50 protein-coding genes and 2 pseudogenes (1 of these 52 running past the window's edge) are annotated in these 57,671 nt (G+C 33.4%); 48 read left to right on the top strand and 4 right to left on the bottom strand.

The window, feature by feature from the left end; translation table 11 throughout:
- The 7 genes from coaD to JCM14822_RS01870 all read left to right on the top strand — a co-directional run.
- Window positions 1–141, top strand: partial view of a pantetheine-phosphate adenylyltransferase gene (gene coaD / locus JCM14822_RS01895; RefSeq protein WP_054739147.1) — the 3' end only. Its footprint begins 345 nt before the window's first position; 141 of the gene's 486 nt are visible here — the last part of the coding sequence; its start codon lies beyond the left edge, outside the window; it ends in the stop codon at window positions 139–141.
- A 5-nt stretch (window positions 142–146) separates the two neighbouring features.
- Window positions 147–689, top strand: coding sequence for a hypothetical protein (locus JCM14822_RS01890; protein ID WP_054739145.1), 543 nt, complete (start codon window positions 147–149; stop codon window positions 687–689).
- Between the two features lie 239 nt (window positions 690–928).
- Window positions 929–3,832 (top strand): insulinase family protein, encoded by a 2,904-nt coding sequence (locus JCM14822_RS01885; RefSeq protein WP_054739144.1) that lies wholly within the window; start codon window positions 929–931, stop codon window positions 3,830–3,832.
- 163 nt (window positions 3,833–3,995) lie between these two features.
- Window positions 3,996–4,592, top strand: a complete 597-nt coding sequence (locus tag JCM14822_RS01880) for an SDR family NAD(P)-dependent oxidoreductase (protein WP_278287158.1) — start codon at window positions 3,996–3,998, stop codon at window positions 4,590–4,592.
- Window positions 4,558–4,767 carry an SDR family oxidoreductase gene (locus tag JCM14822_RS22375; protein WP_278287157.1) on the top strand — a complete coding sequence of 70 codons (210 nt, stop codon included), beginning with the start codon at window positions 4,558–4,560 and terminating at the stop codon, window positions 4,765–4,767. Before JCM14822_RS01880 ends, JCM14822_RS22375 begins: the two co-directional genes overlap by 35 nt.
- 8 nt (window positions 4,768–4,775) lie before the next feature.
- Window positions 4,776–5,336: a hypothetical protein gene (locus tag JCM14822_RS01875; RefSeq protein WP_054739142.1), complete on the top strand. Its 561-nt coding sequence runs from the start codon at window positions 4,776–4,778 to the stop codon at window positions 5,334–5,336.
- Window positions 5,337–5,347: 11 nt separating this feature from the next.
- Entirely contained in the window at window positions 5,348–6,316 is a 969-nt protein-coding gene (locus tag JCM14822_RS01870) for an RluA family pseudouridine synthase (RefSeq protein WP_054739141.1), read from the top strand.
- Between the two features lie 45 nt (window positions 6,317–6,361).
- Here JCM14822_RS01870 and JCM14822_RS24750 read toward each other — a convergent pair whose 3' ends face one another.
- Both JCM14822_RS24750 and JCM14822_RS01865 read right to left on the bottom strand, forming a co-directional pair.
- Window positions 6,362–6,496 carry a hypothetical protein gene (locus tag JCM14822_RS24750; protein ID WP_408606170.1) on the bottom strand — a complete coding sequence of 45 codons (135 nt, stop codon included), beginning with the start codon at window positions 6,494–6,496 and terminating at the stop codon, window positions 6,362–6,364.
- Between the two features lie 641 nt (window positions 6,497–7,137).
- The gene (locus tag JCM14822_RS01865; protein ID WP_157047586.1) at window positions 7,138–7,878 is read right to left on the bottom strand and encodes a hypothetical protein; all 741 of its coding nucleotides are present in this window, start codon (window positions 7,876–7,878) and stop codon (window positions 7,138–7,140) included.
- Window positions 7,879–8,112: 234 nt separating this feature from the next.
- Here JCM14822_RS01865 and JCM14822_RS01860 point away from each other — a divergent pair, with 234 nt between their 5' ends.
- The 15 genes and pseudogenes from JCM14822_RS01860 to JCM14822_RS01805 all read left to right on the top strand — a co-directional run bounded on the left by JCM14822_RS01860 (window position 8,113) and on the right by JCM14822_RS01805 (window position 24,102).
- Entirely contained in the window at window positions 8,113–8,658 is a 546-nt protein-coding gene (locus JCM14822_RS01860; protein WP_054739139.1) for a Holliday junction resolvase RecU, read from the top strand.
- 138 nt (window positions 8,659–8,796) lie between these two features.
- Window positions 8,797–9,906: a glycosyl hydrolase gene (locus tag JCM14822_RS01855; protein WP_054739138.1), complete on the top strand. Its 1,110-nt coding sequence runs from the start codon at window positions 8,797–8,799 to the stop codon at window positions 9,904–9,906.
- A 330-nt stretch (window positions 9,907–10,236) separates the two neighbouring features.
- The gene (malQ, locus tag JCM14822_RS01850) at window positions 10,237–11,745 is read left to right on the top strand and encodes a 4-alpha-glucanotransferase (RefSeq protein ID WP_054739136.1); all 1,509 of its coding nucleotides are present in this window, start codon (window positions 10,237–10,239) and stop codon (window positions 11,743–11,745) included.
- Window positions 11,738–14,101, top strand: a complete 2,364-nt coding sequence (locus JCM14822_RS01845; RefSeq protein WP_054739134.1) for a glycogen/starch/alpha-glucan phosphorylase — start codon at window positions 11,738–11,740, stop codon at window positions 14,099–14,101. Before malQ ends, JCM14822_RS01845 begins: the two co-directional genes overlap by 8 nt.
- A gap of 22 nt (window positions 14,102–14,123) precedes the next feature.
- The gene (locus JCM14822_RS01840) at window positions 14,124–14,909 is read left to right on the top strand and encodes a sugar ABC transporter permease (RefSeq protein ID WP_054739132.1); all 786 of its coding nucleotides are present in this window, start codon (window positions 14,124–14,126) and stop codon (window positions 14,907–14,909) included.
- Window positions 14,910–14,935: 26 nt separating this feature from the next.
- A complete protein-coding gene (locus JCM14822_RS22995) occupies window positions 14,936–15,154 on the top strand; it encodes an alpha amylase N-terminal ig-like domain-containing protein (RefSeq protein WP_306307278.1) in 219 nt (72 codons plus the stop codon).
- Between the two features lie 336 nt (window positions 15,155–15,490).
- Window positions 15,491–15,625: pseudogene (locus JCM14822_RS24360) on the top strand (alpha-amylase family glycosyl hydrolase); the annotation flags it as partial.
- 227 nt (window positions 15,626–15,852) lie between these two features.
- Window positions 15,853–16,149: an alpha-amylase family glycosyl hydrolase gene (locus tag JCM14822_RS22985; RefSeq protein WP_306307277.1), complete on the top strand. Its 297-nt coding sequence runs from the start codon at window positions 15,853–15,855 to the stop codon at window positions 16,147–16,149.
- Between the two features lie 40 nt (window positions 16,150–16,189).
- The gene (locus JCM14822_RS22980; RefSeq protein ID WP_306307276.1) at window positions 16,190–16,513 is read left to right on the top strand and encodes an alpha-amylase family glycosyl hydrolase; all 324 of its coding nucleotides are present in this window, start codon (window positions 16,190–16,192) and stop codon (window positions 16,511–16,513) included.
- A gap of 268 nt (window positions 16,514–16,781) precedes the next feature.
- The gene (locus tag JCM14822_RS01830; RefSeq protein WP_054739127.1) at window positions 16,782–18,704 is read left to right on the top strand and encodes a PrkA family serine protein kinase; all 1,923 of its coding nucleotides are present in this window, start codon (window positions 16,782–16,784) and stop codon (window positions 18,702–18,704) included.
- Between the two features lie 9 nt (window positions 18,705–18,713).
- Window positions 18,714–19,928: a sporulation protein YhbH gene (gene yhbH, locus JCM14822_RS01825; RefSeq protein ID WP_054739126.1), complete on the top strand. Its 1,215-nt coding sequence runs from the start codon at window positions 18,714–18,716 to the stop codon at window positions 19,926–19,928.
- Window positions 19,912–21,078: a SpoVR family protein gene (locus tag JCM14822_RS01820; RefSeq protein WP_330377236.1), complete on the top strand. Its 1,167-nt coding sequence runs from the start codon at window positions 19,912–19,914 to the stop codon at window positions 21,076–21,078. The genes yhbH and JCM14822_RS01820 overlap by 17 nt, the downstream gene beginning before the upstream one ends.
- 237 nt (window positions 21,079–21,315) lie before the next feature.
- Entirely contained in the window at window positions 21,316–22,116 is an 801-nt protein-coding gene (locus JCM14822_RS01815) for an MBL fold metallo-hydrolase (RefSeq protein ID WP_054739125.1), read from the top strand.
- A 131-nt stretch (window positions 22,117–22,247) separates the two neighbouring features.
- Window positions 22,248–22,499: a hypothetical protein gene (locus tag JCM14822_RS01810; RefSeq protein WP_054739124.1), complete on the top strand. Its 252-nt coding sequence runs from the start codon at window positions 22,248–22,250 to the stop codon at window positions 22,497–22,499.
- 91 nt (window positions 22,500–22,590) lie between these two features.
- Complete coding sequence (locus JCM14822_RS01805) at window positions 22,591–24,102, top strand: magnesium transporter CorA family protein (protein WP_054739123.1); 1,512 nt, start codon at window positions 22,591–22,593, stop codon at window positions 24,100–24,102.
- A 77-nt stretch (window positions 24,103–24,179) separates the two neighbouring features.
- Here JCM14822_RS01805 and pepF read toward each other — a convergent pair whose 3' ends face one another.
- The gene (gene pepF, locus JCM14822_RS01800; RefSeq protein WP_054739122.1) at window positions 24,180–25,979 is read right to left on the bottom strand and encodes an oligoendopeptidase F; all 1,800 of its coding nucleotides are present in this window, start codon (window positions 25,977–25,979) and stop codon (window positions 24,180–24,182) included.
- Window positions 25,980–26,118: 139 nt separating this feature from the next.
- Between pepF and JCM14822_RS01795 the strand changes: the two genes are divergently transcribed.
- The 16 genes from JCM14822_RS01795 (at window position 26,119) to JCM14822_RS01730 (ending at window position 43,605) form a co-directional block, all read left to right on the top strand.
- Entirely contained in the window at window positions 26,119–26,916 is a 798-nt protein-coding gene (locus JCM14822_RS01795; RefSeq protein WP_054739121.1) for a M55 family metallopeptidase, read from the top strand.
- A 303-nt stretch (window positions 26,917–27,219) separates the two neighbouring features.
- Window positions 27,220–28,236: a LacI family DNA-binding transcriptional regulator gene (locus tag JCM14822_RS01790; protein WP_054739119.1), complete on the top strand. Its 1,017-nt coding sequence runs from the start codon at window positions 27,220–27,222 to the stop codon at window positions 28,234–28,236.
- Between the two features lie 17 nt (window positions 28,237–28,253).
- On the top strand, window positions 28,254–29,522 hold the full coding sequence (locus JCM14822_RS01785; RefSeq protein WP_054739118.1) for a sugar ABC transporter substrate-binding protein: 1,269 nt from the start codon (window positions 28,254–28,256) through the stop codon (window positions 29,520–29,522).
- Between the two features lie 90 nt (window positions 29,523–29,612).
- Complete coding sequence (locus JCM14822_RS01780) at window positions 29,613–30,935, top strand: carbohydrate ABC transporter permease (protein ID WP_054739116.1); 1,323 nt, start codon at window positions 29,613–29,615, stop codon at window positions 30,933–30,935.
- Window positions 30,935–31,777: a sugar ABC transporter permease gene (locus JCM14822_RS01775; protein ID WP_054739114.1), complete on the top strand. Its 843-nt coding sequence runs from the start codon at window positions 30,935–30,937 to the stop codon at window positions 31,775–31,777. Before JCM14822_RS01780 ends, JCM14822_RS01775 begins: the two co-directional genes overlap by 1 nt.
- Window positions 31,778–31,801: 24 nt before the next feature.
- A complete protein-coding gene (locus JCM14822_RS21435; RefSeq protein ID WP_242861369.1) occupies window positions 31,802–32,404 on the top strand; it encodes a beta-galactosidase in 603 nt (200 codons plus the stop codon).
- Window positions 32,389–33,870, top strand: coding sequence for a beta-galactosidase (locus JCM14822_RS01770; RefSeq protein ID WP_242861368.1), 1,482 nt, complete (start codon window positions 32,389–32,391; stop codon window positions 33,868–33,870). Before JCM14822_RS21435 ends, JCM14822_RS01770 begins: the two co-directional genes overlap by 16 nt.
- Before the next feature lie 146 nt (window positions 33,871–34,016).
- Window positions 34,017–35,747, top strand: coding sequence for an arabinogalactan endo-1,4-beta-galactosidase (locus JCM14822_RS01765; RefSeq protein WP_054739112.1), 1,731 nt, complete (start codon window positions 34,017–34,019; stop codon window positions 35,745–35,747).
- Window positions 35,748–35,776: 29 nt separating this feature from the next.
- Window positions 35,777–37,144 carry an S-layer homology domain-containing protein gene (locus JCM14822_RS01760; protein ID WP_054739111.1) on the top strand — a complete coding sequence of 456 codons (1,368 nt, stop codon included), beginning with the start codon at window positions 35,777–35,779 and terminating at the stop codon, window positions 37,142–37,144.
- Window positions 37,145–37,370: 226 nt separating this feature from the next.
- On the top strand, window positions 37,371–37,727 hold the full coding sequence (locus tag JCM14822_RS01755; RefSeq protein ID WP_172674748.1) for a hypothetical protein: 357 nt from the start codon (window positions 37,371–37,373) through the stop codon (window positions 37,725–37,727).
- 4 nt (window positions 37,728–37,731) lie between these two features.
- Entirely contained in the window at window positions 37,732–38,901 is a 1,170-nt protein-coding gene (gene fabV, locus JCM14822_RS01750) for an enoyl-ACP reductase FabV (RefSeq protein ID WP_054739109.1), read from the top strand.
- A 290-nt stretch (window positions 38,902–39,191) separates the two neighbouring features.
- Window positions 39,192–40,337, top strand: a complete 1,146-nt coding sequence (locus tag JCM14822_RS01745; protein ID WP_083461214.1) for a methyl-accepting chemotaxis protein — start codon at window positions 39,192–39,194, stop codon at window positions 40,335–40,337.
- Window positions 40,337–40,483 (top strand): hypothetical protein, encoded by a 147-nt coding sequence (locus tag JCM14822_RS19895; protein WP_157047585.1) that lies wholly within the window; start codon window positions 40,337–40,339, stop codon window positions 40,481–40,483. Before JCM14822_RS01745 ends, JCM14822_RS19895 begins: the two co-directional genes overlap by 1 nt.
- Window positions 40,484–40,500: 17 nt before the next feature.
- The gene (locus tag JCM14822_RS18950; RefSeq protein ID WP_083461213.1) at window positions 40,501–41,028 is read left to right on the top strand and encodes a methyl-accepting chemotaxis protein; all 528 of its coding nucleotides are present in this window, start codon (window positions 40,501–40,503) and stop codon (window positions 41,026–41,028) included.
- A gap of 279 nt (window positions 41,029–41,307) precedes the next feature.
- Window positions 41,308–42,816 carry an IMP dehydrogenase gene (locus JCM14822_RS01735; protein ID WP_054739102.1) on the top strand — a complete coding sequence of 503 codons (1,509 nt, stop codon included), beginning with the start codon at window positions 41,308–41,310 and terminating at the stop codon, window positions 42,814–42,816.
- A gap of 231 nt (window positions 42,817–43,047) precedes the next feature.
- Entirely contained in the window at window positions 43,048–43,605 is a 558-nt protein-coding gene (locus JCM14822_RS01730) for a transposase (protein ID WP_054739096.1), read from the top strand.
- Here the strand turns inward: JCM14822_RS01730 and JCM14822_RS01725 are convergent, their stop codons facing one another.
- Complete coding sequence (locus JCM14822_RS01725) at window positions 43,606–44,880, bottom strand: dicarboxylate/amino acid:cation symporter (protein WP_054739093.1); 1,275 nt, start codon at window positions 44,878–44,880, stop codon at window positions 43,606–43,608.
- A 476-nt stretch (window positions 44,881–45,356) separates the two neighbouring features.
- On the opposite strand from JCM14822_RS01725, the gene JCM14822_RS01720 reads away from it, so the two are divergent.
- The 10 genes and pseudogenes from JCM14822_RS01720 (at window position 45,357) to pyrE (ending at window position 57,457) form a co-directional block, all read left to right on the top strand.
- Complete coding sequence (locus JCM14822_RS01720; RefSeq protein WP_054739090.1) at window positions 45,357–45,947, top strand: precorrin-2 dehydrogenase/sirohydrochlorin ferrochelatase family protein; 591 nt, start codon at window positions 45,357–45,359, stop codon at window positions 45,945–45,947.
- An 89-nt stretch (window positions 45,948–46,036) separates the two neighbouring features.
- Window positions 46,037–46,639, top strand: a complete 603-nt coding sequence (locus JCM14822_RS01715; RefSeq protein ID WP_054739088.1) for a hypothetical protein — start codon at window positions 46,037–46,039, stop codon at window positions 46,637–46,639.
- Window positions 46,640–47,007: 368 nt separating this feature from the next.
- On the top strand, window positions 47,008–47,928 hold the full coding sequence (locus JCM14822_RS01710; protein ID WP_054739087.1) for an aspartate carbamoyltransferase catalytic subunit: 921 nt from the start codon (window positions 47,008–47,010) through the stop codon (window positions 47,926–47,928).
- Between the two features lie 2 nt (window positions 47,929–47,930).
- Complete coding sequence (locus JCM14822_RS01705) at window positions 47,931–49,208, top strand: dihydroorotase (RefSeq protein ID WP_054739085.1); 1,278 nt, start codon at window positions 47,931–47,933, stop codon at window positions 49,206–49,208.
- Between the two features lie 112 nt (window positions 49,209–49,320).
- Window positions 49,321–50,235 carry an orotidine-5'-phosphate decarboxylase gene (gene pyrF / locus JCM14822_RS01700; protein WP_054739083.1) on the top strand — a complete coding sequence of 305 codons (915 nt, stop codon included), beginning with the start codon at window positions 49,321–49,323 and terminating at the stop codon, window positions 50,233–50,235.
- The gene (carA, locus tag JCM14822_RS01695) at window positions 50,235–51,320 is read left to right on the top strand and encodes a glutamine-hydrolyzing carbamoyl-phosphate synthase small subunit (protein ID WP_054739081.1); all 1,086 of its coding nucleotides are present in this window, start codon (window positions 50,235–50,237) and stop codon (window positions 51,318–51,320) included. Before pyrF ends, carA begins: the two co-directional genes overlap by 1 nt.
- A complete protein-coding gene (gene carB / locus JCM14822_RS01690) occupies window positions 51,313–54,558 on the top strand; it encodes a carbamoyl-phosphate synthase large subunit (protein WP_054739078.1) in 3,246 nt (1,081 codons plus the stop codon). Before carA ends, carB begins: the two co-directional genes overlap by 8 nt.
- Before the next feature lie 45 nt (window positions 54,559–54,603).
- A complete protein-coding gene (locus JCM14822_RS22905) occupies window positions 54,604–55,293 on the top strand; it encodes a dihydroorotate dehydrogenase electron transfer subunit (protein ID WP_304502427.1) in 690 nt (229 codons plus the stop codon).
- A 60-nt stretch (window positions 55,294–55,353) separates the two neighbouring features.
- Window positions 55,354–56,255: pseudogene (locus tag JCM14822_RS24355) on the top strand (dihydroorotate dehydrogenase).
- 530 nt (window positions 56,256–56,785) lie between these two features.
- A complete protein-coding gene (gene pyrE / locus JCM14822_RS01675; protein WP_054739076.1) occupies window positions 56,786–57,457 on the top strand; it encodes an orotate phosphoribosyltransferase in 672 nt (223 codons plus the stop codon).
- The last annotated feature ends 214 nt before the right edge of the window (window positions 57,458–57,671 follow it).

The raw sequence follows: 57,671 nt of genomic DNA, 5'->3' as shown, positions 1-57,671 counted from the left end.
ATTTTTTTACTAACTGCACCTGAACACCGTTTTGTAAGTTCAAGCAGTGTAAGAGAACTTAGTTTATTTCAAAGACTTCCAGAAGGGATTGTACCTACTTATGTAGAAGAACAGTTAAAAAATAAATGGAATAAGAGGTAATTAAAGTGGAGAATGCAAGATGTGGTGAGATTGTAATGTTATTAGATCAGTTAGATGAATTAATAGAGGAGGGAAAAACAGGTTTCCTTTCAGGTAAAATCTCTATTGATAGAGAGCAAGCATTAGGAATTCTAGGTGAGATTAGATTAAAACTTCCAACAGAACTTTATCAATCTGAACGCATTATGGAAGAGCGTAATAAAATTTTAGCGGATGCTAGAACTGAGGCTCAAATTATTTTAGATGAAGCAAATGCTAAATTAGCAAGCTTAATTGATCAGCATGAAGTGACACTTTATGCAAGAGAAAAAGCGCAAAGTATTATTGCGACAGCTAAAGAGGATGCAAGACAAATTCATATGGGTGCCGTAGATTATGCAGAAGAACTTTTTAGAAGTTCTGAGAAGCAACTTAAAGATACTTTAGAATCTGTACATCAGGATATGCAAAATTTTGAATATGATATTACAAACACTTTACGCACACTTTATGATAATCGCCAAGAACTTAAGCAGATGGCAAATCAAATAAATAAAAACGAAGATTAAATAACACTATTTATAGTGTTATTTTTTGTGCTTTCATAGGCATACTAAGCTTAAAGGAATGAATGTTCATAAGTTTAATATTAAGGCCTTTAATAATGTTAGTCTTAAATAGTTTTAAGGTGAATAAATATAATTTAAGAGGAAGAGGGGAGAAAAAGTTGTTGAGTAGACAAAAATAATGTCTACGATTATAATTGTACTAGTGATTAAAAATAAGATAAAAATAAGGAGGGGAAGCTGTGGCTTATCCAGTAAAAGGTTATACATTACAAGAACAACAATATATTAAAGAAATTGACAGCGAAGCTGATATTTATATACATGATAAAACAAAAGCAAAGTTACTCATTATTCCTAATGAAGATGTGCATAAGAGTTTTTGCATTGGTTTTAGAACACCACCTGCTAATAGTACAGGTGTAGCACATATTATTGAACACTCTGTATTATGTGGCTCAAAAAAATATCCATTGAAAGATCCATTTGTAGAACTTGCAAAAGGTTCTTTAAATACTTATTTAAACGCTATGACGTATCCAGATAAAACACTTTATCCTATTTCAAGTCAAAATGATAAGGACTTCCACAATTTAATGGATGTTTACTTAGATGCTGTATTTTTTCCTAATATTTATGAGAAAAAAGAGATACTTATGCAAGAAGGATGGCGTTATCATCTAGAAAACATTGAAGATCCAATTGTATATAAAGGTGTTGTATATAATGAAATGAAAGGGGCATTTTCTTCATCAGAAGAAATAGGATTCCGTTATATTAAAGAATCCTTATTCCCAGATACAACTTATTCAAATGAATCAGGTGGTGCACCAAGCTGTATTCCTAATTTAAGTTACGAAGAATTTTTAGCGTTTCATCGTGCATATTATCACCCATCAAATAGTTATACTTGTATTTATGGAGATATTGATGTAAAAGAAACACTTGAATACATTGACCGTGAATATTTATCAAAATTTGAGTATTCACCAATTGCAAGTGAAATCAAATTACAAGCACCTTTTAATGAAGAAATTGAGAAACACAGTTATTACTCAGCAAGTGAAGATAAAGAAAATGGTTTATTTTTATCTTATAATATGGTTGTAGGAGAAGTTGTAAATCGTGAATTAATGTTAGCGATGTCTATCTTGGAATATATTCTCCTAGATACTCCTGCTTCACCTCTTAAAAAGGCTTTAATTGCAGAAGGCATTGGTGAAGATGTTTATGGTACTTTTCAAACACATTTAAGACAACCAATCTTTAGCATTGTAGCTAAAAATGCTAAAGAAGATAAAAAAGAACGTTTTTATGAACTTATTCAAACAGAACTTATAAGAATTGCAAAAGAAGGTATCCCAGAAGCCCTTTTAAAAGGTGCGCTTCAAGTAAAAGAATTTGAACTTCGTGAAAGTGATTCAAGTGGTTATTCTAAAGGGTTATTCTATGGTATTGCAGTGCTTAAAAGCTGGATTTATGATGCATCACCATATACTTATTTAAAATATGAAGAAGAACTTGAAAACATTAAATCAAAAGCACACTCAGGCTATTTTGAAAATCTTATTAATGAATATTTCTTAGGTAATAAGCATAGTGCACGTGTAATTTTATATCCTAAAGTAGGTCTTGAAAAGGAACAAGATGAGAAAGTAGCTCAGGTACTTGAAGCGTATAAAAATAGTTTATCTAAACAGCAGCTTGAAACATTAGTGGAAGAAACAAAACGTTTTAATGCATTTCAAGCACAAGTAGATGCACCTGAAACTTTAAGCTGTATTCCTCTTCTTAGTAGAGAAGATTTAAGACGTGAAGTAACTTATCCACGCTATGACACAGTTGTAAAAGAAGATACAGAATATGTAATAACACCAGTATTTACTAATAAGATTGCTTATATTAACTGGTATATTAAATTAGAAGGTATCGAAGATAAATATATGCCATACCTTGGTATGATTGTTGGAATGCTGAGTAAATTAGATACAGTAAATTATAGTTATGAAACCCTTTCACATGTAATTGATGAAAATCTAGGAAGTATTTCTTATGGTATTCAGGGATTAAATGATGTAAGAGAAGAGCAGAAATATCTTCCTATTTTTAAAGTGCAAACAAAAGCTCTTGTGGAACATATTAAAGAACAAGTAGCTATTATGCGTGAAGTGCTTACAAATACAAAGTTTGAAGATAGTGACCGTCTTTTAGAAATTATTCGTGAAATAAAATCTTTAATGGATTCTACAATTAGTAGTGATGGCCACCGTGTAGCTTATAGCCGTTTACTTTCACATTTATCCAATGCGGAAGCTTTTGAAGAAAAAACAAAAGGTATTACTTTCTATCATTTTGTATGTGAAGTTGAAAAGGATTGGGCAAATCGTAAAGATGAAATTATAACAGGGCTTAAAGAAGCTTATGCATATCTTAATAATAAAAAGCGTATTATGGTGGGAATCAGCGTAGATGAAGAGCTTGTAGAAACTGTCATAGATGAAGTTGCTAATGGTTTAAAAGAAATGCAATCAGCGGATTATGCACCACTTCAAATGAAATTTGAAATAACTGATGAAAAAGAAGCTTTAATTTATCCAAGTCAAGTAAATTATGTAGCTGCAGGGTATAACTTTAAAGAAGCAGGCTATAATTATAATGGTGGGTTAATGATGCTTAAATCCATTTTATCTATGGATTATTTATGGAATCGTGTTCGCGTTCAAAATGGAGCATATGGTTGCTTCTGTGATTTTAGAAAGAGCGGTAATATGTTCTTTGCATCATATCGTGATCCAAATATTAAAGAGACTTTGACAATTTATAAAGAAGTAGCAGATTATGTTGCAAATATTAATTTATCTGAAAGAGAACTTGTACAATATCTTATTGGAACAATTAGTCAATTAGACTTTCCATATACACCATCATCTGAAGGTAGAGCGGCACAAGTGTATCATCTAGTAGGGATAAAGAAAGAAGAACAACAAGCTTCTAGAGATGAATTATTTGCGACTGATAATGAAGTATTACGTAGTTTTGCGCCAATGCTTGAAGCATGCTTTGTACAAAATGCATATTGTGTATTCGGTAGCCCACAAAAGATTGATGAAGTAAAAGAGTTATTTACAGAATTTACAAATATCTAATGAAAAATATGAGGGTATTATATGAAAGTATGTAATACCTTCTTTATTTTTGTAAAAAACTATTTTTTATAAGAACAGTCATAAAGAGTATACGTTGATTATATTATTTGCTATAATAAAAGATACTAAAGTTGAAGTGCATTATAGCAAAAGGAGGAAGCTAATGGACTTTAAAGGAAAAGTTGTGGTCATTACAGGTAGTGGACAAGGGATAGGACATTGTATTGCAGTTGAATATGCTAAGAGAAATGCGAGCGTAATTATTGCAGAAATCGATGAAGAAGCAGGTGAAGAAACTAGAGAAGCTATTGAAGAAATAGGTGGGGACTGCCTAATGATTCAAACAGATGTGGGGAATGAACAATCTGTAAAGCTAATGGTACAAACTGTCATTGAACGCTATGGTAAAATTGATATTTTAATTAATAATGCAGCAATTAATACGGGAGAAGCATCGGATACGCTTTTTACAAGTAGTATTGAAGCCTTTGAAGAAGTGATGCGTATTAATGTAACTGGTGCTTTCATTTGTGCGAAATATTGTTGCGCACACATGAAAGAAGGTGGCAGTATCATAAACATTTCCTCAACAAGGGCGCTTATGAGTGAACCTCATACAGAAGCTTATTCTACTTCTAAAGGCGCGCTTCTAGCACTTACCCATGCTTTAGCCAATAGTTTAGCACATCGTGTGCGCGTGAATGCTATTAGTCCAGGGTGGATTGATGTTTCACAATATAAAAAGAAAAAAAGATCGTAAGTTTACGGCTCTTACAGAAGCCGATCATGCACAACATTTGGTAGGACGTGTAGGCATGCCAGAAGATATTGTAAATGCAGTAATGTATTTAACAAGCGAAGAGGCAAGTTTTATTACTGGCAGTAACTTTGTGATTGATGGTGGTATGACAGTTAAAATGATATATGCGCAGTAGGTGATGGGATGATTAAACAGGAAAAAGATTATATTAAAAAACAAAAGAAAAAATATGGGATATATACTTTAATATGGACGATTGTAGTCCTTGGATTTTATGGTATTGGTATTATAATTACTGGGGAGAGAGCCAATATCTTTACAATTATTGCAGGATTTTTAGTAATTGGACTAGCGCTTAGTTTATCGCGTTTATGCGTTTATTTTAAATTTAAAGATGGAAATACAGCTTATAGCCAGCTTTTAGATACACTTAAAGGTAACTTAAATATTTTTCATAGCTGTATCATGCCAAATACTAGAACAACTTTATTTGTTGAACATATTGTTGTAACCTCTAGAAATATTTACTTTTTAGTATATAATGAGGAAGTACTTAGAAAGAATAGACTTTGGCTTGAAAATCGTTTAAAAGCAAAAGGTATGGAATTAAAACAAATTCATTTTATGAAGCTTGATCATGAAAATAGTGTAAAAAATGCAATGATTAAAATAGAAAAGGATGCTTGTTATACAAGTGAAAAGTTAGAAGAGTATACACAGCTTATTCAAGAATTAATAATGTAAATGGTGGAAAGATGAGACAAATAGTTATTACTGAATTAGAAGCTAAGCAACGCTTAGATAAATTTTTAGGTAAATATTTAACCGGATGCCCTAAAAGCTTAATTTATAAGGGTATGCGTACAAAGAAAATCAAGTACAATGGTAAAAAACCACAGGGTAATGAAATTTTAAAGGTACAAGATGAAATTAAAATCTTTTTTACAGAGGAGCAGTTTGCTGAATTCATTGTAGAAAAGAAAGTAAAAAAAGTACCTGTCAGTTTTAAGACAGTTTATGAAGATGATAATATCCTTATTACAGATAAGCCAATGGGACTTTTAACACAAAAAGACCATGCTAATGGTCATAGTTTGGCAGATGAAGTACTTTCTTATTTAAAAGAAAATGGTAGTTATAATCCAGCTAAGTCAATGGGATTTACACCTGCACCATGTAATCGCTTAGATCGTAATACAGCAGGGATTGTACTTGTTGGGAAAAATATTGCAGCCACTCAAGTTTTAAGTGATATGCTTAAGACAAAACAAATCTCCAAATATTATATGAGTATTGTTTTAGGACGCATTAATGCGCCAATGATTCTAAAAGGTTATCATGTGAAACAAGAAGGTAAAAATGAGGTTATCATTACAGAACATTATGTAGAAGGTGCAAAACCTGTTGAAACACGTATTTTACCACTTAAAACAAATGGACGTTATACTTTAGTAGAAGTACAGTTAGTTACAGGTAAAACACATCAAATTCGTGCGCACCTTAGTCGAATTGGTCACCCAATTATAGGAGACCCTAAATATGGTGATAAGCTTGAAAATAAATATTTTGTAAGTAAATATGGCTTACATTCACAAATTTTATGTGCTTATAAAGTAAAATTTGAACTTTGTAAAGAACCATTTATTTATTTGCAAGACCGTGTATTTACAGTACCAGCACCAAAGATTTATTCAGAAATCTGTGCAGGAGAGTCGCTTATATAAAAACAAGGAGTTATAGCAACGAATATTTGCTGTAACTCCTTATTTTTATAATATTTCTGGAATCCAAACACGCATTTGATTAAGTTTTCTATTTTCCAAAGTATAATAAGGGACGAGATTTAATTTACAAGGTGAGAGCTTTGGATGTGCAAAGCTATAAAGAGAATTAGAATCTGATATGCGATAACCATCAATACTGAGCTTAGTAATTGGTTGAGCTGTGAGAGTATTACTTTTTCATAAGAATTTTTGGTGAAAGTTCAAAGCTATATATTAGGATTTTCAAGAGTAATAAATTAGTTCGCATAATCTCAGACATATAGGGAGATTGATAAAGGGAGATAAGATGTTCAATTTGTAATTCCAAAGGATTAGCTAAAGGAAGGTGTAATATTTTAGGAATTGGCATAAGATAGTTAAAATTATGAGGGACTAAGTATTTTTGTTCATGATAATTTGCCATGTTTTGAAAAATAGGTGTATTGTTTGAGGGGGCTTTGGTGTAGAAATGAATATAATACTAAGCGGTATTCTTTTCAAATGGTTTTTCACCCCAATGATGCCCCCTTTCTGTAAGAAAGAAGAGGGTATCAGGAGTGAGCATATAGGTAAGACAATCTTCAATAATTTCCATAGAGCTTTTAAAATATAAATTAAAACATTGAAATCAGCGATACGATCACAATACACCATAGAATTAAGACAAAAACCAAAGTCAGCTTGACAAACTAATGGTAAAGTATTACAGGGAATAGGTTGTATATTAAGTCTTTTTCATTAGTAAATAATTAAGTTATTAAAAGCATTATAATAGGATATAATTAAATAACCATTAAATCAGAGTTATAAGTATTAGCAATTTCATTGGCCATTTCAAATTGCTCTTGAAGAAGGCAGAGATTAATCGCTTTATCATATTCTTCTCTTGAAATGAGGAGGCGAATCATGTCATAATAAGATTTACCTTGTGCATAGTAAATAAGTGCATGTTCGGGGGCAACTTGTTCAGCACATTTGCCGGCTAATAAGAAATGGGCATTTTCAGCTTCATCAGCAGCTAGAAGTAAGGTGGTTGATTTGATTAAAATAGGCTCTCTCAGCTTTTTGGCACAATCCAAAGCCGAATAATAATCTCCAAGAGCTAAAAAGATTTCAAAAGCATTTTCATAGTGTTTTGTAAAGTAAAGTACAAGGCTAAATTCATTAAGAGCTGCGAATCCTTTTTGCTTGTCTTCTATATTAGAACAACAATTAAAAGCGTCATAAGCCTTGATTGGTTCATAAGCCTTAAGATAATTCATACCAGCTTCAAAGTAGAAACCATCTTTTTCATAGAGTTTAGCTGCTTTAAGGGGTTTTTTATAGCTATAGAAAGAGGCTGCTTTTTTATTGTTCTCAATATGTAAACACAGTTTAGCACCTAAATCATAGTACCCATGTTCTTGGGCAACTAAAAGAGCTTTTGAATAAAGCCCTTGTTTTTGATAGGCTATGATTAGATGTTTATAGGCTTTAGCATGCTCAAAGCAGAGGGTAGCTTCTTTATATTTTTTAGCTTCCATATAATAGAGACCAGCAAAAAAATAAAAGCGATCATGTAAAAGTAATTTAGCTTTTTGCTCCGGGGGGAGTTTAAAAAATTGTTTTTTGTGAAACGTCTTAATAAAATGCAAAAAGCGTGGCAAAACGAACACCTCCTAATAAAAACGCATAGATAATACATAAATGGTAAAAAATTCTAATCTATATTAATAATAACTAAAATAATACATAAAATCAAGAAAAGGGGAAATAAAATGGGCTATTGGAATACTAGGGGACTTAGGGGTAATGAATTAGAAGAACAAATAAATATTACAAATGAACTTTTTATGGAAAAAGGTTTAGCGGTTGTCCAAAAGGTACCAACACCTATTAAACCTATTCGAATTGATCAGGAAAAGCGTGTGATTACACTGGCATACTTTGAACAAAAAAGTACAGTAGACTATATTGGAGTGGTACAAGGCATAAGTATTTGTTTTGATGCCAAAGAGACAGCAAAGGGATTTTTACCAATGAGCAATATTCATGCTCATCAGGTAAACTTTATGAAAGCATTTCATAAACAAGGTGGAGAAGCCTTTTTAATCGTATATTTTAAAAAATATGGTGAATATTACTTTTTACCAATAGAAGTATTAGATACTTATTATGAAGCATCTTTAAATGGTGGCAGAAAATCTATTCCATATGATGCTTTTGAAAAGAAATATTTAATTCCAGTAGAAGGTGGTATGTATTTAAATTATTTAAAAAGCTTAGATTATTATTTAAGTGTACGTACACAAGAATTAAAGTAATTGAATAAAATGGAATATAATTGACAATAATTTCTATGAGGTGAGCTAGATGAAAAAAGCAAGCTTAATAGAAATTATTTTTTATGTTGTGTACTAGTTTTAAGTGGTTGTGGCAGAAGCGAGGTAACAGTACTCAATATGGAAGAAAATAAATACGAAAAAAATGTAACGATTTATATAAAAGAGAATGTGCATTTACAGCAATATGAACCATGTACAGGTGTATATTTAGGCGCAGATGTAAACAAAGATCCTAATATAAAGGGGGATATTCGCAAGTTTGATAATTTAACAGGTACAGGAAATATTTTTAGAGTATTTCAATATGATCATGAAGAAAGACTGCAAGGCAAAGATATACTTAGATGTATTGCGACAAAGAAAATCCCTTATATTAAAGTTTATTTGCAATCAACAGATGATTTAACACCTATTTACCGCCTAGCAATGGACCTTAAAAGTACTTATCAAATACCAGTATTTATTGAATTGTTTCCAGTAAGTGAACACATGAATAATCCAGAAGCATATAAAAAAGCTTATGAAAATGGTTATAAAGTCATTCATGATTATATTAAACAAGCTGTAGTTGTATGGAGTATCTCAGATAGTAAAGCTTATGAATGTATGCTCTATTATCCTGGAGATAAATTAGCAGATTGGGTTGGTATGAATATTTATATTCCAAGATATAAATTTGGAGAAACCTACTTATACGAAGGAGAAAAAGAGATTGATTTCTTCTACAAAAATTTTCAGGCACGTAAACCTGTTTTAATTTCAGGTTTAGCGATTTCACATTATTCTAGGGTGGATCATACTTATACCATTTATGATACTAAGCAAAAATTAGATTATTTTTATAATAAGGTATTGAAGGGGTATCCAAGAATCAAAGGGATTTTATATGTAGATATGGATATGAGTGTAGTAAGAGCAAATGGTAAAGAAGACTATACCTTAACAGGACAACCTGATTTAACAGAAGAAATGCAGAAGCTTGCTAAAGAACTGAATGTCTTAACAATGCTGGAAGAAGAAGTGAGTGACAAAAACGAAATATATATGCGCTATGATATAGAAGGTACGTTTTTTAAAAATCAGCTCTATATTCCAGCTGATTGTATGAAGACGTTATTTAGAAAAGTTCCATTGTCTAAATTGACGCCTATAGAAAATCTTAATGGAGAGAGATTTTATGCCTTTAGGGATATTACAACGTACTATAAATGCTATTATCAAAAATAAAAATAACTTGGGCATCTTTAAAAGAAGCTCGAGTTATTTTTATTTAAAGTCAAAATAAGTAACTAAATGACAAAGAAAAGATAGATGCTGGATTGATAAATTAGAATGTTTTGTATAAGATTCATATAAAGTATCTAATATTGTTTAAAATAATATAATAATATTAAATAATAAAAAGTTTATTGACTTTTTTGTAAATGTATATTAAGATGTCTTTAAATAAAATAAATGTTAAACTATTTATTTTTCAAACCGATTGGAAACGGTACCATATATATTATTCCATAAGAGTATATACCTGTATAGTGTATATATAGCTAGGGGGGCAGTATGAATAGAGCAAGTGGCATTTTAATGCATATTACATCATTACCAGAAGCAGAAGGAATCGGCACTTTTGGAAGACAGGCATATAATTTTGTAGATTTCTTAAAAGCATCAGACCAAACATATTGGCAGATACTTCCTATTGGTCCTACTGGATATGGTAATTCACCTTATCAGGCTTTTTCAGCTTTTGCAGGAAATCCTTATTTGATAGATTTAAAAACATTAGTTAATGAAAAATTATTAGCAGAAGAAACATATCAAACTTTATGTAAAGTTGGAACCGATTTCAAACGAGTTGAATTTGAAGAAATCATTCCATGTAAAATGGCTGCTTTAAAAGAAGCCTATGAAAAAGCTAAAAGTAATAAGGATGTAATGAAAAATGTAGATGAATTCCAAATTGATAATCAAAGCTGGTTAGAAGATTATAGTTTGTTTATGGCAATAAAAACGAGCAAAAATGAAGTAAGTTGGCAAGAATGGGAAGAACCACTTAAGCAAAGGGAAAGTAAAGTAATACAACATTATAAAGAAGTATTAAAAGATGAAATACAATATTGGACATTTTTACAATATATGTTTTATAAACAATGGATGGCACTTAAAGAATATGCCAATGCACAAGGCATTAAGATTATAGGAGATATTCCTATTTATGTAGCAGGAGATAGTAGTGATACATGGTCACATCCAGAATTTTTTAAATTAGATGAGAAGGGCACACCACTTACAGTAGCAGGGTGTCCCCCAGATGCATTTACAGAAGATGGGCAGCTTTGGGGAAATCCTATTTATGATTGGGATACTTTAAAAAAACAAGATTATGCATGGTGGATTGAAAGAATTAAACAAAATGCATTGTTATATGATGTAATTCGTATTGATCATTTTAGAGGATTTGAATCTTTCTGGGAAGTGCCTTATGGGGATGAGACAGCTAAAAATGGTCAATGGACAAAAGGTCCTAGTATTAGCTTGTTCAAGGCAATTAAGAAAAAATTAGGAAGGGTAAATATTATTGCTGAAGATTTAGGATTTATGACGGATGAAGTTATTGCACTTCGTGAAGCTACAGGTTATCCAGGAATGAATATTTTACAATTTGCATTTGACCCAAAAGGAGATAGTGATTATTTACCACATAATCAAGTACAAAATTCAGTGGTTTATACTGGAACACATGATAATGATACGATTGTAGGTTGGACACAATTAAAAGAAAATAAGAAAGCATTAAACTTTGCAAAACGTTATTTACGTTTAACTACTAAAGAAGGTTATTATTGGGGATTTATTCGTGGGGTATGGGCAAGTCCAGCAAATTTAGCTATTGTACCAATGCAAGATTTACTTGGTCTTGATAATACAGCAAGAATGAATGTACCATCTACAATAGGTGGTATTAACTGGAAATGGCGTATGGAAGAAACAGCGATTAATGAAGGATTAATTATAAAGCTCAAAAAGCTTACAAAGCTCTATGGGCGAAAGGGGAAAAATAATGAATAAAGAAGCATTTAAACAAAATATTTCAAAATACTGCATGGTGAAATATGGAAAGAAAATCGAAAATGCATTAGCATATGAAGCATTTAATGCAGTTTCACTTACACTTCTTGAAGAGATTGTAGAAGATTGGAACAATACATCTGCACTTTATGCACAAAGTAAATGTGCTTACTATATTTCAGCTGAATACTTAATGGGACGTGCACTTGGTAATAACCTTATCTGTATGTTACAGTATGAAGAAGTGAAAGAAGTACTTAGTGAAATGAGTATTGATTTAAATGTATTAGAAGAAATTGAAGAGGATGCTGGTCTTGGAAATGGAGGACTTGGTAGACTTGCAGCTTGCTTTATGGAATCAGGAGCAGCAATGCATTTACCACTTGTAGGCTATGGACTTCGTTATCAAAATGGACTATTTAATCAACACATTATTGATGGAAAACAAATTGAAGAAGTAGATACATGGCTTAAATATGGTGATCCATGGAGCATTCGCAAAGAAAGCGAAGCAGTTATAGTAGAATTTGAAGATTACAGTGTAAAAGCTGTACCTTATGATGTACCTATCATTGGATATGGTTCAAAAAATATTAATACATTAAGATTATGGCAATGTGAAAGCTTAGTACCATTTGATTTTAATGAATTCTGCGAACAAAATTATGAAAAAGCACTTTATATGAAGAATGAAGCTGAAAATATAACACGTGTACTTTATCCTAGTGATTCAAAAGAAGCTGGTAAAATATTAAGACTTCGACAACAATATTTTATGGTAAGTGCATCTCTTAAAGATATGATTCGTGCATACAAAAAGCAAGGTCATACAGATTTTAGTGAATTTGGTATGTATCACGCAGTTCAGCTTAATGATACACATCCAGTACTTGCAATTCCTGAACTCATCCGTTTACTTGTAGATGAAGAAGATGTAAGCTTCAAAACAGCAGTACGTATCGCCACAGAAACATTTGCTTATACAAATCATACAATTTTAGCTGAAGCTTTAGAAAAATGGGATATTAAACTTGTTAAGAGAATTTCACCACGTATTTACAATGTTATTGAGCTTATCAATAGTAACTTTATAAAAGATTTGGTAGAAAAAGGTTATAACAAAAAGGCTATTGAAGAATATTCAATTATCGGAAATGGTCAAGTACGTATGGCTAATTTAGCAATTCAAGTAGGTCACGCGGTAAATGGTGTTGCTCAGCTTCATACAGATATCTTAAAAGATATAGAGCTTCATAATTGGTATATACTTTACCCAGAAAAATTCCAAAATAAAACAAATGGCATTACACCAAGAAGATGGCTAAGGCTTTGCAACTGCGAATTATCTGCTATGATTACAGAACTTACGGGTAGTGAAGATTGGGTAACAAACTTAAGTGAGCTTAAAAAATTAGAATCTTATATAAATGATGAAAATATATTAAAACGTCTTCTTGATATAAAACATACTAAAAAAGTACAACTTGCAAATTATATTAAAGAAACAGAAGGCACAGTAATTGATCCAGATTCTTTATTTGATATTCAAATCAAACGTCTTCATGAGTACAAACGCCAATTATTAAATGCATTCTATATCTTAGATTTATACTACCGTATTAAAGAAAATCCAGAAATGGATATGCCAAAAGTAACATTTATTTTCGGTGCAAAAGCATTCCCTAGCTATAGAAGAGCAAAATCAATTGTAAAATTCATTGGTGCAATTCAAGAACTTATTGCAAATGATCCAGTTGTAAGTAAAAAAATCCAAGTAATCTTTGTAGAAAACTACCGTGTATCTTATGGGGAAAAATTATTCCCAGCAGCGGAAATTTCAAAACAAATTTCTACAGCAGGTAAAGAAGCATCAGGTACAGGTAATATGAAATTTATGCTTAATGGGGCTTTAACATTTGGTACTTATGATGGTTCTAACGTAGAAATCGTAGAAGAAGCAGGAGAAGAAAATAACTTTATTTTTGGACTTCGTGTAGAAGATATTCAAAAGATACAAAAGAAATACCAAGGCAAGTTAGTTGCAGAGGCAAATGAAGCACTTAGCCGTGTAGTTAATAGCTTAATTGATGGTACATTTGATAATGATGGTAGTGGAGACTTTGAAGATCTCTATGCAAGCTTAATGCAAGAAAGAGATACTTACTTCGTACTTGAAGACTTCGTAGCATTTAAAGAAGCAGAAGATAAAGTATTTGCGGCTTATAAAGATCAAATGAATTGGGCTAAAATGAGTCTTATGAATATTGCTAATGCAGGTATTTTCTCAAGTGACCGTACAATTATGCAATATGCAAATGAAATTTGGGGCATTAAAGCTTATACAAATAACAAATAAAATTGCTTAAAATTTAACTGTGATGAGTATTATATGGCTTATTTCAATCATTTGGATTATCCTAACTTCATTTAGAGGTGAAGGTAAAACCTTTGTACAATATTTCATTCCCAAACAATTTACTATTAATAATTATGCTAAACTTTTTTCAAGTACAGGTGTGTTCCTATTTAAAAAATGGTTTTTAAACACATTAATTGTAGCAGTTGGGACATGCGCTCTAAGTACAACAATTAATTTATCTGTAGCATATGTTATGTCTCGTATGCGTTTTAAATTACGTAAAGCATATATGAACTTAGCCTTAATACTAGGAATGTTCCCAGGTTTCATGTCTATGATTGCCGTATATTACGTGTTAAAAGCATTTAATTTAACACAAAGTTTATTATCACTTGTATTAGTTTATTCAGCAGGTGCTGCAACAAGTTTCTATATTGCAAAAGGTTTCTTTGATACAATTTCAAAGGAAATTGATGAAGCTGCCCGTATTGATGGTGCTACTAATGCTCAAGTTTTTACTAAGATTGTAGTACCACTTTCAAAACCTATTATTGTATATACAGCACTTCAAGCATTTATTTCACCTTGGATGGATTATATTTTTGCGAAAATTATCATGGGTGATAACTATGAAAAATATACAGTTGCTATTGGATTATGGTATATGACAGAAAAAGAAAATATTGAAAACTACTTTACAATGTTTGCAGCAGGTAGTGTATGTATTGCTATTCCAATTACAATCTTATTTATCTGGCTTCAAAAATCTTATGTATCAGGTATTACAGGAGGATCTGTAAAATAGGTATTAGATAGATAAGGAGAGGGAATATGGAATTTCAGGGTGTATATCACCGTAGTAGCGATAATTATTACTATCCTTTAGATGAAAATAATTTGATTATTAATATTAAAACAGGGAAGGGAGTCTCCAAAGTGTTTTTACATTATGGAGATCCTTTTATAAATGGGATCTTAGGTGGCAGTGAAGCTTGGGAAGGACAACGTGAAGAGATTGTTTTTAAAAAGACTTTAAGTCATTATAGTTGATGGACAACTACAGTGTAGCCACAGTATAAAAGATGCCGCTATTACTTTGAATTGATTGAAGAAGATTAAATTAGGTATTATTTTAAGGATGGTTTTTATACGGAAGAGGATTTAAAAGAAATGCATGGGCAGCCACAGTATTTTACATTCCCTTGGATGAATAAAGGAGATATTAATATGGTACCAGGTTGGGTAAATGAAACAGTTTGGTATTAAATTTTCCCAGAGCGTTTTTTGCAACGGAGATCCTTATTTAAATAAACTAGGAACGTTAGCATGGGCATCATCCTATCAGAGTGTTAAAAATAATGAGTTTTATGGGGAGATTTAAGAGGTATCATTAATAAATTACATTATTTAAAAGCAATTAATATTTCAGGTATATATTTAACACCTATTAATGAAAGTCCAAGCACCCATAAGTATGATACTAGTGATTACTTTAAAATTGATCCTTATTTTGGGGATGAAGAGATTATGAAAGAATTGGTTGAAAATGCACATGCATTAGGAATTCGTGTTATGCTAGATGGGTATTTAATCATGCAGGAGCCTTGTGTGATAAATGGCAGGACTTTGTGAAAAAAGGACCTAAGTCAGTATATTATGATTGGTTCATGGTTAATGAATGGCCATTTGAAGAAAAGGGGTGAAATGCAAAGGCAGGACGTTATTATACTTTTGCTTTTAAGGATAAGATGCCAAAGTTTAATACAAATAATGAAGTTGTAAAAGCATATCTTATAAGTGTTTGTGAGTATTGGGTTAAAACTTATAAAGTAGATGGTATCCGTTTAGATGTAGCTAATGAAGTCTCACATAGTTTTTGTAAAGAGCTACGTAGAAAATTAAAAGCTTTAAATTCTGAGATTTATATATTGGGTGAGATTTGGAATGATGCTATTAACTGGCTTAGAGGAGATGAGTTTGATGCAGTTATGAGCTATCCATTAGGAGAGAACATAACAAATTTCTGGACTAGAGGAAACAAATGAAAAATTTGAGGTATTAGTTAATTGCTGCTATACATTATACATGAAACAAACCAATGATGTTTTATTTAATTTATTAGATTCTCACGATACGGAGAGATTAATGCATAAGGTTAAAAATAAAGATCAAATTTATCAACAATTAGTATTGTTATTAGCTATGCCAGGTAATCCGTGTATTTTTTATGGTACAGAAGTGCTTTTAGATGGCGCCCATGCTCCTGATTGTAGACGTTGTATGCCTTGGAAAGAGATTGAAAGAGGAGATTATAATGAAGAATTAAGTGTGACTTTTGCATTTTTAGCATTGAGAAAAGTAAGGAGGCACTATTTAAAAGTCGCAATTTCCACTTTACCCATGAACTAGGTAATAGTCGTATTATATAATTTATGAAAATTGATGATGATAATACTTATAAATTGAGAATCATTTTAAACTGTAGTGAAGAAACAGTAAATGTAACATTAAAAGGTAAGGTAATTTATAGTAGGTATTTTAAATCCAATAAACTTGCTAAGAATGGTATCATTATTACAAAAAATTAATTAAAGAAAAAACAAGAAATAAGAATGTATTAATGGAGTCCACCATATATTTTAAAGAGAGCAATTCCTAAGTAAAGGAGTGAAAATATATGGTGGATTTTTCTGAACTTATTATGGCGGATAGGCAGGCAAGGAAACGTAACAAGTTTAAAGGAACATTTATTGAGTATTTAGATAGTTTAAAAGAAGATGCAAGCAGTTATGAATTGGCACATCAACGACTTTATAGATTACTAACAGAGCCTGGTGTAGACTATATTAAAACAGAGGAAGATGCACGTTTAATGAGAATCTATGGTAAGGAACTTATTAAACGCTATCATTTCTTTAAGGATGACTTTTATGGGATCGATCAAACGATTATGAAAATCGTAAGATATTTTTGTTCAGCGGCAATGAAAGGTGAAGAATCAAGGCAAGTACTTTATTTAGTAGGTCCTGTTGGGGCAGGTAAATCTTCTCTTATAGAGGCGATTAAACATTTGCTCGAAACAAGTGACCCTATTTATGCCCTAGAGGGTTGCCCAATGCGAGAAGAACCATTACATCTTATTCCTAAACATCTACGCCCACAAATAGAAGAATTATTAAACATTAAAATTGAAGGTGACTTATGTCCAGCATGTAAATATCGCTTAATTCATGAATTTAATGGTAAATATGAAGATTTCCCAGTGGTTCAAACAGATTTCTCTGTACGTTCTCGTAAAGGAATAGGTGTTGTACCACCAGTAGATCCAAATAACCAAGATACGTCGGTTCTTATAGGTTCAATTGATATTTCTAAAATGGATTTATACTCAGAAGACGATCCAAGGGTGCTTTCTTTAAATGGTGCATTTAATGCAGGTAATCGTGGTATTGTAGAGTTTATTGAAGTATTTAAAAACGACGTTGAATACTTACATACTATGATTACAGCAACTCAAGAAAAGAGTATTCCTTCACCTGGTAAAAATGCCATGATTTACTTTGATGGTGTCATTTTAGCACATTCTAATGAAGCTGAGTGGAATAAATTTAAATCAGATCACACCAATGAAGCAATTCTTGATCGTATTGTTAAGATTGAAGTGCCTTATTGTTTAGAGCTTAGTGAAGAAATCAAAATTTATGAAAAGATGCTTCGTAATTCTAATTTTAAGTCTCATATTGCACCACATACCCTAGAAATAGCAGCTATGTTTGCAATTTTAACGAGACTATCACCATCTGCTAAAGTAGACCCACTTACAAAACTTAAGATTTATAATGGTGAAGAAATCATTGAAAAAGGCACGACAAAACGTATTGATATTTTAGAACTTCGTGATGAAGCAGAACGCGAAGGTATGACAGGTATTTCAACAAGGTTTATTACAAAAGCAATTGATACAGCATTAGCAGAATCAGATTGTAATTGTATTAATCCAATTGGTCTTATTGATGTGCTTTCAAGAGAAGTTAAAGAAATGACAACAACTGATGAGCTTAAGAAGAAATATCTTGGCTTTTTACAAGACACCATTAAGAAGGAATATCATAAGATTCTTGAAAAAGAAGTTACCAAAGCGTTTATTCATGGTTATCGTGAACAAGCTGAAGACTTATTCAACAATTATCTTGATCATGCTGAAGCTTTTGCAAATAAAACAAAACTTAAAGATCCAAATACAGGGGAAGAACTTAATCCTGATGAAGAATTTATGCGTTCTATTGAAGAACAACTTGGTATTACGCAAGCAGGTGCAAAAGGATTTAGACAAGATGTCACAGCTTATATGTTCTCTATTATTCGTAATGGTGGCAAAGTAGATTACACAGCTTACGAACCACTTCGTGAAGCTATTGAAAAGAAACTTACAGCTTCTGTAAGAGAACTTTCAAGAATCATTACACAAAGTAAGGTAAGAGATAAGGAACAAAATGTTAAATACGATGCTATGGTTGAAGAAATGAAACTAAACGGTTATTGTGATCACTGCTGTAACGTTATTCTAAAATATGCTGCAAACAATTTATGGAAAGACTAGGAGAAGTATATGACAGCAATTTTTAAAGAGTTTCAACCCCATAGCAGAGATCGTAGTGTGGAAGACCGTAGGAGACATAGGGAACTAGTCGAAAAAAGTATTAAAGAGAATATAGGCAGTATTATTTCTGAAGAAAGTATTATTGGTAAAAGCAAAAATAAAAAGATTAAAATTCCTATTAAAGGGTTAAAGGAATATTACTTTAAATATGGGCGCAACCAAAAAGGGGTTGTGTCCGGCAATGGGCAAGAAGCAAAAGGCAAGAAAATCCCTAAAGGGGATTATCAGGAAGGCAATGGGCAAGGCGAAGATAGTGCAGGTAATGACGAAGGCGAAGATATCTACGAAACAGAAGTAACAATTGAAGAAGCTATTTCAATGTTATTCGAAGATTTAAGTTTGCCTTACTTAGAGCATAAACAATTTAATGAAATTGAAACACAATATGGTTCTAAAAGATGTGGAGTCAGGGATAAAGGTGCAAGATATCGCCTTTCTAAAAAACATAGTATGATTGAGAAAATCAAACGTGAAAAAAGATGTAAACGTGCTATGAAAGAGGCAGGTATTGAGTTTGATGAAAATGAACGTATTCCATTCCATGAATCAGACTTAAAGTATTTTTATAAAAAGCCTAAGATGAAACGCGATTCTAATGCGGTTGTTATCTGTATTATGGATACTTCAGGTTCCATGGGACAAACAAAAAAATACTTAGCACGTAGCTTTTATTTCTTGCTCTATCAATTCTTAACTATCAAATATATGAATGTAGAAATAGCCTTTGTAGCCCATACGACAGTAGCAAAAGAAGTGAATGAAAATGACTTTTTCCACCGAGGCGAAAGTGGTGGTACGTATATTAGCAGTGGCTATGAAAAAGCATTAGAGCTTATTGCAGAACGTTATAATCCAGCTAATTGGAACATCTATACCTTCCATTGTAGTGATGGTGATAACTGGGGCGAAGATAATGATAAAGCTGTAGAGCTTGCGAATAAGTTATGCGAGACTTGTAACTTATTTGGGTATGGCGAAATCAAAACGAGTAGCTATACAAGTACCATTATGAGTCGTTACCTAGAAGATGTAAATAAGCCTAACTTTACAGCGGTTAAGATTACAAAGAAAGAAGATGTATGGACGGCATTTAAACAAATGCTTGCTGTAGAAAGCGGCAAAAAGGCTGTTGCAGAGGAGGAGGCAGATGGACTACACGCTTAAAGATTTAGAGAGATATAATACGCAAATTGAAGAAATTGCGCAGGAAATAGGTCTTGATTATTATCCACAAGAATTTGAAATTATAAGCTTTGAAGATATGCTGTGTTATGAGGCTTATGTGGGTATGCCTTCTCATTATTCACACTGGAGTTATGGTAAAACCTATGATCGGTTAAAGACAGCTTATAAATATAATTTAACAGGTTTACCTTATGAAATGGTTATTAATTCTAATCCTTGCATTGCCTATTTGATGAAAGACAACACATTAGCACTACAAGTTTTAACAATTGCTCATGTATATGGACATAATGATTTCTTTAAGAATAATCGTATGTTTACGACTTATACTAATGCTAAAGTAACAGTAGAACGTTTTAAAACCCATGCAGACCGCATTAGGGACTATATTCAAGATCCTAGCATTGGGTATGAAGCCGTTGAAAAAATATTAGATGCAGCCCATTCTATTAAATATCATTGTGGTGAATTTGAACCAATGCGTTATACAAAACCTGAAAAAACAGAGTTCCCATATGAAAATCTTTTAGAGTTCATTAAGTACTATGGCAATCTAGAAGACTGGCAGCAGGATGTTATGAGCATTGTTATGGAAGAAAGTCGTTATTTCTTACCTCAAATAGAAACCAAGATTATGAATGAAGGATGGGCGACTTTCTGGCATTATCAAATTTTTAAACGCTTAGGTGTACCACAAGGTTTAGAACTCGAATTTTATAAGGTGCATAATGGTGTTATTTGTCAAGTTCCAGGCAATCTGAATCCTTATTATATTGGTTTTAAAATTTGGCAAGACTTATATCATAAGTATGATGGAGACTTTAAAAAGCTTGCACAAATTAGAACGGCTGAGCGAGATGCCTCTTTTATTAGAAGCCATTTAACTTATGAGCTTTGTGAAGAGAGTCACTTATGTGAGCGTGAAGAAGAAGAGCGCTATTATGTGGTTTCGGAGGTATCTAATGAAGAAGGGTGGAAGAATATTCGTAATACTCTTGCCAATAGTGTGGGTATGGGAAGTATTCCAACCATTCGTGTAAAAGAAGTTTTAAGGCATGAAAATACTTTGGTTTTAGAGCATGTAGGTGATGGCGTGAACTTAGTTTATCTTATGCTGCAGAAACACTGAAGTATATTCAAACCCTTTGGGGGGAGAAAGTTATTTTATTAACAGAGCTTTCTCAAATTCCAAGGAAGATTATTTGTAATACAAATAAAAAAGTAAGCATAGAAAATGTATAAAGCACAAAATGAGTTGTCATAGGAAATAATTGACAGCTCATTTTGTGGTACTAAAAACTTCATACATTTTAAGACAAAGTGTGATATAGTAATAGAAGCTAGAAACGATAGAAGGAGACGAAAGATGGAATTTAAATTATGTGCTATTGCAAGTGGTAGTAGTGGAAACTGTGCGTATTTAGGTGCTGGAGATCAGCAGTTTTTAATAGATGTAGGGATTAGTGGTAAGAAGGCTATTGCAGGGCTTGGAGAAATAGGGGTAAATCCTGAGACGATTAACGGTATTTTAATTACACATGAACATTCAGATCATATTAAAGGTGTTGGAATCTTTAGTAGAAAATATAATACACCTATTTATGCCACACAAAAAGCTTGGGATAAAATGTTAGCAGATAATATGTTAGGCACTGTAAAAGAAGAGAATATACGTATATTGGAGAAGAATGTATATATGCAACATGGTGAATTACGCATCCTACCTTATAGTATCCATCATGATTCAGTAGATCCGGTAGGTTACATTTTTGAATATAAAGATAAGAAGATTACATTAGCGACAGATATTGGTATGATTGATGAAGAAATTGCCAATCATTTAAAAGGTTCTAATGGAATTTTACTAGAATTTAACCATGATATTCGTATGTTAGAAGCAGGCAGTTATCCATTTCCACTAAAAAAACGTATTTTAGGAAGTAAGGGACACTTAAATAATGAAGATGCAGCCAAAACGCTGGTAGCAATTTATCATGACGGTCTAGAATGGGCTGTTCTTGGTCACTTAAGTAAAGATAATAATGTACCTGATTTAGCTTATTTAACAGCTAAGACAGCATTAGAAGAGAATAATATTCAAATTGGCCGTGATATTGTTGTAACTGTTGCAAAGCGCGATAAAGTTTCAGAAGTGTATGGTTTTTAACTAGGAGTTAAAACGCTAAAAATTTTTTTATAACTTAAATTTAAGAATAAAATAAGCCGTAACGTAGATAATAAGTATTGTGTTAAATGAAGATTCATTTAAGCAAAATTATTATTAAGGAGGGCTTTAAAATGGCTCAAAATAACAATAACAACAATTATAATAACTGCGGTAGTAAAAACAATTATAGTAATTCATTAAATGAACATAACTATAGCAATTCTAACAATTATAATAACTATAATAATGCTAATAACAATAACAACTACAACAATGCTAGCAATTATAACAACTATAATAATGCTAATAACAATAACAACTATAGCAACGCTAACAATAAAAATAATTATAGCAATGCTAATAATAACAACTATACAAAATAGATATTTGAAGTATAATAATTTAAATAAATTAGTTTATAAAAGGATGTTTTTACAGAAGAACATCCTTTTATTTGATAGTATGGTGTAGTCGATGAAAAAGGAACTTATAAGTGAACATATATTTTTATTTCCATTTAGCTGGCGTTATAATCATAAAAAGGAAACAAATTTATTTGTACAGCATAATCAAATTCAAAATAAGTTGTTTAATCAATTATCAGGTTGGAAAATACATGATTTAAAAATTGCTACAGAAAAAGATTATAATGAATTTATTTATTTTTATAAACCTATTCGTACAGCCTTATACACCATGCATAAGGGGCCTGTTATTGTTAGAAACTATACGTATGAAGATTTAGCTATGACAAATTATTTTATGATTACAGTAGGTGGCATCACTTATACGCTATACATTGAAGAAATAAGCCTTAAGATTTATAAAACAGGGATTGGTGTACTTTCTTTTACGATTAGTAATACAAAGTATACAGATGTAGAGGCCATAGAGGCTATTAATAGTTTTAGTAAAGGTGTTTATCCGCCTATACTACCTTTATCTAAAGCAAAAGAAGAACTTTTTCCAGATGCAATTATTTTACATCTTAATGAAAAACGTCATATTGTTGAAAGTTATAAGGAGAACTATTTGAAAAATGGCCTTAAAATCAGTAAGGTCATTATGACCGTATTAGGAGAAGATTTTGCTATTAAAGTGCAAGATGAAAAGTCAAGTAAAGTGACAATAGATACTATTTTAGGTAATCAAATGTTTTGTTTATGTCTTTATAAAAATCAAGAAGTCCTTAAACATATTCAAGAAGCTACGGCTTCTTATGAAGAATTAGAGCGGATGATGACAATCAATAAAAAAGTAACTTATCATGAAGAAGATGATATTCCAGAGCACATTGGATCAACTTATTATCTGAAGAATCAAGATTCAATCTATGGGATTAGCCGTTTTGCTTTATTATGTGTGACCAGGGAAATGCCTGAAAATAGATTATACGATCAGCTTGTGGCATTGGTTTTAATGCAAAGAGCAACACTTTTAAGTTTATCCAATGAAATAGCTAAAGTATCCACTTTAGGAAAAGAAGAAATTTCATCAGCCATTTCAAGTATTTATGAAATCTATATTCAGTTTATTAATCAGCTATATTTTAAAGAAGTGACAGAAGATGCACAAGGGGCACATATATATGAAAAACTTTCTCAGCAGCTAAAAATTAGTGAAGAACTTGAACAGCTTAATTTTGAAATAGATGAAGTGAGAGAATATGCAAATTTAGTTGAGCAGGCTCAATCTACTGTGAAAGTAGAACTTTTAACAATTGTAGGGGCAGCATTGGTTATTCCAAGCTTTGTAACAAGTCTTTTTGGCATGAATATTTTACAAAAAGAAATTAATCATTGGTGGCGTAGTGAAAGAGTAGGCTTATGGATGAATAGCTATGTGCTCTTACCTATATTGATTACAGTAGTTGTATGTACATGGAATAAGCGAAAAACAAAACTTAATATCACATTGAAGATTATATATGTCCTTATTTTTTGTCTCAGTATATTTATTATATGCCGTTATGGAAGTGGCGTATAAAAATAGCTCTAATACTTGATGTTACATTAAGTATTAGAGCTATTTTTATACTTATCAAGAAATCAGATTAAAAAGGTTTATTGCATTTGCTTAAATTCGTTAATAAGAGAAGCAAATTGTTTAAGCGCAGTTTCAATTGGTTCTGGTTTACTCATATCTACACCAGCAAGTTTAAGTAAATCAATTGGATCTTGAGAAGAACCACCACTTAAGAATTTCATATAATCTTCAACAGCACTTTTACCTTCTTTTAGGATACGTTCAGAGAGTGTAATAGCGGCTGAATAACCTGTTGCATATTGATATACATAGAATGGTGTATAGAAATGAGGAATACGTGCCCATTCTAAAGCAATAGCTTCATCAACTTCTATTGCATCACCATGATATTTTTTTACAAGTGCATAATATTTATCACAAAGGAGCTTAGTTGTAAGTGTGACACCTTGGCTATTTAATATATGCATTTCTTTTTCAAATTCGGCAAACATCGTTTGGCGATAAAGTGTACTACGGAATTGTTCCATAAAGTAGTTAATAAGATATTTTTTGAAAGCAGGTTCTGTAGTTGTTTTTAAAAGATATTGCATAAGGAGCGCTTCGTTGACCGTAGAAGCAACTTCTGCAACGAAGATACAATAGTCTGCATAAATATGTGGTTGTGTATGTGAAGAGAAATAGCTATGCATAGCATGACCCATTTCATGTGCTAAAGTAAATAAATTGTGTACATTATTTGTGAAGTTCATAAGAACATATGGATGAGGTGCCCCATATGTTCCCCAAGAGTAAGCACCACTACGTTTACCTTCATTTTCATATTTATCGATCCAACGGTTGTCAAAAGCTTCTTTAAGGAGTTTAACATAGTTTTCACCCATTGGCTCAAGTGCTTTAAGGACGATGTTACAAGCCTCATCAAATGCAATAGGTTTATGGAAGTCCTTTACAATAGGGACGAATAAATCATACATATGCAAGGTGTCTAAGCCTAAAGCTTCTTTACGAAGTGCTACATAATCATGCATAATATCTAGATTTTTATTAACTGTTTCAATAAGATTATCATAAACAGTTACTGGAATATTATTATCAGATAAGGCTGCATGAAGTGGTGAATCATAGTGGCGTGTTGTACTAAAGAAACCATATTGTTTCACATTACCTGTAAATAAAGCGGCAATGGTATTTTTCATGCTGTCGTAAGTATTATAAAGTGCTGTAAAAGCATTTTCACGTACATTACGATCAGCATTTTCTAATAAACTAATATAATTACCATGAGTGAGCTGAACATCTTCATATTTTTCATTTTTAATTACAGGGAATTTAAGATCAACATTGTTAAGCATAGCAAAAGCATTACTTGGTGTGCCTGCAAGTTCACCTACTTGGGCTAAAAGAGATTCTGTTTGTGCATCTAAGATATGTGATTTTTGACGTAAAATCTCACTTAAATAGCGCTTATAAAGTTTAAGTTTAGGTACAGCTTTTATAAAGTCTACAATGCTTTCTTCTGAAAGAGATGCAAGTTCACTGCTTGCAAAAGAAAGTGCAGTAGAAGCTTTAACAGCAAGCATTTCAGCTTGACTGGAAAGGTCTTGATAGAAGTCATTGCCTCCATCTTGGTGTAAACGCATATGTGAATAAACATAAAGTTTGTTAACTTCAAGCCAAAAATCATCTTGTTTTGTTAAGTAATTATAAAGTATCTGGGCATTTTCAATTAGATGACCTTCGAATTGTTTGAAAGTCTCTATTTGTGATTCTGCATGAGAGAAGGCAACTTTAAAAGCATCATCTGTTTCGTAGATATCCTCAAGTCTCCAAGTATCTTCTAATTTGACATCTTTTCTTTTTGGAAGTGTATGTGCCATATTTCTAACTCCTTTAATTAAATATATTATTATATAGTATACTCTAATTTCTTGGAAAATAACAAATTAAAATTTTGCTATTATTCGCCTATTTTGTTATACTCATAAATAGAAATGACAAAATTTAGGGGGAATAAAGTTGAAAGTCTATATAAGCGCAGATATTGAAGGTGTAACTGGTATTTCAAATTGGGATGAGACACATAAAGGGCATGAAGGATATGAAATTTATAGATTACAAATGACAAAAGAAGTGGCAGCAGCTTGCAAGGCGCTTTTAGAAGCTGGTGTGACAGAAATCTTAGTAAAAGATGCCCATGAAGATGGTAAAAATTTAATTCATGAATTATTACCAAAAGAAGTAAAAATTATTTCAGGATGGAGTAATCATCCACTAAGTATGATCGAAGGATTAGATGAAAGTTTTGATGCAGCTGTGTTTATTGGCTATCATAGTGGTGCAGATACAAATGGCAGTCCGTTAAAGCATTCTTTAAATCCTGATAAAATAAGAAATATACAAATTAATGGAGAGATTGCAGATGAATTTTTAATTTTTGCATATGGCGCCTATTATTTAAAAGTTCCTGTAGTAGCTGTAACAGGTGATGGTAATCTCATACGTCATGTTAGAAGGTTTGATTCTAAAATAGAGACAGTAGCAACAGGCGAAGGATTTGGTGGGGCTCTTGTAAGTATTCATCCTGAAGTAGCTATAGAGCGTATTTATAAGCACGTCAAAAAAGCAGTAGAAGCAGATCTTAATCAATATGCCATTCACAATCAAAAGGAATATGAGCTAGTTGTAGAGTTTACAAGACATGAGGACGCATATAAGTATTCATTTTACCCTGGTGTGGAACAAATTTCAGAATACAGTGTATGTTTTAAAACCAATGACTACATGCAAGTATTAAGTTTTCTTTTATTTATGTAACAAAAAAGGTATCATCCAAAGAGATGATACCTTTTTTGTGCCTATTTATAATTTTTATAAAAAAGAATTCTAAATAAATCTTTTATTTAGAACTGTGAGGATTAGAGGTTGAAAAAGTTTTGAAGCATATTATACAAGTTGCGCAACGTTGCAAAACATTAATGCAAGCAATATTATTAAAAATAAATAAGTAATTGTCAAAAAAATAACTATAAATTTATAAAAATATAAATTGACAGAAGTTAAAAATAATGCTAATGTGAATATATAAACAACCGGTTAACCAACTAAGGAGGTGAGTTTGTGAAGCAGTACAAAGCGGAAAATGAAAAAAATCTAACTATTAGTGATATTGCAAGAGAATTAGGCGTTTCAAAAACCACTGTTTCAAGAGCTATATCAGGTAAAGGGAGAATTGGAGAAGCGACACGCAAACGCGTAAGGGAGTATATAGAAGTGCATAACTATAGACCTAATGTGATTGCCAAGAGTCTTGCTCAGTCTAAAACTTTTAATATAGGTGTTGTTCTTCCGTCAGATACAAAGCAGACAGAAATTCCTTTCTTTCAGAGTTGTTTAATGGGGATATGTGATGTGGCAGCTGGATTTGAATATGATGTTGTTGTGATTACAGCTACTGAAAATGATATCAAGCTTATTGAAAGATTAATTCGCAATCATAAGGTAGATGGGATTGTTTTAACAAGGCCTACAGTAAATGATATGGCAATAGCGTATCTGAAACAGACCGGTATCCCATTTGTTATTATAGGTTCAGTAGAGGACGAAAGCATTATTCAAATCGATAATCATCATATAGGAGGGTGTTGTGAATTAACATCTGTACTTTTAAAGCTAGGTTATGAAAATATAGCCTTTTTATCAGGAAGTAAATATCATATTGTGAATAACAATAGGTACAAAGGTTTTAAACAAGCCTTTGACGAGCAAGAGAAGGATATTGATGAACGATTAGTTTTCTTAGATTTTATAAGTTATGTACAGATTGATCGAGCAGTTGAGTTGATTATGCAGCAGAAGCCTGAATGTATTGTTTGCAGTGATGATGTGATTTGTAGTCGCTTGCTCATTAAATTAAATGAATTAGGTTATAGTGTGCCAAAAGATATTAAAGTGGCATCATTTTATGATAGTATTCACCTTGCAAACTATAATCCACCGATTACATCACTTAAAATTGATATTAGAGCATTAGGTATTCAGGCAGGAAAAGTATTAATTAGTTTAATAAATGGAGGAGAAGTATCTCATCAAACATTATTAGACTACGAAATAGTTTTGAAAAAATCCACAATGTAAATCTAGGAGGTATTTATATGAAACTTAAAAAAATAGCATTATTAACAGCAATGTGTGTAGCAGGTACAATGAGCGTAGGATGTGGCAACAAAGGGGGAGAATCTAGTGTAGATGCCAGCACAAATACAGTAATTGCAGAAACTTCAAGTGAAGAAGCTGCTGAAATTACAAGTGATCCTATTACATTAAAAGTATGGGAATCAACAGCAGGACCAGATGAATTCATTAAACAAGCAGGAGAAGCTTTTACAGCACAATATCCAAACATTTCTATTGAATATGTCAATGTAGAACTTGGTGATACTACAAGTCAAATCGCTTTAGATGGACCAGCTGGTGTAGGGCCGGACATTTTCGCAGCACCACACGATAAATTAGGTGAACTCGTAGCTGGTGGACATATTCTTCCAACAGCAAATCCAGAAGAACTTGCAAAAAACGTATTAGGTGCATGTAGCTCAGCACTTACATATGACGGTACAATGTATGGTTACCCAGCTTCAGCAGAAACGTATGCCCTTTTTTATAATAAAGATCTTATCAGTGAAGAAGAAGTGCCAAAAACATGGGAAGATTTAAAAAAATTTAGTGAAACATTTAATGCTTCTCATAGCAATCAATATGGTTTCATGATGGACGTAGAAAACGGTTATTACACAATTATTTTTACAACAAGTGAAGACAATCGCTTATTCGGTGCAGAAGGTACAGATAAAACAAACACAAATATTAACTCAGAAGCTTCTGTAGAAGGTATGAAATTCTTCCAAAGCTTAAGACCAGCTCTTGATATTCCTTCAGCAGACCTTACAACAGCTGCTTGCGATTCAGCATTTAGCAGTGGCAATGTAGCCCTTTATATTACAGGATTATGGAATGTACAAAATTTCGAAGAAGCAGGCATCAACTTCGGTGTAGCACCACTTCCAAGCCTACCAGGCAATGATACACCAGCAGCATCATTCTCTGGAACACGTGCAATGTTCGTATCAGCTTATAGTGAGCATCCAAATGAAGCAGCATTATTCTCTGAATTCTTAATGTCAGATGAAATGCAAAAATTACGTTTTGAACTTACAGGAGCACTTCCAGCAATTGACTGCACAGTAGACAGCCCATATATTGAAGGTTTCTTAAAACAACTTGATTACGCATTCCCAATGCCATCTATTCCACAAATGAATGCTTTTTGGGATGCAATGAAAGCAGCTAGTGCAAATATTTGGGACGGTGCAGAAGTTCAAAAAGAACTTGATGCATGTAATGCAACAATTGTAGCACAATAATAGGATGTTTATTCAAGGTTACAGGAAGGGTGCTTTCAAGAGCCTTCTTGTAACCTATATTTTGCAAAATTCGATAAAAGAGGTGGAATTATGCAGATAAAAGTACAGACAGATGGATCATCTAGAAAACAAGTACTTATAAGTTCCATTTTATTTATGGGACTTGGTCATATCCTTTATTTAAAAGAGTATGTGAAAGGGGTATTTTATGCATTAATTGAGGTGTGTATGTTACTTTGCTCACCAATGATTATGAGCAAACTCATTAATTTGGTAACACTTGGAAACTCACAGCCTAATTTACCAGTGAAACAACGTGATAATTCGATTTTTATGCTTATTGATGGGGTGATTATTTTAGCAGTGATTTGTGTTTTTATTGCTATTTATATTATATCAGTACGTAGTGCACTGAAATCTTATGAAGAATATTGTATTTTTGGTTGGCTAAAAAATGAAAAAAATATTATTTCAGATACAGCTCAAAAAGCTTTTCCTATCTTAGCACTTGCGCCAACTGTTGGTCTGGTTTTATTTTTCGTTGTAGTTCCTCTTATATTCTCTGCCTGTGTAGCATTTACCAATTATGCGGCACCAGATCATATTCCACCTAATAATACAGTTGACTGGGTTGGATTTGCAAACTTTAAAGCAATGTTTGTAGGCGGAACAGCATGGTCAACCGGTTTTGTGAGAGTTGCCATTTGGACATTAGTTTGGGGTGCACTTGCTACATTTACTTGTTACTTTGGTGGGATGATTATGGCCGTTAGTTTAAATCAAAGTAAACTTAAGTTAGCACCAGTATTTCGCACAATCTTCATTTTACCATATGCCGTACCAGCAGTAGTGAGTATGCTTGTATGGAATAACTTATTAAATGGAAGCTTCGGTGTTGTAAACCGTACTTTAATTGCCCTTAATATTACATCAGCAGGCGTACCTTGGCTCAGTAATGCTTGGCTTGCAAAATTTGTCTGCGTGCTTATTAATTTGTGGGCAGGATTCCCTTACTTTATGCTGCTTATCACAGGATCTATGACAGCTATTTCAGCTGATATTTATGAAGCGGCTAAAATTGATGGGGCAAATCAGTTCCAAATTTTTAAAAAAATGATTTTACCAATTGTTTTATATCAAACAACGCCACTGATTATTATGTCATTTACTCATAATATTAATAACTTTGGTGCAATCTTCTTCTTAACAAATGGTTATCCAGTTGTAGCAGATAGTACAACGACTGGTGCTGGTGGTACAGATATTCTTGTAACTTGGATTTATAAATTAACAGTTAACTTACTCAAATACAACTATGCAGCAGTACTAGCTATTGTAATCTTTGTTGTACTTGCGCCATTTGCAATCTACAACTTTAGAAATACAAAAGCTTATAAGGATGGTGAAATGTAATGAATAGTAAAGTTATTAAAAATATTAACTTAGCATTTATCCTATCATTTTTGATGCTAACCTCTTTATTTGTAATTTATCCATTAATCTACATTGTAAGTGGTGCATTTGCCCCAGGGAACTCTATTGCTACTTTAAGTATTATTCCATTTGGAGATGGGATTACACTTAAACATTTCGAAGATTTATTTTCAAAAACAGATTATGTTCAATGGTTTAAAAATACATTATTTATTGCAGTATGCACATCGCTGGCAACAGTTATTGTTTCATCACTTGGGGCTTATGTTTTCTCACGCTTTCAATTTACTCTTAAAAAGAGCATGATGATGACAATGCTTATTCTTCAAATCTTTCCATCATTTGTAGGAATGGTAGCAATCTACGTTATTTTACTTCGTATTGGTGGACTGGATACACTTTGGGGATTAATTCTAGTGTATTTAGCAGGTAACATTCCTTATAACACATGGATGGTAAAAAGCTATATGGATACTATTCCAAAAAGTTTAGATGAGGCTGCTAGAATAGATGGTGCCAGCCATTTTAAAACATTTAGAACAATTATTTTACCAGTGGCAAGACCAATCATTATTTTCTTAGGTATTTCAAGCTTTACTGCGCCTTGGATGGATTATATCTTCCCTAAAATGGTACTTCGTTCTTCAAGTAAACAAACATTAGCACTTGGTTTATATAGTAGTTTCTTAACAGAAAAGAAGAATGAATTTACAACATTTGCAGCAGGTGCACTTTTAATTGCAATTCCATTTATTATCTTCTTTGTCCTTATGCAAAAAACAATGATGACAAGTATGGGCGGCGCAGCAGTTAAAGAATAAGAATACATAGAAAGAGGAATTAAAATGAATACTACAACATTTGGCTACAATGAAAAATATATGCTTAAAGACCAAAAACCTTGGTTCCCTATTATGGGAGAAATCCACTACTCAAGATATCCTAAAGCCTATTGGCATGAATCACTCTATAAAATGAAAGCTGGAGGTGTAGATGTGGTTTCTTCATATGTGCTCTGGATTCATCATGAAGAAATCGAAGATGAATATGACTTTTCAGGAAATAATGATTTAAGAGGCTTCGTACAAGCATGTAAAGACTGTGATATGCAAATGATTTTACGTATAGGACCTTGGTGTCATGCAGAAGTTAGAAATGGCGGATTTCCAGATTGGCTTTTACAAAAAGACTTTGAAGTACGCACCAATGATCCAGCTTATTTAGAAGAAGTACGTAAGTTTTACACAAAGATCTATGAACAAGTAGAAGGCTTGCTTTTAAAAGATGATGGGCCAATCATTGGCATACAAATTGAAAATGAATATGGTCACTGTGGTGGCATGAATGGGGAAGAAGGGGAAGAACATATGCGTCTTCTCACAGAGATGGCAAAAGAGATTGGTTTTGAAGTACCTATTTATACTGCAACAGGTTGGGGGGGGCTGTAACTGGCGGACTTTTACCTGTAATGGGTGGATATTGTGAAGCACCTTGGGATCAACGTCTTACAGAAATTGAACCAAGTGGTAATTATATTTTCACACATGAACGCAATGACCATAATATAGGAAGCGATTTTGGATTTGGTACAGGGATTACATTTGATATGAGTAAATTCCCATACTTAACAGCAGAACTTGGCGGTGGACTTCAAGTCACACATCATAGAAGACCAATTGCGACATCTGCAGACATTGGGGCTATGACAATGGTGAAACTTGGCAGCGGTGTGAATTTACTTGGTTATTATATGTATCACGGTGGTACAAATCCAATTGGTAAACTTTCATTTTTACAAGAGTCTAAAGCAACAGGTTCAATTAATGATCTTCCAGAGCTTTCTTATGACTTTAGAGCACCGATTAGACAATATGGTCAAATCTCAGAGACTTTTAAAGAGATTAAACTTATTACAATGTTTATAAAGGATTTTGGAGAGACTCTTTGTGAAATGCCAGCTATTATTCCAGAAAGCAATCCACTTTATCCTACTAACTTTAAAGATTTACGTACAAGCTATAGACATAATGGGAAGTCTGGTTATATCTTTGTCAATAACTATCAAAGACGTTATCATATAGCAGCACATAAAAATGTTACATTAACTGTTAAGCTTGCAGATGAAACACTGACATATCCAGCTATGGACATTGCGGATAGGGACTATTTTTTCTATCCATTTAATATGAAGATGGGAAGCTGTACACTTAAAACAATTAATGCTGTACCACTTTGCAAATTAAATGAAAGAACATATGTATTTTATAGTGATAGACCTGTAAATTATGTGTTAGAAGGTGAGCTTGGCACAAATGAAATCCTTACATTAACAAGGCAGGAAGCAAAAAATGCTTGGAAAGTAAAAGGTAGTGTAGAGCATTTAATTATTAGTGATGGCGCAGTATTACAAACAAATGAAGGTATTACACTTGTAGGACGCGGCAGAGCAAGTATGAAAGTTTATCCAGCATTTGAAAAGGTACCAGAAGGCTTTGAAAGAAAAGTAGATGAAGGACAATTTGCAGTTTATGAAAGTCAAACAGTTGTAAATGTACCAGAAGTAAGTTATACACTTATTTCAGAAAGTGATGAGAAAAAAGTATATGAAATCACAGTTGTTAACCAGGATCAAACACAAAATGATTTATTCCTCCAAATTGATTATGCCGGTGATAGTGGAAAGCTATACTTAGGTGATGAATATATAGATGATCATTTCTACACAAGTCGCGTATGGGAAGTGGGAACAAAACGCTTTGGATTCCCAAAAAAATTACGTTTAGAAATTATGCCACTTGAAGAAAATGCACCTATTTTCTTAGAAAAATGGCCAGAAATGAAGAATGGCAGAGCCCTTGACTTAGTTAAAGTAACTGCTGAAAGTGAATATTGTCATACATTTACAATGATGTAGTAAGCGAACTTTGAAAAGAAGCATGCCTATTAAATAAGTAGACCTGCTTCTTTTTTATAGTTTGTTAAAGTATAGATTAATCAATTATGTTATTGATGAATATGCAATGTTATGAGTGGATTTATTAAAATAGAATGGGTGAGAAGATGAACAAGAGATTAGCTTATTTATTAGCAGGAAGTTTATGTATGAGTAGTATGCCAGTACAAACATTATATGCAAGAACAGTGAATTATATTGTTAATGAAAGTTTCGAAGATGAAGAAAATGTATGGACAGATTGGGAAATCAAAACGACTTCTTGGGATAAAGCCATGGTGAAAGTTAAAGCATATAATGAGGTTGGTGGGATTCAAGGACAAGATGGTCAGTATGCAATCACTTACTGGGTAGATAGTAGTGAAACACAAAATCATACCATTTCACTTAAACAGACGGCAAAAGATTTGCCAAGTGGTAAATACCGTATTTCAGCAAAAGTAATGGGAGGAGAAAGGGCAGATTTAACTTTTAAAGCAGCAAGTACTACATCTTCAGCAATTACAATTAATGAAGGTTGGAACAATTGGCAAGAAGTGAGTTTTGAATTTGAAACAGCAGAAATTGGGGATGTGCCAGTAACGCTTGAAATCAATGCGGCACCTAATGCGTATAGTTATATCGATGAAGTGAAATTAGTAGCAATAAAAGAAGAATTAATGCCAAGTCCTGAGATGGCAGATATTTTTGTAGATTATGTAAAGGATTTACCAGATGATTTTATAAAAGGTATGGATATTTCAAGTCTTATAGCAGAAGAAGCAAGTGGCGTAAAATATTATAACGCAGCAGGTGAAGAAGAAGACCTTTGTAAAATCTTAAAAGAAGCTGGTACAAACTATATTCGTGTACGTGTATGGCAGAATCCTTATGATGCCAAGGGAAATGGTTATGGAGGCGGAAATAATGATCTTGAAAAAGCCATACAAATAGGAAAACGTGCGACAGATGCTGGTATGAGAGTATTTGTGGATTTCCATTACTCAGACTTTTGGTCAGATCCAGGTAAACAAAAAGTACCTAAAGCATGGGAAAATTATAGTTTGCAAGAAAAGGAAAAAGCCGTTTATGACTATACCAAAGAAAGTTTACAAAAACTTTTAGATGAAGGTGTAGATGTGGGTATGATTCAAATAGGTAATGAAACGACCAATGGTTTTTGTGGCGAGACGGTGTGGGAAAATAGATGTAAACTCTTTAATGCAGGAAGCCGTGCTATTCGAGAAATTGATGAAAACATATTAATAGCGCTTCATTTTACGAATCCAGAGCGTGCCAATTATTATAGTGATTTCGCAAGTAAACTCAGTCAATATGAAGTGGATTATGATGTATTTGCAAGTTCTTATTATCCATTTTGGCATGGGTCTTTAGAAAACTTAACGAGTGTACTTAAAAATGTAGCAGATATATATGATAAAAAGGTTATGGTAACAGAAACATCTTATATTTATACTAAAGAAGACACAGATGGGCATGGCAATTCTGTTTCAGGTGCTACTGGAGAAATTTTAAATTATGATGTTTCGCCACAAGGACAAGCAACTTGCTTAAGAGATGTAGTAGAAGCTGTAGTAAAGGTTGGCGAAGCGGGTATTGGTGTGTTTTATTGGGAACCAGCTTGGATTAAGGTGCCAGCAGAGAGTTTAGAAGCACGTAGTGAGAAATGGGAAACCTATGGTTCGGGTTGGGCCGCTTCTTATGCAGGAGAATATGAACCAGACGATGCAGGTAAATGGTATGGGGGCAGTTCATGGGATAATGAGGCATTTTTTGATATGGAAGGTAAACCATTACCATCATTATATACTTATCGCTACTTAAAAAATGGGCTATAGGTCAGAAAGCCTTATTACGTTTAGAAACAGTGAATAAGGATGTGCAGGTTGGCGAAGTTATAGCGTTACCATTAAGGATAAAAGGTTATTATAATGATCATTCTCAAGAAGATATTACAGTGACTTGGGATGAAGAAGAAATTAAAAAAGCACAAAATGCAGGGATCGGCAGCTATGAAATTGAAGGGATAACAGTAGAAGGTGCTGTAGCTAAATGTTTATTAACTATTAAACCGTATAACCTTGTGAAAAATCCAAGCTTTGAAACAGAAGATTATCAAATGTGGCAAATTAAATATTTAGGAGAAAATAAGGATTATGTAACGTATCAAAAAAATAATGCAGATGCGTTAAGTGGAGAATATAGTGTACACTTTTGGGCAGATACGGAGCAAAATTTTGAAATAAGTCAAACACTTACAGGACTTGAAAATGGCACATATACTATTAGTGGGGCTATTCAAGGCGGAGATTGTAAAAATAGTGAAATTTATTTATATGCCCAAAGTGGAGAACATATTTATAAGGAAGAAACAGGTGTAGATGGCTGGAAACAATGGCAGCAGCCTAATCTAAACCAAGTTGTGGTAGCAGATGGTACGTTAACAATCGGTATGTCTGTAAAATGTGATGCTGGAGGCTGGGGAACCATCGATGATTTTGTATGTTATCTTAATACTAAATCAGGAGAGTCAGCTAAGCCAAGTGAAACATTAGCTTTAAGTAAACCTAATAGTGGGGGGCATAGTAGTAAAACCAATGTTAGTCAAGGGAGTGATTCTAAAGTAACTTATGATAACTTAGAAAAAGAGCAACAAGAAAATGTAAAAAATAAAGAGATGCATTTTAAGGATTTATCTACAAAACACTGGGCATATTCAGCAGTAAAAGAGTTAGTGCAAAAAGGCATTATTCAAGGGATAAGTACTACAAAATTTGCACCACAGCAAAGTTTAAAAGTAGATGATGCATTTACGTTATTGAATCGTATATTACTTACAAAACATCGGGGGGCAGCAAAGTGTTCAAGTGATGTTGTTATGAGATATTTCAAAAATGAGGATAACTGGGCTTATGCACATAAAGTGTCTATTGGAAGTCAATTAAGTGAAGCAACATTAAGCAGTATTGCACAGTTAGTTGATGCACCAATTTCGAGAGAGCTTTTGGCACAAGTATTATATGAAATCACAGACGGGCAGTTAAATACGATTAATGAAATGAAAGCGTTTGAAGATATCAATGGTACTTCACATCAAGAAGCATTAAACTACTGCTATAATACAGGACTTTTAGAGGGGATTGCAATAGATCGTATGGCACCGTATAAAACACTTACAAGAGCAGAAATGGCTGTTATTTTAATAAGGCTTGATGCATTATTAAATAATGAATAAATGCTATAGCAAAAAAGCTGGAGAAAATCTCTAGCTTTTTGCTATTAAAATGAAAATATGTATAAAATGGATATTTTAATTTTAATAATAAAATAAATTATGACTATAATAAATATATAAAAAATAAGATGATAATGATATAATAATAACAACATTTAGAAATATAACTTGAGTATTACACAAAAGGAGAGTTAAAGTGATTACTTTCAAAAACATGGAGCACCTTATGGCATTTCAGAAACTAGTAGCACAAATGGCGCTTTCGGAAGGCATTTATGAAGTACCAAGTCAAAATTTAAAAAAGCAGTTTGCATTTCTTTACTTGATTGCTTTTTATCAAACAGATTATAAAAAGCATGAAGGGGAAGTTTTTTATATTGAACCTGAATATGATGATATTCATTTTTCAATAGGAGGACCTACATATTTATTGGAAGAGAAGATTGGGACAAGAACATATGGGCATGAAATCATTTTAGAACCAGCAAAAGCTTTCTTAGAAGGAAAGGAAGTAAACGAAGAAGTATTTGATGAGCAGACTAGCTTTTTGATTCATCAAGCTAAAAGTTTTATAAAGGAGTAAACAAATGATTATTAAACCAAAAGTAAGAGATTATATTTGTACAACAGCCCATCCAGAAGGATGTAAAGCAAACGTAAAGGCACAAATTGATTATGTAAAATCAAAAGGGAAAATGGAAGGGGCAAAAAAAGTATTAGTCATTGGTGCTTCTACAGGCTATGGACTAGCTGCACGTATTGCAGCAGCTTTTGGGTGCGAAGCAGATACACTTGGCATTATGTTTGAGAAACCAGGAACGGAGCGTCGTACAGCTACAGCAGGCTGGTATAATACAAAAGCCTTTGAAAAAATAGCACAAGCTGAAGGGCATTATGCAAAAACAATTAATGGAGATGCTTTTTCAAAGGAAGTAAAAAAAGAAGCTATAGCACTTATTAAAGAAGATTTAGGAAAAGTAGATTTAGTCATTTATAGTTTAGCTGCACCACGTCGTCAAGTAGCTGATGGGACAGTATATAAATCTGTTTTAAAAACAGTAGGAGATTCTTTTGAAAATAAGAATTTAGATTTAAAGAATCATGCAATTACTAAGGCCTCTATAGCACCTGCTACAGAGGAAGAAATCGCTCACACTGTAAAAGTTATGGGTGGAGAAGATTGGAAGGATTGGATGGAGGCTTTAAGTGATGCAGATGTATTGGAAGAAGGGGCTAAAACAATTGCTTTTTCATATATTGGGCCTGAGCTTACATATCCTATTTATTATCAAGGTTCTATAGGTGCAGCTAAAGCACACTTATATGACACTTCTTTAGAAATTACTAAGATGTTAAGTCAAAAAGATGTTAAAGCTTATATTTCAGTAAATAAAGCACTTGTGACACAAGCAAGTTCTGCAATTCCTGTAGTCCCTTTATATATTACATTGCTTTATAAAATCATGAAGGAAAAAGGACTTCATGAAGGCTGTATTGAACAAATGGATCGTTTATTACGTGATAAGTTAAACAGCCTAGAAGTAGATGAAATGAATCGTATACGTCTAGATGATTATGAAATGAAATCAGAAGTTCAAAAAGAAGTTATGGAAAATTGGGATAAGGTAACAACAGAAAATATAGCTACACTTGCAGATGTTAAAGGTTATTGGGATGACTTTTATCATATGTTTGGTTTTGGATTTGAAGGAGTAGATTATAGTCAAGATATAGATTTAGAAGCAGCAAATGATTAATTTATATGAGGATGTAAAAAGGATTTATAACTTTTGAGTTATAAATCCTTTTTTGTATTAAAAACTTAATATTCTGTAAAAAATATTAATATTTGGTGATTAAATGACGATGTACAATTGACATAATATATACTAAAGGGGGCAACATAATGAGATAAAAACTCAAACAATTTATTACTTACCGTGTCCTAATATATATAGTAGGCGTAAGTGTACTCATATTTGATACAGTATTTATTATTATTGGGCTTAATATTAATCGTCAAGTTAGTGCAATTAAAATACAAAGTATGCAGCAAATGATTAAAGATGCTTCACAGGTTGTAACTAAAAATTTAGAAGAACGCGTAAGTATCTTCACATTTATTGCCAATGACGTAACATTAAAAGATCCTAATATTAGTGATGCTGATAAAGTAAAGCATTTAGAAACTTATTTTAAGTTATATAGCGAAAAATACGGGATTACTGCCTTAGGGTATATTAATGCAGATGGTTATTTAACTTCTATTGATGGATATGAAAAAGATGTTTCTGACTGTGTTTACTATACAGTATTAAAAAATGGTCAAACATATATTAATGAACCAAGATACAATCCAGTAACAGGTAAATATGCCATGTTTACAGGTGCACTAATTAAAGATGGTGATACATTTGTAGGTGCAGTTACTTGTAGATTTGATAGTGATTATTTAGCTTCTTTAATTAATGGGTTAAAATACTATAATATAGGAACGGCTTATATGCTTAATGCAAAAGGGACAGTAATTGCTTCAGAAGATGCTGAAGAAGTAAGTGAAGAATATAACTTAATAGAGGCAGCTAAGGAAGAAAAGAGCTTACAAGAAATTGCTGAAATTCAAAAAAGAATGATACAGGGGCAAAGTAATGTAGAGAAGTTTAATGATGGGATCAATAAATTTGTAGTTTATACAAATGTTGAAGGCTCAGATGGTTGGTCTATGGCCTTTGAAGTACCTGAAAGTGCTGTTTTAGTAGAAGTAGGTATAATTAACAAATTGTTAGTTGTTGTTGCTACTTTAGGAATTATTGTGATAGCCGGTGCGATTTGGTTCTTAGGAAGAAGAATTAGTGAGCAAATTAAATTAATTTGTTCTCAGCTTAAAGTATATGCAACAGGTGATTTTACACAGTTACTAGAAGATGAGTTATATAAACGTGAAGATGAACTTGGCGTGATGAGTCAATCAATTCGTGAAATGGTAGCAGGTTTTAAAGTACTTTTAAGTAGTGTAAAAGAAGATGTAGTCGTTTTAAATAATGAAGATGTAGAATTAGAGCAAATCTCGGAACGTATGATTCAAGGAAGCATGAGCATTGCAACAACGATGCAGGAAGCAATACAAACCAATCTATGGAAGTTGGAAAAGTTAATGAAGAAATGGACTAACTTAGTAATAATATTGAATTAATGAATGCAAGTATTGAAGCAGTTGTAATAGATGCTTCAAAGATGGAAAATCAAGTGAAGTACAGCAAAATTGAAATGGAAGGATTACACCAATCAGCAGAAGTTGTAAATGGTGCATTCGATGAATTTAATGTGAATATTAGCTGAATGAATGAGCGTATTTCATCTATTCAAGGTATTACAACAACGATTACACAAATTGCTTCTCAAACAAACTATTAGCATTAAATGCGGCTATTGAAGCGGCAAGAGCAAAAGAATTTAGTGTTGTAGCAGAAGAAATTAGAAAGCTTGCAGAACAAAGTCAACAATCTGCTGATGAAATTACAAAAATTATTAGTGCTGTTTTAGCTGGAGGAGAAAATATCATTAATGCCACTGGAAATATGAACCAAGATATGGCGATGCAACGTGATGAAAGTGAAAATACATTAAAAGTATTTACTAAAATGAGAACAGCTATTGAAAATATCATTTCTAAAACAGAAGAATTAGCGTTTCTTTCAGTTTATAATAAACAACGTAAAGATTCAGTAGTTAATTCAGTTAAGAACATTTCAAGTGTTTCACAAGAAGTAGCTGACATTACAAACACATTTAGAGAATCTAGCAAAAACATTGGTAAAGGTTCTGAGCAGTTACTAAAACTTGTTCAAAACTTAGAAACACAGATTAATAAGTTTAAATTATAATTTAATATAAGTTATTAGTAGATATTAAGAATAAAAATACTTATACAATAATAATAAATTGTATAGGTGTTTTTTTGTAAGGGGGTTATCTTAAACAATATTTTATAGGTTATAATAGTCAAAAATAAGACATAAATTCAATTTAAATTGTCACATATTGCAACAAATAAAGTTAAATATTTAAAAATACTATAAAAATGATTAATATTATAAAAAATATTGTTTTTTATGTCAGAAAGCGTTATACTTTTGTATAAAATATTTTAAGGAGTGAATATAATGGCATACTATTATGAAGAACCTTCTCATACTTTTAGTGAGTACTTATTGGTTCCTGGATATTCATCTAAGGAGTGCATTCCTGCTAATGCGTCTTTAAAGACACCGCTTGTTAAATTTAAAAAAGGGGAAACACCTGCACTTTCAATGAATATTCCACTTGTTTCTGCAATCATGCAATCTGTTTCAAACGATACAATGGCAGTTGCACTTGCAAAAGAAGGTGGTATTTCTTTTATTTATGGTTCTCAAACAATTGAAGAGCAAGCCAATATGATTAAACGTGTTAAAAGTTACAAAGCAGGTTTTGTACCTAGCGATTCGAACATTAGTCCTGAAGCAACTTTAAAAGATATTATTGCTTTAAAAGAAGAAACAGGACATACAACAGTTGCAGTAACAGAAGATGGTTCTTCTAGTGGTAAACTTTTAGGAATGGTAACAAGTAAAGACTATCGTATTAGTCGTCTTGACCCTGATATAAAAGTAAAAGAATTTATGACACCACTTGATAAATTAATTTATGCAAAAGAAGGCATTACATTAAGTGAAGCAAATAATATTATTTGGGATCATAAAATAAATGCCCTTCCTATTGTTGATGAAAATCAAAGACTTGTTTACTTTGTATTCCGTAAAGACTATGAATCACATAAAGAAAATCCTTATGAACTTTTAGATGCTTCTAAACGTTATATCGTAGGTGCTGGTATCAATACAAGAGATTATGCTGAGCGTGTACCAGCTTTAGTAGAAGCTGGAGCAGATGTGCTTTGTATTGACTCTTCTGAAGGATTTTCAGAGTGGCAACAAATGACAATCGCTTATGTTCGTGAAAAATATGGAGATAAAGTTAAAGTAGGTGCTGGAAATGTTGTAGATGCAGAAGGATTTAGATTTTTAGCTGATGCAGGGGCAGACTTTATCAAAGTTGGTATTGGTGGCGGTTCTATTTGTATCACACGTGAAACAAAAGGAATCGGACGTGGTCAAGCAACAGCAGTTATTGAAGTTGCTAAAGCAAGAGATGAATATTTCAAAGAAACAGGTGTATATGTGCCTATTTGTGCGGATGGTGGCATCGTTCATGATTATCATATTACATTAGCACTTGCAATGGGATGTGACTTTTGTATGCTCGGAAGATACTTCTCACGTTTTGATGAAAGCCCAACAAACAAAGTACTTGTAAATGGTAACTATATGAAAGAGTACTGGGGAGAAGGTTCATCAAGAGCTAGAAACTGGCAACGCTATGATATGGGTGGTGCAGCGAAACTTTCTTTCGAAGAAGGGGTAGATTCTTATGTACCTTATGCAGGAAGCTTACATGATAATCTTGCAGTTACACTTAGTAAAGTGCGTTCAACAATGTGTAACTGTGGTGCCCTTAGTATTTCTGAATTACAACAAAAAGCAAAACTTACACTTGTATCTTCTGTAAGTATTGTAGAAGGTGGCGCACATGACGTCGTTTTAAAAGACAAAAATATGGTACCATCTAAATAAAAACAAAGATTCAATAAATAAAACAAGGAGTAAGTATACATGAAGGTGTAACGTACTCCTTGTTTTATTTATAAACTATAAACGTGCAAAATTAGTTCCAATAAGTTTATGGGATGAATTTTTGCTATTTCAGAAAATGAAAATATAGCTATTAAGCGTATATGGCAACATTCGAAAGATACTCACGAACCGATTTACATTATTATTGATGATACGGTTAATGAGAAAATAGTGCCCTCGTTAAAGGCCAAAAATATCATTCAAGGTTGTTCATTTCATAACTCCCATTTAAAAAGAAAAACAGTATATGGACATCAGTTTGTTGTTGTTATGCTTCGATGTGGAGACCTTGTGATCCAATATGACATTGTACTTTATCAAAAAGATGCGTCCAGTAAAATAGAAATAGCTGCAAACTTATTAAAAGAGCTACCGCATCCAGTTAACAAAGGCTATGTTTTAGCTGATAGTTGGTATAGTTGTGCGGCATTATTTAATGCTGCAACTCAGATAGGGTTTAACTATCTTGGTGCTCTAAAATCTAATCGTAAAATCTTCCCTAGAGGTGATGGAGAAGATGGTATAAAAATTAATGACTTTATTAAAACACTTAAGCAACATGAACTTGACTTGGTGACAGTAAAGGGTAAGAGTTTGGTAATTAATTGGATGCATTTATGCACGTTTATAGTATTATATACAAAAATACCCTATAGGGTAGACTTTTTATTAATGTCTCTCTATAGGGTATTTTTATATTTTATCTGTTTTTTATTTAAATTAGTCTAATTAAAAATCACTATTATCCATGCGATTATAAACTGTTTCATCAAATTCATTTTCATTTTTAGCAATTAAAAGTGTACAGACATTATCGCCAGCTACATTAACTGCTGTACGGAACATGTCGATGATACGGTCAACACCCATAATAAGGGCAATCCCTTCAAGTGGTAAGTTAACTGATGCAAGTACCATAGTGAGCATAATCATACCAACGCCAGGTACTCCGGCAGTACCAATTGAAGCAAGTACAGCTGAAAGAATTACCATGAGATAGTCATTAAGTCCGAGATGGATCCCGTAGATTTGAGCAATGAACATTACAGAAATCCCCTGCATAATAGCTGTACCATCCATATTAATTGTTGCGCCAAGTGGTAATGTAAATGAACTTACTTTTTTAGAAACACCAAATGAAGCCTCAGAGTGTTCAAGGGCTAATGGCAACGCCGCACTTGAAGAAGAAGTCGATAAACACACATTGAAGATTGGTGCAAACTTCTTAAGGAATATAGAAGGTCTTAATTTACCAATGAAAAGTAACATTCCCATATAAACAACTAAGAGTTGAAGGGCAAGTCCTAAAAGAACTGTTAAAACATATTTCATCAGTGGCATAAGGGCTGTAAAACCAAAGTTAGCAAATGTAGTTGCTAAAAGTGCGAAAATCCCATATGGTGCAAAGTGCATAATCATTTGTACAAGTTTTAAAAGGACTTCATTAGCTGATTCGAATACAGTAAGAAGTGGCTGAGCCTTTTCGCCAACTGCTGTAATGCTAAGTCCAAGTAAAAGGGCGAAGAAAATAATACCAAGTGTATTCCCTTCTGAAAAGGCTGCAAAAATATTTGTTGGAATCATATTTAAAAGTGTATCTACAAAATTTACACTTGTTGCGTTTGCTGTTGTGGCAATTTCATTTGCTTTAATGGCTGCAAGATCTACGCCAATACCAGGTTTTAAAATCCCGCCAATGCTTAAAGCAAGAATAATTGCAAGTGCTGTTGTTAGCATATAAAAGATAAATGTTTTACCACCGATGCGTCCGACTTTCTTTAAGTCATCTAAAGAAGCTGTGGCATAAACAATTGAAACAAATACTAAAGGTACAACGATAAGTTTAATTGCATTTAAAAAGCCTGTACCTGCTAGTTTTAAAATGCCATCTAATAAATAAGTCTGAACAAATTTATTTTCAGGGAGTACCGAAAGGAAAATCCCAAAGATTCCACCTAAAACTAAGGCGATAAGGGTTTTAGTCGTGTTTGAAAGCTTTTTCATGTATGTAATACCTCCGTCTAAATTTCTAGTTAATTCTAGTCAATATGTGCGTAATAAAGCACACGCATATAGATGAATTATCTGATTTACTATATATAAGTTAACATAATGAGTTTTAAAATGCAAGAAAAAAATAAGGTGTATTTATTTGAAAGAAAATATAGATTATTTAATAAAGAACAAAAAGCTTATGTTTAAAGGGTTTATGAAAAAGTTAATAAGAATAGGCCTTAGAAAACATCTGAAAACCAGGTTTGATTTTTCTGATTTATGATGAAAGAAAATGAAAACTATTGCACCATTTTGCAGGGAATAAGAAAAAATAGGTATTTCTAACAAAGACATTTAGTAAATTATGAGATAAACTTGTTAATGTAACGCCTTGAAAAGTTAAAATCCTTATTTAAATACATAAAAATAAGATAAAATAGAAAGAAAGGATATATAAGGAAGAAATAAGATTTAGGAGGAAAAATATGTATTATCCATTAATGCTAGATTTAAGTCAATTTAGATGTATAGTCATAGGTGGCGGTAACGTCGCTTATCGTAAGGTAAAAAGTTTATTAACCTATGGCGGCAAAGTAACGGTGATTAGTGAAAGGTTTATAGAAGCATTAAAAGAGTTACCTATTCAATGTATAGAAAGTCCATTTGAAATGGCAATGTTAGAACAATTAAGGGGAGAGGCTTTGCTTGTGATTGTAGCTACTAGTGATCAGGCGTGTAATGAAGGGATTGCCCTATATTGCAGAGCTCATCATATCCTTTGTAATATTGCTACTAATGAAGCGCTTTCTAGTTTCATTGTGCCAAGCAGTATGCAAAGAGGAGATTTAGTCATTGCCGTTTCAACTGGTGGCAATAGTCCAGCCTTAGCGGCTAAAATCCAAAGAGAATTAGAAGAAAAGTATTCTGAGGACTTTGGAAATTATGTGCAGAAATTAGGAGAACTTCGTACAGTAATTAAAGATAAGGTAGTAGATGAAAAGCAGCGCCGACAGCTTTTAAGGGGACTTCTAGAAATGGATGAAGAAGCACTTATGTCTTATGAATATAAGGGATAAATTAAATTTGCATATGTCAAGAATTTAATTTCGTAAATTTATATAGTATAATGCTAAAAGCGAAATTTTATTAAAAAGGAGACGAAGTCATGGGTTTTTTTAAAGTGACGGTAGGAGTAATGGGTTCTTCTAAATCTGCAAGAGCCATTGCAGAGGTGCAAAATTTAAAAATTAGAAATTTAAGAACATTAGTCCTTAAGCCAGCAATGGATACAAGAGACGGGGGATTTATTTGCAGTAGGCTTATTAAAGATAAAGTAAAAGCAGATTTACTTGTTTCACCAGATGAAAGTATTAATGTGAATGAAATCATTATGAATAATTATGATTATATTGTAGTTGATGAATTTCATATGCTAAGTGAGCAGCAAGTAAAAGATTTATATAAAATTAGTGCCATTTCAAATACAAATATCAGCATGTATGGATTAAGAATGTCTTGGAAAGGTGAGCCATTCCCAAGCGCAGGACTTGCACTTGGTTATGCGGATGAAATTGAAATTATCAAAATGGTAGATAAAAATCAACATACATTAAGTCATCATATTCGCTATACAAATGGCATCCCATCACCACTTGTGATGGATGAAGAAAGCGTCATAGTAGGTGACCTTGATAAGACAAGTTATACGACAGCGTCTAAGCTTGATTTCTATAAAATTTATCAAATGCTAGGACAAGTTGAAGAATAAAAAATAAATATGTAGAATATATTGACACTGTAATAAAAGAGTGTTAAAGTATTTTTAGTTAAAAATTTTATAGACAAATTGAACAAATATTGCCTTTAAGCTTGGTACAGAGAGACCAAAAAGGAAGAGATGATTTCGTCAAATAAATTATAAAATGTAACTTAAAGTAGTTCACATACTTTGGAACATTTTATAATTATTTTAATAAAGTAGTACATATATATATTTTGCGTTAGGTCATAATATATGATGCTAATGTAACAAAATATATATTTTTAAGTGAGCAAAAAGGCAATGATAGGACTTTTCTATTATTGCCTTTTCTTTTTGTCAAAAATAAAAAATGCATAATTAGAGGATGGTGTAGGATGCTTAATAGAAAAGACTTATTGGGTATTAGAGATTTATCAAAAGAAGAGATTATGATGATCTTAGAACGTGCAGAAGGTATGAAATCTATCGTACTAGGTAATGCCCCAAAAAGAAATGACCTTAATGGTGAAACCATGATTACCTTATTTTATGAAAATAGTACACGTACAAGAATGGCGTTTACAGCAGCAGGAAAATATATGGGTGCTAATGTACTTGATTTAGGGGTAGCGACAAGTAGTGTTAAAAAAGGTGAAACACTTGTAGATACAGGGATTACATTAGATCGCATGGGCACTGAATTTATGGTTTTAAGACATAGCATGAGTGGCGCACCACATCTTTTAGCTAAGAATGTTAAAGCATCTGTCATTAATGCAGGAGATGGTGCCAATGAACATCCTACACAAGCTTTATTAGATTTTTATACAATTTATGAGAAAAAAGGTGGCTTTAAAAATTTAAAAGTAACAATTATTGGGGATATCGCCCATAGCCGTGTGGCTAGATCTAACGTATTTGGACTCACTAAGCTTGGTGCAAAAGTGACTCTTGCAGGACCTGGCACATTAACGGCTAAAAGCATGGAAGCTTTAGGATGCACAGTAACAACAGATCTTAAAGAAGCTGTAAAAGATGCAGATATTGTTATGGCATTACGTATCCAATTAGAACGACAAAAAGGTGGACTTTTCCCTAACCTTAGAGAATATAGTCAAATTTATGGTATAGATGAAGAGATTTTTAAATATGCTAAGGAGGATGCGATTTTAATGCATCCAGCACCAGTTAATAGAGGTATTGAATTGATGCCAGAACTTATAGATAGCGGTGTATCAGTAATTGATGAACAAGTCACAAATGGTGTAGCAGTGAGAATGGCAATTTTAGAGTTACTACGTGAAGGGAGAGCATAGAGATGAAACTTTGTATTAAAAACGGTAAGATTATTAACCCAAACACAAACTTTGAGGCTGTAACAGACCTTTGGGTAGAAGAGGGTAAAGTGATATATATTGGCGAGAGAAACGACTGGAAAGCAGATGAAACAATTGATGCTACAGATAAATGGGTTGTACCAGGCCTCATTGATTTACATGTTCACTTTAGAGCACCAGGCTTTGAACATAAAGAAGATATCGCCAGCGGCGCAGCAGCAGCAGCAAAAGGCGGTTTTACAACAGTATGTTGTATGCCAAATACAAAACCAGTTATTGATAATGAATGTGTTGTAGAATACATCAATGCCATGGCTTCTAGAGCAAACGGTGTAAATGTATTACCAATTGGGGCTATTACAAAAGACCAAGCAGGTGAAACACTTGCTGATATCGGAAAAATGGTAGAACACGGCATTTGTGCTATTAGTGAAGATGGTAAAACAGTAGCTAATGCAGGACTTATGAAAAAAGCCATGCAATATGTGAAACCATTTAACATCCCAGTGATGTCTCATACAGAAGAAAAAACTTTAACAGGTGGGGCAATGAACGCAGGTGAAAATGCACAGCTCTTTGGCATTAAAGGTATTCCAAGAGAAGCAGAAGAAATCATTGTCGCAAGAGATATTTTACTTGCTAAATATACAGGGGTGAAATTACACCTTTGCCACATTAGTACAAAAGGCAGTGTAGAAATTATTCGTTTTGCAAAAATGCAAGGGGTCAATGTAACAGCTGAAACAGCACCACATTACTTCACATTAGATGACAGTATCTTAGGTGATTATGATGCCAACAAAAAAATGAGCCCTCCACTTCGTACAAAAGAAGATGTAGCAGCCATTAAAGCAGCCCTCCAAGAAGGCGTGATCGATGTCATCGCTACAGACCATGCACCACATCATTATGATGAAAAAAATGTAGAGTTTGAAGCAGCACCATTTGGCATCGTAGGACTTGAAACAAGTTTCGCAGTAAGTCATACACAACTTGTAAAATCAGGACTTATCTCACCGATGGCACTTGTAGAAAGAATGAGCAGTAAGCCAGCTCAGATTTTAGGCATTGACAAAGGGGATATCAGTGTTGGAAAAGTAGCAGACATTACAATTTTAGATCCAGAAGTTACTTATAAAATAGATCCAACAAAATTTGTAAGTAAAAGCAAAAACACACCATTTGGCGGTATGGAAGTGACAGGTGATGTGGCATATACCCTTGTAAATGGACGCATAGTTTATCAAAAAAATGCATAATAAAACAAAAAAGATTGAAAAAAGAATAAAAAATGTTAAAATAAATGTTAGTACAAATGTATAAAAAACAATAGTGTATTTTGTCAAATATAAGCTAAAAGGAGATAGAAAAATGATTGATCGCTTAATTAAGAAAATCAAAGAAGTTCAAAATCCAACAGTTGTAGGTTTGGATCCTACTTATGCGATGATTCCTTCTTTTATCAAAGAAGAAATGCTTGAAACATATGGGAAAACACCTAAAGCAGTAGCAGAAATGTTTTTAAAATTTAATAAGAGCATTTTAGATGAAGTCGCACCACTTATTCCAGCAGTTAAACCACAAGTTGCTATGTATGAGCAATATGGTTTAGAAGGCTTAAGAGCTTATATTGAAACAATCGAATATGCTAAATCAAAAGGTCTTATCGTCATTGGGGATGTTAAAAGAGGTGATATCGCTTCTACAGCAGCTGCCTATGCTGGACATATTGCAGGAGTAGAAATCGAAGATATGCACTTTGACTTATGGCAAGAAGATGCCGTAACACTTAATCCATATATGGGATTTGACGGAATTGAGCCATTTATCGCAGCTTGTAACAAATATGACCGTGGATTATTCATCTTAGTGAAAACAAGTAATCCAAGTGGCATCGAAATTCAAGATTTACAAGTAGAAGGTGTACCAGTTTATGACAAAGCCGCTGACCTTGTAAGCAAATGGGGTGAAATGACAATGGGGACTATGGGATATAGCCGCATTGGTGCAGTAGTTGGTGCTACTTATAAGGAACAAGGAATGGAACTTAGAAAGAGAATGCCACATACATTCTTCTTAGTACCAGGATATGGTGCACAAGGTGGAAAAGCAGAAGACCTCAAAGATTACTTCGATAAAGATGGAAATGGTATCATTGTTAATTCATCACGTGGTATCATTGCGGCTTATAAAAAAGATGCAGAAGTAACAGAAAAAGAGTTTGCAATAGCTTCAAAGAAAGCAGTCATAGCTATGAGAGATGATTTACAAGGAGTGATGCGTTAATGAAGGCACAATTAATTTTAGAAAATGGCATGGTATTCGAGGGTAAAGCCTTCGGATACTTAAAAGAAACAATTGGTGAAGTTGTATTTAATACAGGGATGACAGGATATCAAGAAATACTTACAGACCCATCTTACTATGGACAAATGGTTGTGATGACATATCCACTCATTGGAAACTATGGGGTAAACCTTGATGATATGGAAAGTTATAAAGCCCATCCAAGAGCACTTATTGTAAGAGAAAAAAGTGATTATCCAAATAACTTTAGATGTGAGCTTACATTAGATGGTTATTTAAAATCACAAAAAGTCATCGGCCTTGAAGGCATCGATACAAGAGCTCTTACAAAAGTATTAAGAGATTATGGAACAATGCGTGCCATCATTGCTGTAAGAGAACTTACACCAAGTCAAATTAAAATGAAAATTGATGCTTTTAGTAATACATCCGCTGTACCAGAAGTGACAACAAAAGAAAAATATGAAATTACAGCGAAGAAAATCAAAGGCGAAAACAAACCACATATTGCAGTCATTGACTGTGGGATTAAAGCAAATATCTTACGTTCCTTTGAAGCACTTGGCTGCAGCATGAGCGTATTTCCATACAATGCCACAGCTGAGGAAGTGGCAGCAGTTAATCCAGATGGGATCTTCTTATCAAATGGACCAGCTGACCCTAAAGATGTACCAGAGACAGTAGAAATGGTAAAATCATTCATTGGTAAAAAACCAATTACAGGCATCTGTCTTGGTCATCAACTCATCAGTCTTGCAACAGGTGGCGACACTGCAAAACTTAAATTCGGTCACCATGGTTGTAACCATCCAGTAAAAGACTTCATTACAAACCGTGTTTATATTACATCTCAAAATCATAACTACTATGTTGCAAAAATGCCAGAAGGTGCCATAGTAACACATACAAATATGAATGACCAAACTGTAGAAGGAATGTATTTCAAAGACTTAGATATCTATAGCGTACAGTTCCACCCAGAAGCATGTCCAGGGCCAACTGATACAGCCCACATTTTTGAAGAATTCATTACAGTTATGCAAGGAGGAAAATTAAATGCCTAGAGACAATAGTATTAAAAAAGTTTTAGTTATAGGATCAGGTCCTATCGTTATCGGACAAGCAGCAGAATTCGACTACTCAGGAACACAAGCTTGTCAAGCAATCCGTGAAGAAGGCATTGAAGTTGTCCTCGTTAATAGTAACCCTGCGACAATCATGACTGATAAAGAAATTGCAGACAAAATCTATATCGAACCACTTACAGTAGAGTTCCTTGAAAAAGTTATTGCAAAAGAAAGACCAGATAGTTTACTTGCAGGCGTAGGGGGACAAACAGCCCTTAACCTTGCAGTAGAATTATATGACAAAGGTGTTTTAGATAAATACAATGTACGTGTCATCGGTACACAAATCTCTGCCATTAAAGAAGGGGAAGACCGTGAACTCTTTAGAGCCCTTATGGCAAGAATTAACCAACCTTGCATCGAAAGTGATATTGTAGAATCTGTAGAAGACGCTGTAATCTTTGCAAGAAAAATCGGTTATCCAGTAGTTGTAAGACCAGCTTATACATTAGGTGGTACAGGTGGTGGTATCGCTGAAACAGAAGAAGAACTTCGCGATATTTGTGCAAGCGGACTTCACCTTTCTCGTGTACACCAAGTATTAATTGAAAAATGTATCAAGGGCTGGAAAGAAATCGAATACGAAGTAATGCGTGACAGCTATGGGACATGTATCACAGTATGTAATATGGAAAACATTGACCCAGTAGGTATTCATACAGGAGATAGTATCGTAGTAGCACCTTCTCAAACACTTTCAGATAGAGAATATCAAATGCTTCGTCGTGCATCACTTGATATCATCTCAGCTTGTGATATCCGCGGAGGTTGTAACGTACAACTTGCCCTTAACCCAGATAGCTTCGAATATGCTGTTATCGAGATTAACCCTCGTGTAAGCCGTTCTTCAGCCCTCGCATCTAAAGCAACAGGCTACCCAATCGCGAGAGTATCAGCTAAAATCGCCCTTGGTTACGGACTTGATGAAATTCCAAACACAGTAACAGGTAAAACATATGCATGTTTCGAACCAACACTTGACTATGTCGTATGTAAAATTCCAAAATGGCCATTTGATAAATTCTATACAGCGAAACGTACACTTGGTACAAAAATGATGGCAACAGGTGAAATCATGGCCATCGGAAACAACTTCGAAAGTGCTTTCCTTAAAGGACTTCGTTCACTTGAAATCGGTAAATTTAGTTTCAAACACAATAAACTTGCGAAATGTACACTTGATGAACTTAAAGAAAAAGTTGTAATCGCTGATGATGAAAGAATCTTTGCTTTAGCTGAAATGCTTCGTCGTCACTATAGAAAAGAACAAGTATGTAAACTTACAGGTATGGATATCTTCTTTGTTGAAAAATTCCGCTGGATTGTCGAACAAGAAGAACGCCTTGCTGAAATGGAATTCTCAGAACTTACACCTGCATTTTTACGCAAACTTAAAAAACGTGGTTTCGCTGATAAAGCTATCGCTGAATTAATTGGTGTCACAGAAGATGATATTCGTGAACTTCGTTTCAAATGGAACATTGTCCCTGTTTATAAAATGGTTGATACATGTGGTGGAGAATTCGAAGCTGAATCACCATATTACTACTCAACTTATGATGAAGTGGATGAAGTAGAAGTATCTAATTGTGAAAAAGTCATGGTTATTGGTTCAGGTCCTATAAGAATCGGTCAAGGTATTGAGTTTGACTACTGCTCTGTACATGCGATTATGGCCCTTAAGAAAAAAGGCATTGAAACAATCATAGTCAACAATAACCCAGAAACAGTAAGTACAGACTTCAATACATCTGATAAACTTTACTTCGAACCACTTACAGATGAAGATTTCTACCATATCTTCTTAAAAGAAAAACCAATGGGTGTGATTCTTCAATTCGGTGGTCAAACAGCGATTAAACTTGCTAAATTCTGTGACAAAATGGGCATTCCAGTACTTGGTACACATCCAAAACACATGGATGAAGCAGAAGACCGTGAAAAATTTGATGAAATTCTTGAAAAGCTTCATATTAAACGTCCAAAAGGAAAAGCGATTTGGTCAATTGAAGAAGGACTCAAAGTGGCAGAAGAACTTGAATATCCAGTACTTGTAAGACCTTCTTACGTACTCGGTGGTCAAGGTATGGAAATCACTTATGAAGCACATCAACTTGAAAGATACTTAATCAATGCCTTTGATCGTGACCCAGAAAATCCAGTCCTTATCGATAGATATTTGATGGGACGTGAAATTGAAGTTGATGCCCTTTCAGATGGTGAAAATATCTTAATTCCAGGTATTATGGAACACCTTGAAAGAGCTGGTATCCACTCTGGAGATAGTACAACACTTTACCCAAGTGTCAACATTCCAGAACATATTAAAGAAAAAATCATTACATGTACACAAATGCTTGCAAAAGAGCTTAAAGTACTTGGTATGATTAACATTCAATATATCGAATACAAAAATGACCTTTATATTATCGAAGTTAACCCACGTTCAAGCCGTACAGTTCCTTACATTTCTAAGGTAACAGGTGTACCAATCATTGACCTTGCCGTAGAAGCAATGCTTGGTAAGAAAATCCCTGAACTTGGCTATGGCACAGGACTTTATCCAGAACCAAATAAATTCCATGCCATTAAAGTACCAGTATTCTCTACAGAAAAATTACCAAGAGTAGAAGTAAGCCTTGGACCAGAAATGAAATCTACAGGAGAAGTATTAGGTGTAGGTGAAACTGTAGAAGAAGCACTTTACAAAGGATTTGTCGCAGCAGGCAGAAGCCTTCCAAAACAAGGTGGTACAATCTTTGCAACCATTCAAAAATATGATCAAGATGAATTCGTAGGCATTGCAAAACGCTTTGCAAATCTTGGTTATAAATTCATAGCAACAGATGGTACAGCTAAGAAACTTGAAGAAAACGGTATCCCAGCTAGAGTTGTTGAAAAACTTACAAAAACAGATGGTACAAAATTTGTCAATGAGGATGATGAAATCTTCAAACTCATTAGAAGTGGTGAAATTGACTTAGTTGTAGATACACCAACTAAAGGAAATGACTCTAAACGTGATGGATTTAGAATTCGTCGTATTGCAGTAGAAGCTTCTGTACAAATCTTTACTTCATTAGATACGGTAAGAGCTATGGCTGACATCGTAGAAAAACAAGTGACAACAGAAGAATCAGGAATTTATGATATGGGAGTAAGTCATCATGAGTAAAAAGTAGTAAATGGACAAATCATAGGGCAAAGCGAAATTGCCCCTATGATTTGCAAAATGATCATCAAAGCACCGGAAGTGGCAAGTACTGCAAAGACAGGACAATTCGTTAACCTTTATCCAGAATCTAAAAGTACATTACTTCCTAGACCGATTAGCATTAGTGAAATCGGTGAAGACACGATTACACTTGTCTATGGCGTAGTAGGAGAAGGGACAAGAGAGTTCTCAAAACTTACAGCTGGTGATACAATCCGCGTAAGTACACCACTTGGCAATGGTTATAATGTACAAAAAGAGGCTAAAGTCAGCGTTTTAGTAGGTGGCGGAATCGGTGTGCCACCACTTGTAGAACTTGCGAAACAAATTCCAGGCGAAAAAATTGCAGTACTTGGCTTTAGAGATGACCCTTTCTTAGTGGAAACACTTGAAAACCTTGGTGTAAAAGTATATATTGCCACAGATAGCGGACGTGTAGGTTTCAAAGGCAATGTCATTGATTGCATCAAAGCAGAAGGCATTTCAGGTGATTACTTCTATAGCTGTGGACCAAAAGTGATGCTTCGTGCACTTGCAGCATACTGCGAAAGCGTAAATACACCAGTACAAGTTTCTCTTGAAGAACGTATGGGCTGCGGTTATGGCGCTTGCGTAGGTTGCGTATGTAAAACAAAAGCACAAAATGAAAAAGGTTACGAACAAAAGAAGTATGTAAAGATGGACCAGTCTTTTTAGGAAGTGAGGTAAAATGGGATGAATAATGCAAATATCGATAAGGCAGCGGCAGCTAAAGGTATTGATTTAAGTGTAAACATTGCAGGTGTCACACTTAAAAACCCTATTACAACAGCTTCAGGAACTTTCTCACCTCATGAAAGCAGTGAATTCTATGATTTAAGCGAACTTGGTGCCATGATTACAAAAGGGGTAGCCAGTACGCCTTGGGACGGAAACCCAGTACCAAGAATCGCAGAAACATATGGCGGTATGATTAATGCAGTAGGACTTCAAAATCCTGGGGTAGATTACTACATTGAAAATGAACTCCCATTTGCAAGAAAGTTCGATACAAAAATCATTGCAAACGTAGCAGGACACAGCCTCCAAGAATATTGCGATGTAGTAGAAAGACTTAATGAAACAGATGTAGATATGTTAGAAGTGAATATCTCATGTCCTAACGTCAAAGAAGGCGGCATTGGCTTCGGAACCAATCCAGATATGGCAGCTACAGTCACAAGAGAAGTGAAAAAGCTTACTAACAAACCAATCATCATTAAACTCACACCAAATGTCACAGACATTACTTCTATTGCAAAAGCAGTAGAAGCAGAAGGTGCGGCTGCGGTTTCATTAATCAATACATTACTTGGCATGAAAATTGACGTCCATCGTAAACGCCAGTGATTGCCAACAAAATGGGTGGTTTCTCAGGACCAGCCATTAAACCAGTAGCAGTTAGAATGGTTTACCAAGTAAGGAGAGCCGTAAACATTCCAATTATCGGACTTGGCGGCATTATGACAGGAGAAGACGTCGTGGAATTTATTATGGCAGGTGCAGATGCCGTATCTGTTGGAACAGCAGCCTTTGCAAATCCTACAGCACCAGTTGATATCAAATATGAGCTCATTACTTATATGGAAAGATACGGATTTAAAAACCTTCAAGAAATTCGTGAAGCCTTCCAAGGATAGGGAGATATTTAGGGTTAGGGCTAAAGGGCAGAGTGAGCGCACGCTAGCTGCTAACTACACCTTCCGTATTTTGTGATAGTCTAAACTCGTGCTTCAAAGAAACGCTGTGAACTCGCTGCGCTCAGACAGCACAGCTAAAAGCTCTTTGAATCACTTCATTAAGACTATCAGCAAAATACTCCAGAGGTAGATTATCATTTATCGTGCACTCACTCTTGCCGTTAGGCTAAAAATATCTTTGCAACGAGTAGAAAGAAAGCGGTAAGAGGTTTAAAGCTAGTTGCTAGCTATACCTTACTGATTTTGTACTAGTCTAAGCTTGTTATTTCAAGAAACGCTGCTAAAGGCTCTTTGAATGGTCTTACTAAGAATAGCAACAAGATGAAAGTTGATTGGTAATCAGGTATGAAACACATTGATATAAGAAGTGTTTTTTGAATGAGTATCAGGAATAGAATAAGGTTATTACAGTTATATATTGATAATAAGATTTAAGAGTAAATATAAAAAGATAGGAAAGAGGAAGAGTCATGAGTTATAAAAAAGAGTTTATAGAATTTATGGTTAGATCAGGCGTACTTACATTTGGAGATTTCACAACAAAAAGTGGTCGTAAAACACCTTACTTCGTAAACACTGGCAACTATAAAACAGGTGCACAAGCAGCTAGACTTGGTGAATTCTATGCTAAAAATATTATGGAAAATGGTTTAGAAGATGTAGATGCACTTTTCGGACCTGCTTACAAAGGAATTCCATTATCAGTAGCAACAGCTATTGCCCTTTCAAATGAACATGGCAAAGATCTTAACTACTGCTTCAATAGAAAAGAAGCCAAAGATCATGGCGAAGGCGGTACAATGGTAGGCTACAAACTTCAAGATGGCGATAAAGTCCTCATCGTAGAAGACGTTATCACAGCGGGAACAGCTGTAAGAGAAGTATTCCCAATCCTCAAAGGTGCAGCTAATGTATCAATCGAAGGCCTTATCATTTCAGTAGACAGAATGGAAAGAGGCCAAGGCGAAAAAACAGCAATCCAAGAAATCGAAGAAGAATTCGGTATCAAAACATACCCTATTGTAACAGTTAGAGAAATCATTGATACAATCCATAATGTAGAGATTGATGGTAAAGTATATATTGATGATGAGATGAAAGAAAAAATGGAAGCTTATTTAGAGAAATATTGTGTGAAATAAGGTATGAGATAGTTGATATTTTTTTATATCCATTAGCATTAAATTTTACCATTTTTACCTAATGCGTCAATACGCAATTAAATAAAAGTAGAAAGCCCCTCTAGTGAATAATATTTTACTAGGGGGTTTTATCTATTATATAAACGACATGTGCTAGATTATCTCAACTTATAAATAGGATAAATATGGTAATACATCAGGCTGTATAACCCTT

The sequence above is a fragment of the Cellulosilyticum ruminicola JCM 14822 genome, assembly GCF_001311925.1.
In the GTDB taxonomy this organism is placed as follows: Bacteria; Bacillota; Clostridia; order Lachnospirales; family Cellulosilyticaceae; genus Cellulosilyticum; species Cellulosilyticum ruminicola.
The sequence above is the reverse complement of the archived record's forward strand: the minus strand, read 5'-3'. Positions and strand labels throughout refer to the sequence as shown.

Bases quoted from the DNA above. Each gene is read 5' to 3' on its own strand.
- JCM14822_RS21435 (WP_242861369.1), top strand. From the start codon at position 31,802: ATGAATACTACAACATTTGGCTACAATGAAAAATATATGCTTAAAGAC.
- carA (WP_054739081.1), top strand. From the start codon at position 50,235: ATGAAGGCACAATTAATTTTAGAAAATGGCATGGTATTCGAGGGTAAA.
- JCM14822_RS01785 (WP_054739118.1), top strand. From the start codon at position 28,254: ATGAAACTTAAAAAAATAGCATTATTAACAGCAATGTGTGTAGCAGGT.
- JCM14822_RS01780 (WP_054739116.1), top strand. From the start codon at position 29,613: ATGCAGATAAAAGTACAGACAGATGGATCATCTAGAAAACAAGTACTT.
- JCM14822_RS19895 (WP_157047585.1), top strand. From the start codon at position 40,337: ATGAATGCAAGTATTGAAGCAGTTGTAATAGATGCTTCAAAGATGGAA.
- JCM14822_RS01745 (WP_083461214.1), top strand. From the start codon at position 39,192: ATGCAGCAAATGATTAAAGATGCTTCACAGGTTGTAACTAAAAATTTA.
- JCM14822_RS01735 (WP_054739102.1), top strand. From the start codon at position 41,308: ATGGCATACTATTATGAAGAACCTTCTCATACTTTTAGTGAGTACTTA.
- JCM14822_RS01720 (WP_054739090.1), top strand. From the start codon at position 45,357: ATGTATTATCCATTAATGCTAGATTTAAGTCAATTTAGATGTATAGTC.
- pyrE (WP_054739076.1), top strand. From the start codon at position 56,786: ATGAGTTATAAAAAAGAGTTTATAGAATTTATGGTTAGATCAGGCGTA.
- JCM14822_RS22995 (WP_306307278.1), top strand. From the start codon at position 14,936: ATGGAATTTCAGGGTGTATATCACCGTAGTAGCGATAATTATTACTAT.
- yhbH (WP_054739126.1), top strand. From the start codon at position 18,714: ATGACAGCAATTTTTAAAGAGTTTCAACCCCATAGCAGAGATCGTAGT.
- carB (WP_054739078.1), top strand. From the start codon at position 51,313: ATGCCTAGAGACAATAGTATTAAAAAAGTTTTAGTTATAGGATCAGGT.
- JCM14822_RS01810 (WP_054739124.1), top strand. From the start codon at position 22,248: ATGGCTCAAAATAACAATAACAACAATTATAATAACTGCGGTAGTAAA.
- JCM14822_RS22375 (WP_278287157.1), top strand. From the start codon at position 4,558: ATGTTTCACAATATAAAAAGAAAAAAAGATCGTAAGTTTACGGCTCTT.
- JCM14822_RS01860 (WP_054739139.1), top strand. From the start codon at position 8,113: ATGGGCTATTGGAATACTAGGGGACTTAGGGGTAATGAATTAGAAGAA.
- JCM14822_RS01710 (WP_054739087.1), top strand. From the start codon at position 47,008: ATGCTTAATAGAAAAGACTTATTGGGTATTAGAGATTTATCAAAAGAA.
- JCM14822_RS01875 (WP_054739142.1), top strand. From the start codon at position 4,776: ATGATTAAACAGGAAAAAGATTATATTAAAAAACAAAAGAAAAAATAT.
- JCM14822_RS01725 (WP_054739093.1), bottom strand. From the start codon at position 44,880: ATGAAAAAGCTTTCAAACACGACTAAAACCCTTATCGCCTTAGTTTTA.
- JCM14822_RS01765 (WP_054739112.1), top strand. From the start codon at position 34,017: ATGAACAAGAGATTAGCTTATTTATTAGCAGGAAGTTTATGTATGAGT.
- JCM14822_RS01775 (WP_054739114.1), top strand. From the start codon at position 30,935: ATGAATAGTAAAGTTATTAAAAATATTAACTTAGCATTTATCCTATCA.
- pepF (WP_054739122.1), bottom strand. From the start codon at position 25,979: ATGGCACATACACTTCCAAAAAGAAAAGATGTCAAATTAGAAGATACT.
- JCM14822_RS01715 (WP_054739088.1), top strand. From the start codon at position 46,037: ATGGGTTTTTTTAAAGTGACGGTAGGAGTAATGGGTTCTTCTAAATCT.
- JCM14822_RS22985 (WP_306307277.1), top strand. From the start codon at position 15,853: ATGCCAAAGTTTAATACAAATAATGAAGTTGTAAAAGCATATCTTATA.
- JCM14822_RS01705 (WP_054739085.1), top strand. From the start codon at position 47,931: ATGAAACTTTGTATTAAAAACGGTAAGATTATTAACCCAAACACAAAC.
- JCM14822_RS01840 (WP_054739132.1), top strand. From the start codon at position 14,124: ATGAGTATTATATGGCTTATTTCAATCATTTGGATTATCCTAACTTCA.
- malQ (WP_054739136.1), top strand. From the start codon at position 10,237: ATGAATAGAGCAAGTGGCATTTTAATGCATATTACATCATTACCAGAA.
- JCM14822_RS01815 (WP_054739125.1), top strand. From the start codon at position 21,316: ATGGAATTTAAATTATGTGCTATTGCAAGTGGTAGTAGTGGAAACTGT.
- JCM14822_RS01805 (WP_054739123.1), top strand. From the start codon at position 22,591: ATGAAAAAGGAACTTATAAGTGAACATATATTTTTATTTCCATTTAGC.
- JCM14822_RS01855 (WP_054739138.1), top strand. From the start codon at position 8,797: ATGGAAGAAAATAAATACGAAAAAAATGTAACGATTTATATAAAAGAG.
- fabV (WP_054739109.1), top strand. From the start codon at position 37,732: ATGATTATTAAACCAAAAGTAAGAGATTATATTTGTACAACAGCCCAT.
- JCM14822_RS22905 (WP_304502427.1), top strand. From the start codon at position 54,604: ATGATTTGCAAAATGATCATCAAAGCACCGGAAGTGGCAAGTACTGCA.
- JCM14822_RS01755 (WP_172674748.1), top strand. From the start codon at position 37,371: ATGGCATTTCAGAAACTAGTAGCACAAATGGCGCTTTCGGAAGGCATT.
- JCM14822_RS01865 (WP_157047586.1), bottom strand. From the start codon at position 7,878: ATGGAAGCTAAAAAATATAAAGAAGCTACCCTCTGCTTTGAGCATGCT.
- JCM14822_RS22980 (WP_306307276.1), top strand. From the start codon at position 16,190: ATGAAACAAACCAATGATGTTTTATTTAATTTATTAGATTCTCACGAT.
- JCM14822_RS01845 (WP_054739134.1), top strand. From the start codon at position 11,738: ATGAATAAAGAAGCATTTAAACAAAATATTTCAAAATACTGCATGGTG.
- JCM14822_RS01870 (WP_054739141.1), top strand. From the start codon at position 5,348: ATGAGACAAATAGTTATTACTGAATTAGAAGCTAAGCAACGCTTAGAT.
- JCM14822_RS01830 (WP_054739127.1), top strand. From the start codon at position 16,782: ATGGTGGATTTTTCTGAACTTATTATGGCGGATAGGCAGGCAAGGAAA.
- pyrF (WP_054739083.1), top strand. From the start codon at position 49,321: ATGATTGATCGCTTAATTAAGAAAATCAAAGAAGTTCAAAATCCAACA.
- JCM14822_RS01880 (WP_278287158.1), top strand. From the start codon at position 3,996: ATGGACTTTAAAGGAAAAGTTGTGGTCATTACAGGTAGTGGACAAGGG.
- JCM14822_RS01820 (WP_330377236.1), top strand. From the start codon at position 19,912: ATGGACTACACGCTTAAAGATTTAGAGAGATATAATACGCAAATTGAA.